The 48,905-nt window shown below is 59.1% G+C and carries 41 protein-coding genes; 22 read left to right on the top strand and 19 right to left on the bottom strand.

Translation table 11 applies throughout. From position 1 onward, the window contains the following. Positions 1–253: 253 nt before the first annotated feature. From EDC14_RS23065 to EDC14_RS23025, 9 genes are all read left to right on the top strand, one after another. Positions 254–1,036 carry a response regulator transcription factor gene (locus EDC14_RS23065; protein WP_132016870.1) on the top strand — a complete coding sequence of 261 codons (783 nt, stop codon included), beginning with the start codon at positions 254–256 and terminating at the stop codon, positions 1,034–1,036. Between the two features lie 9 nt (positions 1,037–1,045). Further along, on the top strand, positions 1,046–2,803 hold the full coding sequence (locus EDC14_RS23060; RefSeq protein ID WP_132016868.1) for a cache domain-containing sensor histidine kinase: 1,758 nt from the start codon (positions 1,046–1,048) through the stop codon (positions 2,801–2,803). 1,085 nt (positions 2,804–3,888) lie between these two features. Then, the gene (locus EDC14_RS23055; RefSeq protein ID WP_165908258.1) at positions 3,889–5,127 is read left to right on the top strand and encodes a sugar ABC transporter substrate-binding protein; all 1,239 of its coding nucleotides are present in this window, start codon (positions 3,889–3,891) and stop codon (positions 5,125–5,127) included. A gap of 617 nt (positions 5,128–5,744) precedes the next feature. Beyond that, on the top strand, positions 5,745–6,644 hold the full coding sequence (locus tag EDC14_RS23050) for a carbohydrate ABC transporter permease (protein ID WP_132016864.1): 900 nt from the start codon (positions 5,745–5,747) through the stop codon (positions 6,642–6,644). Positions 6,645–6,646: 2 nt separating this feature from the next. Continuing rightward, positions 6,647–7,480, top strand: a complete 834-nt coding sequence (locus tag EDC14_RS23045) for a carbohydrate ABC transporter permease (RefSeq protein WP_165908257.1) — start codon at positions 6,647–6,649, stop codon at positions 7,478–7,480. Between the two features lie 245 nt (positions 7,481–7,725). Then, positions 7,726–9,495 (top strand): sugar phosphorylase, encoded by a 1,770-nt coding sequence (locus EDC14_RS23040; RefSeq protein WP_165908256.1) that lies wholly within the window; start codon positions 7,726–7,728, stop codon positions 9,493–9,495. Positions 9,496–9,519: 24 nt separating this feature from the next. Then, complete coding sequence (locus EDC14_RS23035) at positions 9,520–12,042, top strand: TIM-barrel domain-containing protein (RefSeq protein WP_165908255.1); 2,523 nt, start codon at positions 9,520–9,522, stop codon at positions 12,040–12,042. 121 nt (positions 12,043–12,163) lie between these two features. Next, the gene (locus EDC14_RS23030; protein WP_165908254.1) at positions 12,164–13,966 is read left to right on the top strand and encodes a cache domain-containing sensor histidine kinase; all 1,803 of its coding nucleotides are present in this window, start codon (positions 12,164–12,166) and stop codon (positions 13,964–13,966) included. A gap of 3 nt (positions 13,967–13,969) precedes the next feature. Beyond that, entirely contained in the window at positions 13,970–15,574 is a 1,605-nt protein-coding gene (locus tag EDC14_RS23025; RefSeq protein ID WP_132016854.1) for a response regulator, read from the top strand. A gap of 72 nt (positions 15,575–15,646) precedes the next feature. Here the strand turns inward: EDC14_RS23025 and EDC14_RS23020 are convergent, their stop codons facing one another. The 3 genes from EDC14_RS23020 to EDC14_RS23010 form a co-directional block, all read right to left on the bottom strand. Further along, positions 15,647–16,057: an MATE family efflux transporter gene (locus EDC14_RS23020; RefSeq protein ID WP_132016852.1), complete on the bottom strand. Its 411-nt coding sequence runs from the start codon at positions 16,055–16,057 to the stop codon at positions 15,647–15,649. 74 nt (positions 16,058–16,131) lie between these two features. After that, complete coding sequence (locus tag EDC14_RS23015; RefSeq protein WP_132016850.1) at positions 16,132–16,551, bottom strand: AraC family transcriptional regulator; 420 nt, start codon at positions 16,549–16,551, stop codon at positions 16,132–16,134. Then, positions 16,548–16,832, bottom strand: a complete 285-nt coding sequence (locus tag EDC14_RS23010) for a helix-turn-helix domain-containing protein (protein WP_132016848.1) — start codon at positions 16,830–16,832, stop codon at positions 16,548–16,550. The genes EDC14_RS23015 and EDC14_RS23010 overlap by 4 nt, the downstream gene beginning before the upstream one ends. Positions 16,833–17,301: 469 nt before the next feature. Here EDC14_RS23010 and EDC14_RS23005 point away from each other — a divergent pair, with 469 nt between their 5' ends. Continuing rightward, entirely contained in the window at positions 17,302–18,651 is a 1,350-nt protein-coding gene (locus EDC14_RS23005) for a glucose-6-phosphate isomerase (RefSeq protein ID WP_132016846.1), read from the top strand. A gap of 122 nt (positions 18,652–18,773) precedes the next feature. Here EDC14_RS23005 and EDC14_RS23000 read toward each other — a convergent pair whose 3' ends face one another. The 7 genes from EDC14_RS23000 to EDC14_RS22970 all read right to left on the bottom strand — a co-directional run bounded on the left by EDC14_RS23000 (position 18,774) and on the right by EDC14_RS22970 (position 26,299). Beyond that, a complete protein-coding gene (locus EDC14_RS23000) occupies positions 18,774–19,802 on the bottom strand; it encodes a transposase (RefSeq protein ID WP_132016844.1) in 1,029 nt (342 codons plus the stop codon). A gap of 110 nt (positions 19,803–19,912) precedes the next feature. Then, entirely contained in the window at positions 19,913–20,251 is a 339-nt protein-coding gene (locus EDC14_RS22995) for a P-II family nitrogen regulator (protein ID WP_132016842.1), read from the bottom strand. A gap of 3 nt (positions 20,252–20,254) precedes the next feature. Next, positions 20,255–21,772: an ammonium transporter gene (locus EDC14_RS22990; protein ID WP_424337429.1), complete on the bottom strand. Its 1,518-nt coding sequence runs from the start codon at positions 21,770–21,772 to the stop codon at positions 20,255–20,257. 333 nt (positions 21,773–22,105) lie between these two features. After that, positions 22,106–23,869 (bottom strand): sensor histidine kinase, encoded by a 1,764-nt coding sequence (locus tag EDC14_RS22985; protein WP_132016838.1) that lies wholly within the window; start codon positions 23,867–23,869, stop codon positions 22,106–22,108. Beyond that, positions 23,847–24,827, bottom strand: coding sequence for an ABC transporter substrate-binding protein (locus EDC14_RS22980; RefSeq protein WP_165908253.1), 981 nt, complete (start codon positions 24,825–24,827; stop codon positions 23,847–23,849). Before EDC14_RS22980 ends, EDC14_RS22985 begins: the two co-directional genes overlap by 23 nt. A 5-nt stretch (positions 24,828–24,832) precedes the next feature. Continuing rightward, the gene (locus EDC14_RS26945) at positions 24,833–25,480 is read right to left on the bottom strand and encodes a response regulator (RefSeq protein ID WP_165908252.1); all 648 of its coding nucleotides are present in this window, start codon (positions 25,478–25,480) and stop codon (positions 24,833–24,835) included. A 393-nt stretch (positions 25,481–25,873) separates the two neighbouring features. Continuing rightward, positions 25,874–26,299, bottom strand: a complete 426-nt coding sequence (locus EDC14_RS22970) for a hypothetical protein (protein WP_132016834.1) — start codon at positions 26,297–26,299, stop codon at positions 25,874–25,876. A gap of 174 nt (positions 26,300–26,473) precedes the next feature. Here EDC14_RS22970 and EDC14_RS22965 point away from each other — a divergent pair, with 174 nt between their 5' ends. Both EDC14_RS22965 and pepD read left to right on the top strand, forming a co-directional pair. After that, complete coding sequence (locus tag EDC14_RS22965; protein WP_132016832.1) at positions 26,474–26,956, top strand: pyridoxamine 5'-phosphate oxidase family protein; 483 nt, start codon at positions 26,474–26,476, stop codon at positions 26,954–26,956. A 102-nt stretch (positions 26,957–27,058) separates the two neighbouring features. After that, complete coding sequence (gene pepD / locus EDC14_RS22960; protein ID WP_132016830.1) at positions 27,059–28,567, top strand: beta-Ala-His dipeptidase; 1,509 nt, start codon at positions 27,059–27,061, stop codon at positions 28,565–28,567. Positions 28,568–28,617: 50 nt separating this feature from the next. Here the strand turns inward: pepD and def are convergent, their stop codons facing one another. After that, the gene (gene def, locus EDC14_RS22955) at positions 28,618–29,061 is read right to left on the bottom strand and encodes a peptide deformylase (RefSeq protein WP_132016828.1); all 444 of its coding nucleotides are present in this window, start codon (positions 29,059–29,061) and stop codon (positions 28,618–28,620) included. 240 nt (positions 29,062–29,301) lie between these two features. Here def and EDC14_RS22950 point away from each other — a divergent pair, with 240 nt between their 5' ends. Next, positions 29,302–30,771 (top strand): hypothetical protein, encoded by a 1,470-nt coding sequence (locus EDC14_RS22950; RefSeq protein WP_132016826.1) that lies wholly within the window; start codon positions 29,302–29,304, stop codon positions 30,769–30,771. A 69-nt stretch (positions 30,772–30,840) separates the two neighbouring features. Here EDC14_RS22950 and EDC14_RS22945 read toward each other — a convergent pair whose 3' ends face one another. The 5 genes from EDC14_RS22945 to EDC14_RS26940 all read right to left on the bottom strand — a co-directional run bounded on the left by EDC14_RS22945 (position 30,841) and on the right by EDC14_RS26940 (position 36,110). After that, entirely contained in the window at positions 30,841–31,155 is a 315-nt protein-coding gene (locus EDC14_RS22945) for a hypothetical protein (protein ID WP_132016824.1), read from the bottom strand. A 374-nt stretch (positions 31,156–31,529) separates the two neighbouring features. After that, positions 31,530–32,159 (bottom strand): GyrI-like domain-containing protein, encoded by a 630-nt coding sequence (locus EDC14_RS22940; RefSeq protein ID WP_132016822.1) that lies wholly within the window; start codon positions 32,157–32,159, stop codon positions 31,530–31,532. Between the two features lie 108 nt (positions 32,160–32,267). Then, positions 32,268–34,070 (bottom strand): ABC transporter ATP-binding protein, encoded by a 1,803-nt coding sequence (locus EDC14_RS22935; protein WP_132016820.1) that lies wholly within the window; start codon positions 34,068–34,070, stop codon positions 32,268–32,270. Next, positions 34,060–35,808, bottom strand: a complete 1,749-nt coding sequence (locus EDC14_RS22930; protein ID WP_132016818.1) for an ABC transporter ATP-binding protein — start codon at positions 35,806–35,808, stop codon at positions 34,060–34,062. Before EDC14_RS22930 ends, EDC14_RS22935 begins: the two co-directional genes overlap by 11 nt. Positions 35,809–35,933: 125 nt before the next feature. Further along, entirely contained in the window at positions 35,934–36,110 is a 177-nt protein-coding gene (locus EDC14_RS26940; protein WP_165908251.1) for a hypothetical protein, read from the bottom strand. A 569-nt stretch (positions 36,111–36,679) separates the two neighbouring features. Between EDC14_RS26940 and EDC14_RS22925 the strand changes: the two genes are divergently transcribed. Then, positions 36,680–37,837 carry an oligogalacturonate lyase family protein gene (locus EDC14_RS22925; RefSeq protein ID WP_132016816.1) on the top strand — a complete coding sequence of 386 codons (1,158 nt, stop codon included), beginning with the start codon at positions 36,680–36,682 and terminating at the stop codon, positions 37,835–37,837. 24 nt (positions 37,838–37,861) lie between these two features. Here the strand turns inward: EDC14_RS22925 and EDC14_RS22920 are convergent, their stop codons facing one another. Continuing rightward, positions 37,862–39,526, bottom strand: coding sequence for an OPT/YSL family transporter (locus EDC14_RS22920; RefSeq protein ID WP_132016814.1), 1,665 nt, complete (start codon positions 39,524–39,526; stop codon positions 37,862–37,864). A 980-nt stretch (positions 39,527–40,506) separates the two neighbouring features. Between EDC14_RS22920 and EDC14_RS22915 the strand changes: the two genes are divergently transcribed. Both EDC14_RS22915 and EDC14_RS22910 read left to right on the top strand, forming a co-directional pair. Further along, positions 40,507–41,442 (top strand): ABC transporter ATP-binding protein, encoded by a 936-nt coding sequence (locus tag EDC14_RS22915; RefSeq protein WP_132016812.1) that lies wholly within the window; start codon positions 40,507–40,509, stop codon positions 41,440–41,442. Further along, positions 41,402–42,187, top strand: a complete 786-nt coding sequence (locus tag EDC14_RS22910; protein WP_132016810.1) for an ABC transporter permease — start codon at positions 41,402–41,404, stop codon at positions 42,185–42,187. The genes EDC14_RS22915 and EDC14_RS22910 overlap by 41 nt, the downstream gene beginning before the upstream one ends. Positions 42,188–42,231: 44 nt before the next feature. Here EDC14_RS22910 and EDC14_RS22905 read toward each other — a convergent pair whose 3' ends face one another. Beyond that, complete coding sequence (locus EDC14_RS22905; protein ID WP_132016808.1) at positions 42,232–43,641, bottom strand: glycosyl hydrolase family 28-related protein; 1,410 nt, start codon at positions 43,639–43,641, stop codon at positions 42,232–42,234. A gap of 259 nt (positions 43,642–43,900) precedes the next feature. Here EDC14_RS22905 and EDC14_RS22900 point away from each other — a divergent pair, with 259 nt between their 5' ends. Next, complete coding sequence (locus EDC14_RS22900) at positions 43,901–44,131, top strand: hypothetical protein (protein WP_132016806.1); 231 nt, start codon at positions 43,901–43,903, stop codon at positions 44,129–44,131. 309 nt (positions 44,132–44,440) lie between these two features. After that, positions 44,441–44,887: a DUF6789 family protein gene (locus tag EDC14_RS22895; RefSeq protein WP_132016804.1), complete on the top strand. Its 447-nt coding sequence runs from the start codon at positions 44,441–44,443 to the stop codon at positions 44,885–44,887. Here the strand turns inward: EDC14_RS22895 and EDC14_RS22890 are convergent. After that, positions 44,860–45,426 (bottom strand): hypothetical protein, encoded by a 567-nt coding sequence (locus tag EDC14_RS22890; protein ID WP_132016802.1) that lies wholly within the window; start codon positions 45,424–45,426, stop codon positions 44,860–44,862. The genes EDC14_RS22895 and EDC14_RS22890 overlap by 28 nt on opposite strands. A gap of 141 nt (positions 45,427–45,567) precedes the next feature. On the opposite strand from EDC14_RS22890, the gene EDC14_RS22885 reads away from it, so the two are divergent. The 4 genes from EDC14_RS22885 (at position 45,568) to EDC14_RS22870 (ending at position 48,746) form a co-directional block, all read left to right on the top strand. Next, on the top strand, positions 45,568–45,996 hold the full coding sequence (locus EDC14_RS22885; protein ID WP_243663086.1) for a ferritin family protein: 429 nt from the start codon (positions 45,568–45,570) through the stop codon (positions 45,994–45,996). 254 nt (positions 45,997–46,250) lie between these two features. Next, a complete protein-coding gene (locus EDC14_RS22880) occupies positions 46,251–46,682 on the top strand; it encodes a hypothetical protein (protein WP_132016798.1) in 432 nt (143 codons plus the stop codon). Positions 46,683–46,712: 30 nt separating this feature from the next. Further along, a complete protein-coding gene (locus EDC14_RS22875) occupies positions 46,713–47,285 on the top strand; it encodes an HD domain-containing protein (RefSeq protein ID WP_132016796.1) in 573 nt (190 codons plus the stop codon). A 147-nt stretch (positions 47,286–47,432) separates the two neighbouring features. After that, positions 47,433–48,746 (top strand): hexokinase family protein, encoded by a 1,314-nt coding sequence (locus tag EDC14_RS22870; protein ID WP_132016794.1) that lies wholly within the window; start codon positions 47,433–47,435, stop codon positions 48,744–48,746. Positions 48,747–48,905: the final 159 nt, after the last annotated feature.

Genomic DNA, 48,905 nt, shown 5'->3' with positions numbered 1-48,905 from the left:
GCATTCATTCTTCCATTGGTAATATTACTCCGGAATTCTTTGAAAATCGAAGAAAATCCGCTTAACTCTGTGTCTATTCAATCGAGGGAAGCCCAAGGTATCATTTTTTTGGAATGCTCCTCTTGAACTGCCAAGCAACGGGTTTAACCTTAAAGTTAGCGTAATTTTATTGTATAATAACAAAAGAAAAGCCCATCGCCAAAGTAACCGTTTCTTTCCAAATTAAAAATTGATCATCATTGGAGCATACGGGATGTACCATCTGCTGGTCGTCGATGATGAAGCCGAATCGCGCAACACGTTATGCAACTGTTTCCCCTGGAATACGGTTGGTTTTGAAGTCACGGCCCAGGCGGGCAACGGCGCCGAAGCCCTGGACCTGATCCGCCACAATAAAATTGACGTCGTGTTATGCGATATCAAAATGCCGGGTCTTTCCGGGATCGATTTGGCGCAGGAACTCTACCAACACAAACCGCGGCCGGCCATCATCTTTTTGAGCGGCTACCGGGATTTTGAATATGCTCAAAAAGCCCTGACTTTCGGAGTGCGTTATTACATCGTCAAACCGGCGCGTTACGAAGAGATCATGACCCAATTTCAAATGCTCAAACAGGAGCTGGACGCCCAAAGAATTGCGCTCGAAACGACCTTCCATGCCGGCAATGACGGGAAACCCTCCGACAGCACCGATTTTCAAGCCAAAATCGTCGAGATGGTCAAAAGCTATATTCAAGCCAACTACGCCGCGGCCAGCCTGGAGGAAGCCTCCAAATTAGTCCATCTGAACGCATCCTACCTGAGCCAGCTCTTCAAACAAAAAACCGGCGTCAATTTCTCCGACTATCTCATCGAAATCAAGATGACCAAAGCCGCCGAATTATTAATGGACTATGAACTGAAGACCTATGCCGTGAGCGAAATGGTGGGATATACTAATGCCAAAAATTTCGCCCGGACCTTTAAGAGTTTTTACGGCGTCAATCCGCGCGATTACCGTTACGCCAAACTGGGAAAGGACCTTCCCGAGGGATAAGAGGCGGCGATGGCACGAAAATATTTTTTGAAAAACCTCGTTTTTTTCCTCTTGCCGCTGCTGGCTCCGCTTTTGATTCTGGGCGTCTTCGCCCTCGCCTTATTGCAGGGCAACATCAAAAGCAATCTGGAAAAAAGCAATTTGAACCTTTTGACGCAGACCAAAGCGAATGTCGATCTCATCTTGAATGAAATCGACTCCCTGGGCCTGTATTTCGATAAAGATCCGAAAATCGTCAAACGTTTGAAGGATATCCTTTCGAAGAAATCGCTCAGCTTGGAAGAGCTGGACTCGTTGGATTTCATCAAAAATACCATCGAGACCACGGCCAATTCCAAACCTTACCTTTACTCCATTTATATTTATTTTGAACGGGGCGGCCGGAATTTTTTCAGTTCCACCCAAGGACTGTCCAATCTCGATCGCTTTGACGACACCTCCTGGTACCCGGATTATTTCGCCATGAAAGCGCGGCATAACTTCTGGTGCAAGAAGCGGCTGATCAAGCAGTATCCCCTGGATACGAAGGATACGGCCATCATCTCCATAGCGAAGAAACTCTATTCGCCCGGTTCGCTGAGCGGCGACGGCGTACTCGTCCTCAACATCCTGCCCGGATATGTCAATCATATCCTGAAGAATTTGGCGGTCCTGAAGGACCAAACCATTTTGGTGCTGGATGAAACCGATGAGATTGTCTTTCAAAACGCCGCCCAGCCCTATCTCGCCAACATGAATATCAGCCGGTTCAAACAGAGCCCGCAGGCTTTTTTCTCCATCGTCAGCGACCGGAAACGTTATTCCATCTCCGTCATTCATTCCGACCGGCATGGTTGGAGCTATATCTCCATCGTCCCCAACCAATCGCTCTACCAGCCGCTCTCCGCTTTGGTCGCCTTCACGGTCTTTTTGTTGATCCTCTCCCTGATGTTGGGGACGGCCCTGACGTATTCGATCACCCGAAAAAAATACCGCCAGCTGGAGCGCGTCTTGAAGGTCATCGACGCGGCCAAGTCGGGCAGCCCGCTGCCTCCGCTGCCCGAACGGGCCCATGATGAATATGACTACATCATCCAAAGCCTGTTAACCACATTTATCGAACAGAATTATCTCAAGATTCAACTCTCGGAACGGAAATACAAACTTCAGGCCAGTGAATTCAAAGCGTTGCAATCGCAGATCAACCCCCATTTTCTCTATAACACCCTGCATACGATCTATTGGGAGGTCTTGAATCTGACCGGTCAGCCCAATAAGGCCAACCAGATGATCGCCAATCTCACCGATATCCTGGAATACTCGTTAAGCCGCCCCAACGACCGGGTGACGCTGGCGGAGGAGATCAAGAATGCCCGCAGTTACATTGAGATCCAACAGATCCGGTATCAAAACCTGTTCGAGGTCATCTGGGAATACGATGAGGCCGATCTCCAGATCAAAACCGTCAAACTCCTCTTGCAACCGCTGATTGAAAACAGTATTTACCACGGCATCAAGGAACAAGGCGGCGGAGTCATCAAAATCAAGTTGAAACATTGCAAAGCCTGTCTCAAAATATCGGTGATCGACAATGGCATCGGCATCAGCAAAGCCAAGCTCCAAGAGATCCGGAAACAGTTGGGCGCCGCTGCCGAACCGTCCCAACATATCGGAGTCTATAACACCCATAAGCGTCTGCAAATCTATTACGGCTCCGATAGCGGGCTGCGGGTGATCAGCAAACCCAATTTCGGAACCGCTGTCATCATCAAAATTCCGCTCGCTTGAAAACCGGGTTCGCCCAAGGGAAAACTCCTTTCCTATTTCCCTGTACGGCGGGCCCAGTGGCTCGGAACCATCCGCCATCATCCTTCGAAAGAGACGGGATCGCCCGTCTTTTTGATTGCCCCGGACCCGGTTCAAAGGACGCCGGGGGACGAGAGTCCGCGGGACCGCCCGCTGCGGCGGGTCCGGTCCGTCCGGGATCGGCTCTCCGCCGGCGAGGATGAAAGACGGTCCTTCATCCCGGAGCCTCGGGGAAGCTTCCCGAAGCTTCGTGGATGTTTCCCCAAGGATTCGTCCTCTTTCCCGGAGGCTTGGGGAAGCATCCCGAAGCTTTGGTCCTTTATCCCGGAACCTTGGGGAAGGTTCCCGAAGGCTTCGGGATGGTAGGATGATCTTTCGGGAAGAAAGGATCAAAGGATCCGCTGAACGGATCATGGGATCCCTTACAAGGATGAAGACCATCCCTGACACGGAGGGAGGCATACCTAACAAGGATCGAAGGATCCCTTGAAAGGATCGAGGCATCCCTAACACGGATCAGAGCATCCCTTACAAGGATGAAGAATATCCTAGTTGGACCAAAGACCATCCCTGACACGAGAGGGGATGGACTGATATATTAGGAGGCCGGGATGGGGACGAGGCGAGGCGGGACAGCTTTTTGAGAACCGGGGAAGCGGGACGGAGGCGTTCCCCGGCTTCCCCGGAGACCGCGGCGGGCGATGGAGTCAAAAAATTTACTCATTCAGCCAAAAAATCTTTCCATGGCCGGCGGGCGGGGCGGGGCTGGAAATAAAAAATGCTGTAAACCGTGAAGTTTGTTTCTTAAAAAACGGTAAACAACAGTGTACAATTTGTAACAGAAAGAGCAACGTCCCGGGCCGCAGCCGCAGCGCGCAGGTTGCGGCGGCAATAAGTTGAGATCGATTTTACAACTTCTTTTCCGTCCCTGCCGGATGGCTGGAAAAGAAGGCCCGGAGGAGCTGGTTTCAACCGACGAATCGGGGAAATCGCCCGCAATGATTCCGGTTCCAGAAACGGTTTGCAAAAAATCCGGCCCGAAAGCAATGACAAAGGGAGGCAAAGCAATGAAGAAGTTTTTGGCAATGTTGTTGGCCCTGATCATGATGACGGCGGTGGTAGCCTGTCATGCCGCGGAAAAAGAAGTCACGCTGATGGTCATCAACTCCTTTACCAAGACGCCGGACGCCCCGTTGTACAAGGCGGCGGAGAAGTTCCAGCGCGAGACCGGGATCCGGGTCAATATCGAACCGGTTCCGGCCACCAATATCAAGGATAAATTCGTCACCTCCGCGCTGGCGGGCGGCGGCCCGGACATCGTGTCCCTGGACAATGCCGGCTGGGTGCCGGACGCGGCGGCGATGGGGCTCCTGGCCAAGCTGGACCGGAAGTTCAAACCGCTGCGCAAGCAATTCCTGGACGGCGCGGTGGCGACCGGCCTGTTTAAGGGGAGTTACTACTCGGTGCCCTGGTACACCAATAATACCGCGCTGATTTACAATAAGAAGCTGTTCCAAAAAGCGGGCATCACGCAAGCTCCCACCACCTGGAACGAGCTGGCGGAAGCGGTCAAAAAGCTGAAAGCCATCGGCAAATACGGCATCAGCATGCCCCTGGACAGCCTGGGCGGCTACGTGATCGGCAACTTTTTCTTCCAGAACGGCAATCCGATCATCGACACCAAGGGCGCCAAGCCGAAAGTGGTGCTGAATAACAAATCCGGCCAGGAGGCCTTCAAATTCGTCACCGAACTGCACACCAAGTACAAGGCAATCCCCGAAAGCTCCAAAGCGGCGCTCTCCTGGGATCAGACCTTCGCCCCCTTCATCCAGGAAGACGCGGGGATGCTGCTCTGCGGCGACTGGGCCATCGGCGCCATCCGGGCCGGCAACCCCAACCTGGATTACGGCATCGCGCCGCTGCCCAAGGGGCGGGTCAACGCCACGACGCTCGGCGGCTATGTGCTCTGCATCAACAAGAACACCAAGGATTTCGAGGCGAGTTGGAAGTTTCTCAGCTGGCTGACTGCCAAGGGGCAGAACAATGTATTGCTGGATTATTTCCGGATCGGCGCCCGCAAGGATATTGACGAGACGGCGCTGCTGAAGCAGGTCCCCTACTTCGAGGTCTTCGTCGGCCAGGGCAAGTACGGCAAGGCCCGGCCGGTCATTCAGCGCTGGGAGGATATGCAGAAGGCGCTCGGCGATGCCTTTACCGCCGTCTTCATCGGCGGCGCCGATTACAAGGAAGCCTTGAAACGCTGCGAACGCACCCTGAATGAGATCATCGCCTCGTCCAATCGCTAGATCGGCCGGAAGGGGAGGGCGCCAGCCCAATGTCATCAACCTGAATCCGTGGCGAATCCCTTTATACCAGGCGAAACGTTGTCGCGAGTTCTTACGGTTTTCCCTGGCAGTCTAAAGAGATCACGGATTCAGGATCAAGCTATCGTGGAAAAATTTAGCTGACGAAATTGAACGCCAACCGGGCGATAAATCACCCGGCTACAAGGAGAAAGGACCTTGAAAGGCCCTAAAAAACAGGATAAAATATTTTGCTGAAAATTAGCCACGGAAGGGGCTGCGCGTACTGCCATCCCTGGCCGCTTGCCTTTAGCCGTCCTGACTCGGACTTCCATCTTGTAGCCGGGGCATTCATGCCCCGGTTGGCCCGCATATCGTCTACATCGTAGGCACCGTTGAAATCAAATTCCAAGATATGTAATCATCGCTTGATGACATTGGGCGCCAGCCCTCCCCTTCGCAATACAGCATTGTGATAAAGCATAAGCGGCTTTGGCAAAATGCTGTAGCAAAGGCCGGAAACGGTACCCGATCGCCCCGCCCCCGCGCATGCTACGATATTTGTGGACGAAGAAACGCCGGACCGCCGGACGTTTCATTCGGCAACGGAGGAGTTTTCATTGATTCATTGGTCAAAGACGATCCCCAGGAACGACTGGAAGGGCTATCTGCTCATCGCCCCGGCCGTGCTCGGAATGCTGGTGGTGGCCCTCTATCCGCTATTGAACGGCCTATCGCTGGGTTTTCTCAATTACAACCTGCTGAATATGGGCGGCGCCGCGTTTGGAAAATTCATCGGGCTGGGCAATTACCAAGCCATCTTCCAAGATGAAATCTTTCACAAGGCGCTCTGGAACACACTGGTCTGGACCGTCAGCAACCTGGGGTTGCAATTGGGGATCGGCATCCTCACCGCGCTGGTCCTGAATAAGAAGCTGTTTTTCCGGCCGTTCTTCCGCCTGATGATCCTCATTCCCTGGGTGATGCCCTCGGTGGTGGCCGCCTTGACCTGGCGCTTCCTGTATGACACCAAGATCGGCATCGTCAATCTGGTACTGGTCCGGACCGGGTTGATCCCCGAGGCCCAGGCCTGGTTGGGCAATATCGCCACGGCGCTGCCGGCGGTGATCCTGGAGAGCGTCTGGAAGGGGATGCCCTTCTGCATGATCATGGTCCTCGCCGCGCTGCAGGGCATTCCCGAGGAACTCTACGAGGCGGCGCGGATCGACGGCGCCGGCAAGCTGCAGGTCTTCCGGAGCATCACCCTGCCGATGGTCCGGAGCACCATCGCCATCACCAGCATCCTGACGACCATCTGGACCATCAACAATTTCAACGCGGTCTGGCTGATGACCCAGGGCGGCCCGCTGAATTCGACGGAGATCCTGTTCACCTACGCCTACCGCAAGGCGTTCATGCACTATGATTTCGGCCTGTCGTCGGCCATCTCGACGATCATTTTCGGAATCATCGCCGCGTTAACCACCGTCTATGTCAAAATGGCCAAGGAAGAGGGATGACCATGGAACAAGAGCAGAGCTACCTGAGAGCGTTTTGCAATTATGCCTATATCATCGGAATGACCGCCCTGGCGATCGTGCCGTTTCTATGGGTGATCCTGACCTCGCTGAAGCCGGAGGCCGAGATCTTCGACCCGGCCCGGCTCTGGCCGTCCGTGCTGTATCTCCAGCACTATCTGGCGGTCTGGTTCAACGCCGATTTTTTCCGCTACTTTCTGAACAGCGCCCTGGTCGCCCTGGCATCGACCTTCATCTGCCTGGTCTGCTCGGTGACGGCGGCCTACGGCTTCACCCGTTTCAAGATCCGGGGCGGCAACAAGATCCTGCTGGCGGTGCTCTTCACCCAGATGTTCCCCGCCGTCCTGCTGGTATTGCCCTATTACATCCTGATGAAACGGCTGAATCTGAACAATACCCTGGCGGGGCTGGTCATCGTCTATACCTCCTTCGTCCTGCCGTTCTGCATCTGGAATATCAAGAATTTCTTCGCCACGCTCCCCTGGGAGCTGGAGGAGTCGGCCTTTGTGGACGGCTGCAACCGTTTCCAGGCCATCGTCAAGGCCATCCTGCCCATCGCCAAGCCGGGGATCGCCGCCACCGCCATCCTGGCCTTCATCCGCTCCTGGGATGAGTTCATGTACGCCAACACCTTCATCAACACCAAGGAATTGCGAACGGTTCAGCTGGGCCTGCAGTCCTTCATCGGCGAGTACACCACCGAATGGGGGAAACTGATGGCCGGGGCGGTCATCAGCTGCGTGCCGGTGATGCTGTTCTTCGGCTTCATCCAGCAGAATCTGGTCCAGGGCCTGGCGGCCGGCTCGGTCAAGGGCTGAGCCCGGCGCCGGATGGGACATTTCCCAAAGGTTCAAGCATTGCGGTAAAAATTTCCGGGTCGAAAGAATGTCGACCGGGTGATAAATCACCCGGCTACAAGGTGGAAGGACCCTCAAGGGCCCTAAAGGGGATGAATCATTCCGCTGGAGTTTAGCCAAAGGATGGCTTCCATCTTGTAGCCGGGGCATTCATGCCCCGGTCGGCCTGAATGACATCTCCCCAAAGGGAAGGAAGGATGCAACCGATGAGGCAGATTGATGAGCAAACCGTGCGCGCGGGCCTCCGCGCCAAACTGGAGCGGCTCTACGGCGCGGCCGCGGCCGCCGCGTGCGAGAAGGAGCTGAACCGGCTGATCGACCGCTACCGGGCGGCCATCGCTCAGGGCGGCTGCGCCCGGCGGACTCGGGCCGGGATCGACCAGCGCGATGTGGTGCTGATCGCCTACGCCGACAGCATCTGCGGCGGGCCGGACCGTTCGCCGCTGCAAACTATGGGCGATTTCATCGCCGCATATCTGCGGGAGGCCATCACTGCCCTGCATCTGCTGCCGTTTTATCCCTACTCCTCGGACGACGGCTTCTCCGTCATCGATTACCGGGCGGTGGATCCGGCCCTGGGCGATTGGGAGGATCTGCGCGCCTTGGGAGAGGAGCTGCGGCTGATGTTCGACTTCGTCGCCAACCACATCTCCGCCCGGAGCCGCTGGGTCGAAGGGTACCTGAACGGCGACCCGGAGTATGCCGATTTCTTCATCGCGGCCGATCCGGGGACCGATCTGGCGGCGGTCTTCCGGCCGCGCGCCCTGCCGCTCTTAACCCCATTTCCCAAAGCGGACGGGTCCACCGTCCATCTCTGGACCACCTTCAGCGCCGACCAGATCGACCTGAATTACGCCAACTGGAAAGTGCTCCTGAAAATGACCGGGGTGCTGCTGGAGTACGTCCGGAACGGCGCCTCGCTGATCCGGCTGGACGCCATCGGCTTCCTGTGGAAACGGATCGGCAGCTCCTGCATGGGCCTGCCCGAGACCCATGGGGTGATTCAGCTGTGGCGCGACGTCCTGGACCTGGTCCTTCCGGCGGCACTGCTCATCACCGAGACCAATGTGCCGCACCGCGAGAATATCCGTTACTTCGGGGACGGCGCCAATGAGGCGCAGCTGGTGTACAACTTTCCGCTGCCCCCGCTGTTATTGCACACCTTTTACAGCGGCAGCGCCCGGCGGTTGACCCGGTGGGCGGCCGGCCTGGAGACGCCGCCGGGGGAGACTACCTTCTTCAACTTCCTGGCCTCCCACGACGGGATCGGGGTGCTCCCGGCCAGCGGCATCCTGGAACCGGACGAGCTGGAACGGATGATCGCCACCGTCACGGCGCGCGGCGGCCGGGTCTCCTACAAGAACAATCCGGACGGCACCACCCGCCCTTACGAACTGAATATCGTTTATTACGACGCGCTGGCCGATCCGCAGGCCGGCGAGGCGCTGAATATCGCCCGCTTCTTGTGCGCCCACGCCATCATGCTGGCGTTGCGGGGCCTGCCGGCCATCTATATCCACAGTCTGCTGGGCTCCAGGAACGATCAGGCCGGGGTGGAGCAAACCGGCCGGGCCCGCAGCATCAACCGGGAGAAGCTCCGCTTGGCGGAGGTGGAGCGGGACCTGGCGGCGCCGGATTCGCTGCGCCGCCGGGTATTGGAGGGTTTCAAGGAACTGATCCGGCTGCGCGGCAGCAGGGCGGCTTTCCATCCTTTGGGCGAACAGATCGTACTGGAAGCCGGCGCGGCGGTCTTCGCCCTGTTGCGGCGGAGCCCGGACGGGAGCCAGGCCGTGCTGGCGCTGCATAATGTCAGCGATGCCGAGCAGCCGGTGACCGTCGATCTCGGAGCGGCCGGCCCGGACGCTTGCGGGAAGGCCGTCGATCCGCGGGACGGGACCGGGTATCCGGTGAACGGGCGGGTGTTGGCGATCCGCCTGGAGCCGTACCAGGTGCGCTGGTTGGATTTATTGCCTTGAAATCTGGGGATGAGGGACGGAACGATGATCGACGCCACCGAATTTGAGCCCTTCCGGCGCAGCTTTCTAGAGGAAGCCGATCTGGAGCTGCTGATCCCGCACCGGCTGACCGGCTATGTCCGGGACGGGAACGCAATCCTCTTGGATTGCATGGCCCTGGCCTGTGAAAAAACGGCGCTCCGCTTCAGTTACAATCAGCTGAACCGGAGCATCCATGATCGCGGCGGGCGGGTCCGGATGGCGGTGCGCCTGGATTTCCTGGCCGAGGATCTGATCCGGATCCGGATGGAGCCCGGGACCGCGGTCCGCGAACGGGAGACCGCGATGCTAGTCGACTATCCGTCGGCAGCGGTGCCCTTCACTATCCGCGACGACGGGGCGCTCCTGGTCATCGAGACGGCGCTCCTGCGGGTCTGCCTCACCAAGCAGCCGTGGCAGCTGACGATCGCCGACCGGAACGGCGCGGTCCTCTATGAGCAGTACAAGGAGGACCCGCATTCGGCGACCGGAATCGCCCGGGCCGGGATGCGCGAAGGCAGTGACCCGGAGGCGGCGGAGCGCGCCGCCACCAGCTATCCGCTACTGGAGTGTTATCCCTTCGGCATGGCCGCCGAGCGGGAGCGGGGGCGGCGCTGTTTCACCGAGGCGGTCCGGATGGCCTATGACGAGCATTTTTACGGTTTCGGCGAACGCTTCTCCCGGCTCGACAAGAACGGCCAGGAAGTGCTGGTTTGGCAGATGAATCCGCTGGGCGTATCCACCCGGAAGTCCTATAAGAACATTCCCTTCTTCATGAGCAGCAGGGGATACGGCCTGTTCCTCAACTCCAGCTGCAGGAGCCGCTTTGACATGGGCAGTTATTTCTTCAAGGCCTATTCGGTGGAGGTCGAAGATGACCAATGGGATTGCTTCTTCATGTACGGCCCTCAGTTCAAGCGGATCTTGGGGCATTATTCCCGGCTCACCGGGCGGAGCGCCGTGCCACCCCGCTGGTCCTTCGGGGTCTGGATGAGCCGCAATTGCTACCGGACCCGGCAGGAGCTGGAGACGGTGGCCGCCACCATCCGGGCCAAGGAGCTCCCTTGCGACGTGTTGCATATCGATTGGGACTACTTTAAGCAACGAGGCGTCTGCGACTTTGAGTTTGACAGCGAACGCTTCCCCGATCCGGCCGCGATGATCGCCGGGCTGGAACGGCTGGGATTCAAGATCTCGCTTTGGCAGATGCCCTATATCGGCAAGCGGAGCAAGCTCTACGCCGAGGGGCTGCAACACGGCTATTTCGCCGCCCACGACGACGGGCAGCCGGCCGAACGGGCCGGGGAGGCGATCATCGATTTCAGCAATCCCGAGGCGGTTGCCTGGTATCAGGGCTATCTCAAGCGCCTGTTGCAGCTGGGGATCCGGGTCATCAAGACCGATTTCGGCGAGAACGCGCGGGAAACCTACCATTATGCGGCCTGTTCCGGCGCGGCGATGCACAACCTCTATCCGCTGCTTTATAACCGGGCCGCATATGAAGCCTGCAGCGAGGTGTGGGGCGGGGAGGCGCTGATCTGGGGCCGTTCGGCCTTCGCGGGCTGCCAGCGCTATCCGGTCTATTGGGGCGGGGACGCCTCGAGCGATTTTGACGGGCTTTACCATTCGCTGCGCGCCGGGTTGAGCCTGGGGCTGTCGGGATTCCCCTTTTGGAGCCATGATGTCGGCGGCTATTTCGGCCGGCCGGAGCCGGAGGTCTATATCCGCTGGCTGCAATTGGGGATGTTCTCCTCGCACGTGCGGTTTCACGGCACCACCGAACGGGAGCCGTGGCACTTCGGCGCGGCGGCGGAGGCGATCTACCGCAAATACGCGCGGTTGCGCTACAGCCTGATTCCTTATCTCTACTCCGAGGCGCATCACTGCGCGGCCGAGGGTTTGCCGCTCCTCCGCCCGCTGGTGCTGGAGTTTCAGGACGATCCGACCACCTATGCCCTGGACGACCAGTACCTCTTCGGGCGGAGTTTCCTGGTGGCGCCGGTGCTCGGCGCCGTCCGGCGGCGACGCATCTACCTGCCGGAGGGACGCTGGACGGATTACTGGACGGGGCAAGCCCACCCGGGGCGGCAATGGCTGGAATACGACGCGCCGCTGGAGGTGCTGCCGTTATTCGTGCGGGAGGGATCGATCATTCCCATGGCGGAGCCGACGAACTATGTCGGCGAAAAACCGGATGAGCGGCTCCTGCTCGATATTTACCTGAGGGAGCGGGCTGTTTATGAGCTGCGGGACGAGAAAGGCGCAGTCCAACTGGCGGCCCAAGTAAGCGGCGGCCGGCTGGAGATCGGCATCGGACCGTCGCCCCACCGTTATTGGGTGAGGTTAAACGGCTATAGGGATTGCCGGAGCGTCCGCTCCGACCGGGACGGGGAACTGCCCCTCTTGCCGGAGGAACGCCTGGCAACGGAGAGCGGTTACGCGGTGGGTGAGAAGGGCTTGCTGATCGCCGCCGGATTTGCCGGAGCGGACGGGATGCGGATAAGCGTCGCTGATGTAACGCCCGAATAATGATGATACCTGAGGGAAGCCATTGCCAAGTCCGGAGGATGATCGTAGCTGGGATGCGGATGTGTTATAATTTAATTTGAACACCCGCTTTCCCATCATGCCGCCGTTTGGGGAGATTCCAATGCCGAAGCTTCGCTCCATGAAGATTCAAAACCGGTTGATCCTTTCCTTCCTGCTGATGATCATCATCCCCACCATCGGCATCTTTCTGATGGTCTCCAAGTTTTACGAACGGATCCTGGTCGAGAAGCTGAACGGCTCGGTCCACCAGATGCTGATCCAAATGACCAACAATATCAACAACACCATTTACATCGTGACCTCCTCCTCCACCATCATCTGCCTCAGCGACGAGATCGAACGGCAGCTGGCCGCGGAGCGCGGCGGCAGGGAAGACGCCTGGCGGGTGTATCAGGGTTACCGGCTGGTGGCGGGCCGCTTGAAAGAGATTCAGAACTCCGTCCTGAACAGCTTCAATGCCGAGATGGCGGTGCTGGATTTCGCGGGGCGGGTGTACCGGGTCAATACCTATTCCCAATTGGATGCCGCCGCCATGGGCCGCATCCGGAACTCGGGCTGGTTCCGGCGGACCGTGGCGTTGAACGGCCGGGCTTATTGGAGCAACGAGGGCCGGGAGCTGTTCCCGGATTATCCCGCGGCTGCGGGAGGAGTCACCTTCGCGCGGCTGATCAAGGGCAACCGCAACACCGGCGGCAGCGGACTGCTGGTGATCTATATTCCCAAGACTGCTTTCTGGAAGGACACCAACCACGGCGGCGACCGCAAGTTCGGCACAGTTTGGCTGCTGGACAAAGACCGGCGGGTGATCTCCGCCGACAATCCGCAGAGCTACAGCCGGTCCGATCAGCTCCGCATCCTGGACCAACTGGGGAATGTCGATAATGTGCGGCAGGCGGTCATCCGCGTCCGGCGGGTGAAGACCATCGTCAATTCGTACCCCATCGACCGGGCCAATTGGACCTTTGTCCATCTGATCCCCTACGACGTGGTGATGAAGGAAGTCTATCGCCTCGAAAAACAGGTTTACCTCTTGCAGCTGGTGCTATTGGCATTGCTGGTGGCGCTGTCGATAGCCATCGCCCGCAACCTGACCCAACCCATCCGGCAGCTGCAGCGCAAGATGATCGCGCTGCAGCACGGGGACTTTACGGCGCAGGTACGGATCGATTCCTGCGAGGAACTGAACGATCTGGGCAACAGCTTTAACACTATGAGCGCGCGGATGGACGACTTGATGAAGAAGATCCAGGCCGAGACCAGGATGAAGGAGATGGCCCATCTCCGGGCGCTGCAGGCCCAGATCAATCCGCATTTCCTCTTCAACACCCTCAACAGCATCAAATGGCTGGCCACCATGAGCGGCACCGAACATACCGCCAATATGATCACCGAGCTGGGCCGGCTGTTGGAGGCGACCCTGTACCGCGACGACGAGATGATCAGCATCGCCGCGGAGATCGATCTCTTACATTCCTACATCGCCTTGCAGCGGATGCGCTATGGCGAGGGCTTCCGCTTCGAGAACCGCATCGCCGACGGACGGATTTTGAATAACCGGATTCCCAAGTTCACCCTGCAGCCGCTGGTGGAAAACGCCCTGATCCACGGGATCGCCGGCCTCAGCGCCGGAATCATCATCCTCTCCGGCGAGCTTACCCCCGCCGGAGTAATGCTGGAGATCCGCGACAACGGGAGCGGGATTCCTCCTGAAAAACTGAGCGAACTGCTGGCCAGGGAGGACCGGCATCAAGGCCGGTTCTCGCGGATCGGGCTGAAGAACGTGCATGAAAGGTTGCGCTTGAAATTCGGCGCGCCCTATGGGATCACGGTGCAGAGCGAGTTGAACGAGGGGACCGCCGTCCAGGTGCTGATCCCGCTCATTACCGAAGAGAGCGTGAGTTGAACCATGGTGAAAGTATTGATCGTCGATGATGAACTCCTGGTCCGGGTGGGCCTGAAATCCTACATCGACTGGGCGAAACACGGCTTCGAGCTGTTGGAGGATGCCCGGGACGGGGTGGAGGCCCTGGAACGGATCGCCGCCGAACCGCCGGATATTCTGCTGACCGACATCAAGATGCCCCGGATGGACGGGCTGGAGCTGATCCGGCGGATCCGCGAGCGGAATCTGGCGATCCGCATCATCGTTCTCAGCTGCTATGAGGATTTCGAGACGGTCAAGGAAGCGATGAAGCTGGGCGCGGTGGATTACATCCGCAAACTGTCCATCAAGGCCGACGAGATCCTGGCAGTCCTCAACGCCGTCCGGGACCAGGGGCTCCCCGGGGAGGAGTCCGGACGCGGCCCCCGGCCGGCGGCCGAGGGAACCGGCGCGGCCAAAAGCCGCCTGCTGCAGAAGAACGAGTTTTTCCGCGGCCTCCTGCAGCAGGAGCGGCCCGCGCCGCTCCCGGATGAGGAGAACGCCGCCGGGATCCGGCTGGACCAGGGCTGGCCGCTCTGCCTGAGCCTGGACGGCTACCGGCGGATCCGCCGTCAGCACCGGAATCAGGCGGCCTTTCAGCAAGCGGTGATCGGCATGAGCGAACAAGTCTTAAAATCGTTCCAGCTGAGCGGGGCGGTGTTTCAGATCGAGGAACGGGAGTTCGGGATCGCCGTACGCTCCGCCGCCTGCGACCGGGAGTTCGTCGCCGCCCTGCAGCGGCAGATCGGGGCCAATATGAACATTTCGGTATCCATCGGCATCGGTCCGGCCTACGCCGGCGCGGAGCAGTTCGCCGCAGCCTACGGCCTGGCCCGGCGGATCGGGACCGCCAAATTTTATCTGGGGCCGGGCGCAGCGCTCCGGATCCCCGAGGACCTCGGAGGGGATGAGGTCCGGGAGTTCCGCCTCGGGAACCCGGAGTTCATCCGGTCGCTGGAGGATGCCCTGACCCTGCGCCGGAACACCGAAGCGTCCCGCCTGATCGCCGGAGTCTTCGCCCAGGCGCGGCAGGCCGGAAATATCCACCCCGAGGCGGTGCGGCGGGCGGCCCTCGATCTGCTGGGCGTCTTCTCGCGGACGGCCGCATTTTTTCAGGGGGACATCGGCGAGCTGGAGTTCGATCAGAGCCGCCAGCACCATCAAACGCTGATGGAGCTGGAGTTCCTGGACGATCTGGCCGCCTGGTTCGCCGGATTCCTCCCCGTCTACCTGGATTATCTCCGCGGAAAGGCCGAATCCCGCCATTCGGAACTGGTCGGGAAAGCCATCGACTATATCGAGGCCCACAAGGACAAGAATCTCACCCTGGCGGAACTGGCCGCGGCGCTCAACGTCAGCGAAGCCTATCTCAGCAGCCTCTTCAAGCGGGAGGTCGGCCGCAACTTCGTCGGCTATCTGACCGGGCTCAAGGTGGATTTGGCCAAAGAATACCTGCGCCAAGGCAGGCTGGTCTACGAAACGGCCGAGCTGATCGGTTTCGAGAATAGCAACTATTTCGCCAAGGTCTTCAAGAAATATACCGGGATGACCCCGGACGAGTACCGCTGCCTGGCCCGTGAGGGCCGCTGACGGGAGGAATGCCCTAGGGGAGGACGGAGGCGCCGTTCCAAAATCTCTAACGAATCGAACTGCCGGGGAGCCTCAGACGGAATATTCTCCCTCCCATCCGGACCGGAGAATGGCGCCCGATCTTCGTACCCAAGGGTATGCCATGAAGAAAGTGAGGAGCTCCGTCAGGGGCACGGTCAGCCAGATCCCGGCATTCCCAAGCCAACCGGGGAGTATCCACAGCAGAAGGCTCACCCAGACCAGGCTGCGCAGGATGGAGACGGTTGCCGCGCGGCCGGCTGCGCCGACCGAAGTGAAATAGGCCGCCGCGATGATATTGAATCCGCTCAGCACAAACGAGGTCGCATAAAGCTTCAGCCCGGCGCCGGCGAGTTGCTGCAACTCCGGGTTAGCTCCGGCGAAGATCTTGACCATGCCATTGCCGGCCCATAGCGCCAGGCAGAGGATGAACGCCCCCACGGCGAGGGCCGTTTGGCAGGCCACCGCCAGCAGTCTCAGGATCGGCGGCGTGCCATCGTCCGGCGCATGTTTCCTGCGGATCGAAGGCGGATTCTCAGTTACTTACGGAGCGGAACGCAGATCTCCAGATGAATTCGGCCCGTGTCGTCCAAGCCGGACCGGTACAGCTCCAGGCAGGGCCGGTCGTCCAAATCATACCCGCAGAAAGGCATCCATAGCGCAAATAACCGGTTAAAGCCGGTGATCAGATTCTCCAACCGGTCGTGAAACTCATAGCAGGCGTAATCACCGGCCGGGATTCTGTGAATATGGATGCAGCTGACTTCGTTCACCGGCAGGCACATGTCGTAGATGTACCGGTTTTCGTCGGCGATCAAAGGGTCGTCGTACGAGATACCGATGAATTGGGTATTGGGGCCGAGCGGATACTTTCCGGCCATTGCCGCGCAGAAGTCGCACCATGCTTGGCGGAGCCCTTCGCGGTAATTGCCGATGAACCGCCGGTATTCGAGGTTCATCGCCCAGCTTTGAAGGCCGCGGCGAAATTGGAGGGACTGTAACCGACCTCAAAGGCGATATCGGTGATGGGCTTGCGTTTTTTGGTCCGCAATTTAAAGGCGGCATTCTCCAACTTGACCCGCTTGATGAAAGCGTAGATGCTGTCATTGACCACCGACTTAAAGACGCGGTTGAAATAGTACTTTGAAAAACAGCAGTGTTCGGCGATCTCCTCGACGTTAGATTGCGGTCCAGGTTGTGATAGATAGGATGAAATAAATTTCTTTAATAAGATTTGCATTCCTAAGGCCGAATGCAAATGGAATCAAAACGGAATTTATTTCATCCTATTACTGCGGTAATAAGTTGAATTAAATTCCTTATTTTTTCCATCATGGCCGGCTTTAGGGACATGATGCTTATTTGAAAATTTAATTCAACTTATATAGATGTAATCGATGGCTTGGTTGATGCGTGAGATATATTCATTCTCCATCCCAGATCTTCCCGTCCTTCACCGGTTAAACCCTTCATAGGGAACGGCCTCGCGGCGTTTTCGGAACCGATGGCTTTTTGGAGTAAGATTATACCATACCCGCTCTTTTTCCAAAACTCCCCAAAAAGCCGCTCCGGCGGCAAGCGCCCGGCTGAAGGCACTGTTCTCCGAATTGTTAAAATCAGGCGATAAATTGTTGCCAATGGAGGGAAAGCTAGGGAGAGAATCGAATACACTTCAAAAAAAGGCGACAGATGATGTTGAGGTGGTAGTGATGGCAGAGACAATCCGTTTGGATCTCTCGAAGATCGGTCCTTTCCTCGAGGAACAGGAATTGACCAATATGGCCGGGCAGGTGCGGCTGGCCCACCGGCTGCTGCATGAAGGCGGCGGCGCGGGCAGCGACTTTCTGGGTTGGGTGGACCTGCCCGTCAATTACGACAAAAATGAATTTCAGGCCATCGGGGCGGCGGCGCGGCGGATCGCCGAGACCTCCGAAGCCCTGGTGGTGATCGGCATCGGCGGCTCTTACTTGGGCGCCCGGGCAGCCATCGAGCTTTTGAATCATTCGTTCGTCCAGCAGTTCGGGGCCGGACGGCGCCAATTCCCGCAGATCTTCTACCTGGGGCAGACCATCAGTCCGACCTATACCGCCGAACTCCTGGAGATCCTGGCCGAGCGGGATTTCTCGGTCAATGTCATCTCCAAGTCCGGCACCACGACCGAGCCGGCGGTGGCCTTCCGGCTGATCAAGGACCTGCTGGTCAAGAAGTACGGCGCCGACGGAGCGCGGCAGCGGATCTACGCCACCACCGACCGGGCCAGGGGCGCCCTGAAACAGCTGGCTGACAGCGAGGGCTACACCCAGTTCGTCATCCCCGACGATGTCGGCGGGAGATATTCGGTGCTGACCCCGGTGGGCCTCCTGCCCATCGCCGCCAGCGGCGTGGACATCCAGGCGATCATGGACGGCGCGGCGGCCGGCCGCAAAGAGTACGGCGCCGAGGATCCGGCCCGGAATCCGGCCTACCAGTACGCGGCGGTCCGGAACGCGCTCTATCGCAAGGGAAAAACCCTGGAGATCCTGGTCAACTACGAGCCGGGCCTGCATTATTTCGCCGAATGGTGGAAACAGCTCTTCGGCGAGAGCGAGGGCAAGAACGGCCGGGGCATCTTCCCGGCGGCGGTCGACTTCTCCACCGATCTACATTCGATGGGCCAGTACATCCAGGAGGGCCGGCGCGATCTCTTCGAGACGGTGCTCTGGGTGGAGAAGCCCCGCCGGTCGCTGGCGATCCCCCACGATCCCGCGAACATCGACGGCTTGAACTTCCTGTCCGGCCAGACCATGGAGCACGTCAACCAGAAGGCCTTCGAGGGGACGCTGTTGGCCCATACCGACGGCGGAGTGCCCAACATGGTGCTGCGGGTGCCGGAGCTTACCCCGTACTGCTTCGGCCAGCTGGTGTACTTCTTCGAGAAGGCCTGCGGCATCAGCGGCTATCTGAATGCGGTCAACCCCTTCGACCAGCCGGGCGTGGAAGCCTATAAGAAGAACATGTTCGCCCTACTCGGCAAACCGGGTTACGAGGCGGAAAAGGAAAAGCTGGAGGCCAGATTGTAAGGATTGAAGCACGGCCGGGCGATGCGCGTCGTTTGGCAGCGACTTGAAAGGGCGAGCCTGTCTCGCTCTTTTTTGTTGCGGCGGGGCAGGCGCGGCGGGAAACGTCCTGGGCGAAGCGGGGACTAAGGCCGGTCCGGAGCGGCAGCATGAGCCGCCCTGCCCTCCAGATGCTTCTGGATCAGCGCCACCGGCGACCGGCCCATATTGGGGTAGCCCTGGAAGGGATAGATGTGGTTATAGCGGTACAGCCAATCGTTGAATTCCGACTGCAACTGCGCGACGCTGACGAAGCCGGCCCGGTCGATCTTTTCAAAGAACTCACTGATGGCAATGGTCTGAAAGCGGCGGATGAAGCTGTGGGGCGGGAACTGTTTGGAGCCGGTCCGGCGCTGTTCGATGGCGCAGAGCTTCAGGTACATGCCGTAGAGATGATCTTCCTTGCCGCTGTATTCGCGGCCTTTATCGGTGTCGATCAGGGCCACCGGGAGATGCAGCCGGCGAAAGAACGGCAACACCTGGTTGTGCAGGATGGCCACCGAATGCTCGGCGCGATTGTCGGGATTCAAAAGGCCAAAAGCGTAGCTGCTGTAAGTGTCGATCACCGCTTGCAGATGGATCTCGCCCAGGTTCTTAAAATTGCCCACATAGGCGGTGTCCTGGGCCAACACCTCCCCGGGCCGGACCCCCCGGAAATTTCGCTCTTTGAACCAGATATTCATCTTTTCCAGCAGCGCGATCTGCAGCGGCGTGAGATCGGGACTGTCCTCCGCCAGCTTCTCCTGGAGCTTCGCCAGCCGCTCCCGTTTGGTGCTCAGCTGGTGCTCGACCAGGATGGCGTAGACCGAATTGGCACTGATGATCACGTTCCGGTCGCGCAGTTCCTGGGTCAAACGGTTGCAGCTCCATTCGGGATGCTCCAGGCATAATTGCAGCAGGATCGCGGTGATCTTATGCCGCGTCTCTTTGCGGTTGAATTTCGGAAAGACCGGCCGCGCCGGAGCGGCGTCGTTCCCCAGAAACTGCCCGAAGATCGCCAGCGCCGGCTCGGCGGCATTCTGCGGCAGGCGCCGGCCCGTCCGTTGGAGGAGGCGCGCGATCGCGGCGGGATTGGGCGGCAACGGCTCCGATTTGCTGAATTGATCCTGACTCATATCCGATTCCACCTTATTTCACGTCCGCGCGAGCGGAGAACGGCGAACGCTGCGATTGCAGGACGGCTACCGGGGTAAGAGCCCCGGTAGCCGTCGCTTGAGTCACCGAATTAAAGCACGCCGACGCCGCGTTGGCCGGTCCGTACCTGAACGGCTTCGATAATCTCCGATACGAAGATTTTGCCGTCCCCGATCTCGCCGGTGCGCGCGCCATATTCGATGGCGGCAATGATCTTATCCATGTTGTCCTTGACGGTCACGATCTCGATCTTTACTTTGGGATGCAGAATGATCTCATATTCGGAACCGCGGTAATGTTCCACGGCGCCTTTCTGCTTGCCGCAACCCTTGACCTCGGAAACGGTAATGCCTTGAATGCCGATCTGGGTCAGGGCGTCCTTTACCGCTTCAAAACGGCTGGTTCTGACGATCGCTTCAATTTTAATCATCGCTTACGCCTCCTTGGCCACCGATTTTGCGGGAGTGGCAATCGGGGCCAGCTTCACATTTTCCTCAGGGAAGGTTTGCGTCACAGCCAACGAGCTAAATTGGAATTCCGGATAGCAGAGCGCGCCGTGGACCGGCATATCCAATCCGGCCAATTCGTCCTTGGCGGAGACGCGGAGCCCCATGGTCCAGTCGAGAATCTTCAACACCAGGAAAGCAAAGGGGAAGATGATCACCAACAAGGTCGCCAGGGCCACCAATTGCGCGCCGAACTGGCCCCAGTCGCCGTTGAGCAGCAATCCCTTCACTCCGCCGTAAGAACCGTCGGCGAACAGGCCGACCGCCAAAACGCCCCACATGCCGTTCACGCCGTGGACCGAGACGGCGCCGACCGGATCGTCCAGTTTCAGCACGTTCTCCACGAACCAGACCGCGGCGCAGACCAGGACGCCGGCGATCGCGCCGATGAGGAAGGCCGCCCAGGCCGGGACATAGGCGCAAGGAGCGGTAATGGCCACCAATCCGGCCAGGACGCCGTTGCAGGACATGCTGGTATCCGGTTTTCCGGTGCTTTTCATCATGTAGAGCATTGCCGTCAAACCGCCGGCCGCCCCGGCGATCATGGTGTTGGTCGCGACAATGGCCAGGCGGAGGTCGGTGGCTGCCATGGTGCTGCCGGCGTTAAAGCCGAACCAGCCGAAGATGAGGATGCAGGTTCCGATAACGCCCAAGCCCAGATCGTGGCCGGGCATTGCCACCGGTTTACCCTTGACAAACTTGCCGATGCGCGGCCCGAGGATGATCGCGCCGGCCAAGGCGGTCACGCCGCCGACCGCATGCACCACGCCCGAACCGGCGAAGTCTTTGTAACCGGCGCCCAGCCCGATCTGGCTCAGCTGCGATAACCAGCCGCCGCCCCAGGCCCAGTTGCCGAAGATCGGATAGATTATGCCGCCCATCAGAAAACCGTAAACAATAAAACTGCTCCATTTGAAGCGTTCGGCCATGGCCCCGGTGGGAATGGTGGCCGCGGTGTCCATAAAGGCCGCCTGGAAGAGGAAGAGCATAAAGATGCTGACATCATAGGCCTTCCCCGACAGCAGGAATCCGGTGCCGCCCAGCAGGTTCCAGGTCTTGCCGCCGATGGTGATCGATAGCATCTTGGAGAGATCGGCGTATGCGCCCCCCACGCCGCCGAACATCAGCGCGAAGCCGACGAAGAAGAAGCCCAAGGTCCCGAAGGCCCACACCATCAAGTTCATCAGCATGGTGTTATTGGCGTGGGTGGCCCGGGTAAAGCCGGTTTCCACCATGGCGAATCCGGTCATCATGAACACGACCAGGAAACCGCAGACCATTGTCCAGGTAAAATTGACCGGAGCATTGGGATCTTTCTTTAGCGTCTCGGCCCCGGTCGGGTCATTGGCCAGCGCCAGTGAAGCCAAGAGCGCCACTAACACGAGGCTGACGATTACGCAAAGCATCGTTTTGGAGAGAGTCCCTTTGGACAGAGAAAAACGCATCATGATCAACTCCTTATTCATTCTAAGTTCTTACCAGTCTTCCGCTATGAACGATGACATCACCTCGCCCGGGCAAAGTATAAATTGATGATAAGTAAGTATATGAAAGTATAATAGAATATAACTGAGCCTATTCTAACATAAACATTACATCAGTTCAACTAAAATATGTTAGATATACAGAATACAAAACAACTATATAACATCTGTCTTACAGATGAAGTCGTTGCATGAGGATATGCGGCCATTTGGGTTGGGGAAAATTGGGCATAGAACGGATTGGCGTAACCAATCATGGCAGGATAATGTCAGTTTGTGAAAAATACCCGAAGTTTATTGGGGGAAATGGAGCGGCAGACGGATGGTGAAGGTGGTTCCTTGGCCCGAAACGGACTGGACGGACAGGTCGCCGCCCATGGCTAGGGCGAGTTTCTTGGCAATGGCGATGCCAAGACCGTAACTGGTCCTTTGTTGCGGGGAACCGCTTTGAAACGGTTTGAAGAGGTTGGCTAACACCGCCTCGGGAATGCCGTCCCCCGAATCGCTGACGGTGATCAGGGCGTGGCCGGACTCCGCCCGGCAGTCGATGACGACCGCGCTCCCCGCCGGGGTATACTTGAGGCAGTTGTCCAAGATGTTTTGCAAGATCTGTTGCAAACGGACGGGGTCGGCCCAGACGCAGAGGGTCTCGGGAAACGGCCGCATTTGAAATCTGTTTCGTTGCTCCAGATAGCCGGCGATGACATCCTGGCAGAGATAGCGCACGCTGACCGGCTCCGGCTCGAACCGGACCTGGCCCAGGTCCAGCCGGGAAAACTCCAGCAGGTCATTGACCATCCGGTTGACCTGCTCCAACTTGAGTGTGATCGCGGCCAGGTTTTCGGCCTTGCGCCGCTCGTCCAGCCCGTGATGTTGCAGATCGCGGAAGATCGCCTGGATGGTGGAGAGCGGGTTCCGCAAGTCATGCGCGATCATGGAGATGTAGCCGGCCCGTTGCTTTTCGAAGTCAGTCAGTTGCAACGCCATGTCATAAAAGGAGACCGAGAGCTGGGCGATCTCATCATCCCCGCTTACCGGCTGGTATTCCAGCTGACGGCCCCGGCCGAACTGCTGCGTGGCCTCGGTCAACCGTTTGATCGGCGTCACGATCTGCCCCGCCGCCCGGTAAGCCAGCAGTTCAGTGGAGACGAAGACGACAAGGATGATGAAGATCATCCCGGCCATGAAGCCGAAGAGCAAGATCATGCGGTTCCAGATGATCGAGAGGGTTTGTTCCGGAGGAATCTGGACGATCAGGCCCCAGCCGTAAGGCGGCAACGGTTGGTACGCGGCCAGCAGGTAACGGCCGGGCCGGTCATGATATTTGGCGGTGCCGCTCTGGCCGGCGGCCAGCTTCCGGGCGATGCCGGCCCGGTCCCAACTGCTGCCCAGCTTGGAACGGTCCAGGTGGACCAGGACCCTGGCCTGACGGTCGATGAGGATGGGGTCGCCGTACTTGGCCCCCTGGGAGGTGAGGATGATATCGTTGATGCGGCGCAGATCGACCGTGACCAGCAGCACGCCGATGATCTTGCCGGGGTACTGTTCGATGGGCGTCGCCATATGCCAGTAGGGGCGGGATTTCTCGGTGAGGTTCTCCCACCCGGAGACCGCTATCTTGCCCCGGCGGGCTTCCCGGTAGATGGCTTGGGTCCCAAAGTCGGGATAGCCGTCGCTGAAGCTGTGCATCAGCGAAACTCCGGCCACGGTCTTCCCCCCGGAGTCGATGACGAATCCCTCCAGGAAGTTGCGGGTTTTGCTCAGCAACCGTTCCAGCGCGACGGTCAAGCGGTCGGTCCGGCGCAGATCGCGCACGGTGTCCGAGAGGACGAAGGTGGCCAGGGTCTCCTTATCCCGCTCGACGGTGGCGGTGATCTCCTTGACGATCTGCTGCGCGTAGGCGGCGGTCTGCTCCATCAGATACCGGTCCAGATAGACCTTGGTGGAGATGGCCGTGGCCAGGACCGTGAGCCCCAGGCCCACCGCGCAGCCGATCAGCGGATACAGGACTAGTTTGCTATGGAGCTGGGACAATTTACCGAATAACTTCATTCGCATAACTCAAGACATCCTCGTGGATCGGCAACCCGCAGCGGGAGAGGAGCCGCAGATTGACCGCAAGTTTATAATCGGCCGACAATTCAGCCGGCATGTACCGGGGGATTGCGCCGTGCTGGATCTTGATAATGATCTGGCCGGCGATCTCGCCCATGGTCTCCGGTTCGGCGTAGTCGGTGAGCACCGCGAGATCGCGAAAGGCCAGGTTGTTGCCGACCGCAGGCAGTCCGGCATTCTCCAGCGCCGAGCCGATCAGCCGGCGGTTGGCGATCCAGAGGGACTGGGCCGGCAGATACAGCAGAGCGGTTTTGCCCCGCAGGCCGGCAATGGTTCGGCTGACCCCGGCGAGGCTGGTCCGGACGGGGCGGACGGCGATACCCAGTTTTCGGGCTGCCGTTTGGAAACGGTCCAGGTCGGGCCAGGGCTCCTCCGCCGCCAGCAGCACCGTCAGCTCCGCATAGTCGCCGATGACCCTGCGGCTCAGCTCCAAGGTGCGCTCGTACGGCGGGAAGTAGGAGACTCCGGTGATCATTTCGGCGGTCTCGATCCGCCGTTGAACGGGTCCGCGGACGGGATTGTCCGCAAAGCCCAGGACCACCGGTTGGCTGCCGCCGGTCCGGGCGAGGTCGATGATGGAATCGTCGCCGGCGATGACCAGCATCGCCACGCCGGACCGCCTGAATCGGGAGAGCGCCCGGCGGGCCCCGGCGGCATCGTTGTAACCACGGATCAGAAAACGGGGATTGGCGCTCTTGGAATAGCCTTGTTTGGCCAGGATGCCCCGGAGGCCTTTTACAAAGCGGAGGTTCGCCGGGGTGGGGCTCAGGGCGATGCCGATCCGGGCCGGCCCGGACCGCGGGGAGTCCAGGAGAAACAGCAGATAACCGACGAGGCCGAGCAGGCATAAGAGGGCGAAGAGACTCAAGCAAACGAGTACTTTTTTGCGGGAGACCGTCAAAGCGCTCACACCTTTAGAAAGTTTAGCATTTGCCGGACTTCGTCGCTGGAAAACGGCTTATTCAGAATGAATTGCGCCCCCTCCGCCACCACCTGCGCCAGGAGGGCGGAATCGGTGGAAGAGGTAATGACCACCACCGGCACGTTGACGCCCTGTTCTTTTAGCTGCTTGTAAAGGGTCAGGCCGTCGACCTCCGGCAGGCTCAGATCGAGGAAGATCAGGTTGAAACGGTTGGCCTCCAGCGCCGCCAGCGCCTCCCGGGCGTTTCCCGCCACCTGAACCGCATGTTTTTTGCCGAGCGAATCCTTGATGGCGGCGCCCACGGCGGGGTCATCGTCGATTACCAGCAGCCGCGAGGGCTGAAATTCCTGGGCCTTGATCCAGGCCTCGATCTCCTGGCGTTGAAAACGCCAATTGCCCAGGATCTTGCTGGCCGGTATCTTGCCTTGTTGCGCCAGGCGATAGATGGTCATCGGATTCATCCGCAGATATTCTGCGACTTCATTGACGGTCAGGATCTCATTGTCCATGAAAGCTTCCACTCCGTAAAGATTGAAATGGCGGTGCGATATCAGTTGATCGCTGAGCAACCGCTGCCGGTTGGGTATGATATTCGGGATTTCCCGGACAAAACCTTTCGCCCCCGCCAACATTTCTCTGGAATCTTCCGCCCCATCCGGGGCACCGGCCGCCCCGGATGGGGCGGGGAGATACGGAACCGGGGCGGCCGTTCCCCAACGCGAGGCATCCCTGCCCCGGAGCGGAGCGAGAAGGGCCTATCCCGGGGCTGTGTTTTCCCAATGCCGGGCCGCAGCCGCCCGGAAGGCGGCGACCGGGGCCCGGCCGGGGGCGGCAGGTCCCTGAAGCTTGGTGCGGAGCGGAAAAGATCCGTCAATTGTCGGAAACTTACGGAAATTTTGCAGGAGAAGCGTGGATCAACGCGAAGAAATTGAGAAGCAAGCGTCACCGGTCCGGGATCCGGCTCAATGCTCAAAAAAGGCCTTGTTGGAACAAGACCTTTTTGAGCCACGGGGTTATGGCACGACTTATTTTTCGATGACGTTCTCCGTGACGATGATCCGGTTTTGCAGGCTGCCGATGACTTCCACCCGCAGATGGTCGGCGCGGACGGTCTTGGACACGATGTTTTGATAGGCGAGAGCGCTGCCCTTCTGGTCCAGCTTATAATAGACGTATTTGCCGTCCCGGCCCCTGATGAAGATGCCGTAGCCCGACGCAATGCAGAAGGGCTTGCGCAGGCAGGCCACGGTATGCAGTTCGGGATGCTCCGGCACACGGGTCCCGTCGGCGGCCTCGCCGCGGCTCGCTCCGGCGCAGGACTGGCAGACCAGGTAACCTGAATAGCTCCGCGCCGCCTTGGCCGTTACCGCCCGGGCGGTATGAAAGGTGACATATCCGGAAACGCTCATCAATAATAGGAAACATGCCCCTAAAATGAAGTTTCTTTTCATCGCCAACCCCCTTTTGATTCCCCAGCCGAACCGCCGGAGCCGGGACAAAGAATGTTTTTGCCGCCATTGCCTATATATGTCGCGCGGCGGCACAAAATTCCGGGTTTCGGCGGTCCCGTCCCCGGCGGCCCATCCGGATTCATCGAGGGAAATAGTAGTAAAGGAGGCGTTCCATTGACAGGCTATCATATGCGCAGGAAAGACCGGGAAATCAGCGATCCGGCCGAGTTGCGGCGGATCTTGCGGGAAGGGAAGTACGCCGTGATTGCGATGTGCCGCGGCAACGAGCCCTATGTCGTAACCCTGAGTTACGGCTATGACCAGTCCGAACACGCTTGTTATTTTCACGCCGCGCTCCAGGGCCAAAAGATCGAGTTCATCCGGGAGAACCCACAGGTCTGCGCCACCGTCATCGAGGATGGCGGCTATCTGGCGGACCAATGCGCGCACCGCTATGCCACGGTGGTGCTCCGGGGCGAAATGACGCTGCTGCAAGACCGGGCCGAAAAAGAGCACGGCCTGAATGTCATCCTGAACCAGCTGGAGCGGAATCCGGCCCCCATCAAAGCGCGGACCGTGAAGGATCCGGCCGCATATGACCGCGTCGCCGTGTTGCGCCTGGCGATCCGCGACTGCAGCGGCAAGCGGGGCAGCTGAACGGAGGGGATCCCGCCGGAGGGTTTCCGTATTTTGCTCTTGTTTTTTGGGAAAGAATGGTTCAATATAATATTTGAATCCTGACAATGAAGAGGTGCCGAAATGTCGCAATTTTTCGCCGGCCTCGCGCCGGAACGGGTTTGGAATCATTTTGAGGCGATCACCAAGTTGCCGCGCGGCTCGCGCAATGAGGACGCCATTCGCCGCTATATCGCCGACTTTGCCAAACGGCAGGGCTTGGAATGCTTTTACCGGCCGGACGCCCCGGCGGACGCGCCCGGCGAAAGGACCGTGGTGGTTTACAAGAAGGCCGCGCCGGGGCTGGAGGGGAAACCTGCCGTGGTCCTGCAGGCACATATGGATATGGTCTGCGTCCCCAATGATCAGATCTTTCCGCTGCGGCTCTCCTTCTGCGACGAGCAGGCGCAGCCGGGCAGCGGCTGGGTCAAGGCCGGCGGTTATACTCCCCAGGACGGAACGACGCTCGGCGCCGACGACGGCATCGGGATCGCGGTGGCCCTGGCGATTCTGGAGGACGAGAGCCTGCGCCTGGGCCCGCTGGAAGCCTTCTTTACCGTCCAGGAGGAGGTGGGCCTGGAAGGGGCCAGGGATTTCGACCCGGGGTTGTTAAAGGGCCGGATCCTGATCAACCTGGATGAAGAGGTGCTTAAGGGGATCACCTACGGTTGCGCCGGCGGTTTGAGCAGCATGTTCCGGTGGAACGTGAACCGCCAGCCGGTTCCGGCGGCGGCCCGTTGCCATGAGCTGCGCATCTCGGGGTTGAGAGGCGGCCATTCCGGAGTGAATATTCATGAAGGCCGGGCCAATGCCCTTCATTTGCTGGCGCGGATTTTGCGCCAGGCGGAATACCGGGGGATCGCTTTCCATTTGGCGGGGATCGCCAGCGGCAATCTGCGGCAGAGCAACGTCATTCCCAGCCGGGCCGCGGCGGTGGTGGTGCTCGATCCGGCCGATACCGTCCGTTTTGGCGCCGTGGTCGCCGAATTGACCGCCGAGTACCAGGCGGAGTACCAAAAGATCGAGCCGCAGCTGCGAGTGGAATGGCTGGAGGCGGAACCCCAGGCCGAGATGGTCGACGGGGAATGGTCCCGGAAACTGGTGCATATCTTGATGAGTGTTCCCCATGGCGTGCAGAAGATGGCGGAGGGCGGCTTGGTCGAGACTTCCACCAATCTCTCGGCGGTAGCCCTGAACGGCACGGCCCTCGCGGTGCTGTGCATGCACCGCAGTTTCCGGGAGAGCGGTTTGCGGTGGATGGAGGATCTCCATGATTCGCTGGCCGCGTTGACCGGCGCCAGCATGGAACATATCGAGCGCTATCCGGGCTGGACTCCCAATGAGGATTCGGATCTGCTGCGCCGCGCCAAAGAAGTATATGACGCCCAATTCCAGGGCGATTACAAAGTCGATGTGATCCATGCCGGCCTGGAGAGCGGCTGGGTGGTCAAGAAGTATCCGGAGGCCGAATGCATCGCCATCGGCCCGAACCTGCTGGAAGCGCATACCGTGCGGGAACGGGTGGAGATTAGCAGTGTGGCCTCTTTCTACCAATGCGTGCTGGGGATCCTGGAGTCCTACGCGCGGGATTGACGGAGGATGACGAGACATCTAAGCGAGCGGGCGGCCCTTGGGTCGCCCGTTTATTTTTTGGCCAAATAATCGAGGTAGAGAATGCCGTCCAGATGATCGATCTCGTGTTGCAGGGCCCAGGCCAACAAGCCGCTGGCCTTGATCTCCATCTTTTTACCCTGTTCGTTAAGGTAGGAGACCCTTACTTTTTGAGCCCGGGTAATGTATTCGCTCCGGCCCGGGATGGACAGGCAAGCGTCGACATCGCGCTGGGCGCCTTCCTTGGCCAGAAACCGCGGATCGAACAACACCAGGGGGCCGTCGCCGATATCGATCACCACGACCCGCTCGGAGACGCCGATTTGCGGCGCGGCCAAACCCATTCCCGGTGCGGCGTACATGGTCTCGAGCATATCATGGGCCAATTTGCGCAGTCGTTTGGTGACCTGCCCAACCTCCTTGGCGGGTTGCCGCAGGAGCGGATCGCCGAGTTGCAAAATCTTTAAAACAGCCATCGCCTTCGCTCACCTCACTGTGGGATCGTCCAGCCCTTCAAGGGTCACTTTCAAGCTATCCCTGTATTGATATTATACGCGGGCCGGTTGCGCCAGGCAAGATGGAAGTCCATGCCACCCGGAGCGGAATGTTTTTTGGCCGTCATATTCGGGCCGCTTGTGGCATAAACAGATATATGGCCGGCATTGGCAACCGGCGCGATACCGGCGGAGGCAGGGAAATGTGGCGAAGGTGAAACCATGATCGAGGATATTATCAACATCCATGACAAATACCAATTTGAGATCAAGTGGAGCTACCGGTTGCAACGGCAAAGGAGGTTTTCCACCTACCGGATCGAGACCTACTTCTTCATCCCGCAAAGCCTGGGATTGAACCGCAATACCTATGCCAAACAGGATTTTTACAATGATATCCAAAGCTATATCCGGTTCAAAACCCCTACCGTGCTGCTCAAGAATATCGCCGAGGGGCCGGAGCGGCCCCTCGCCAAGCTGAAGGCGGTCTTTCAGCGAGTGGCCGACCAACCCGATCCCGAAAACCTCCGGGAATACGAGCAGAGCATCAAACTCTTCGGTTGCATCTTCCGAAGCTCCCTGCGCGACCATGTAACTTTCATCCATAAAAAACGGCGAGTCGCCGAGATTCAGGACCTGACCGAGCAGTTCATTCAGTATGCCACGGCCGCGGTCCGGAGTTACCGGGAGTTGGGGTCGCTCCTGAATGTCCCGACCATTCGTGAGAAAGATTTTGCGAAGTACCGTTTCGGGGACGAGTATCTCAGCTTGATGGTGGAACAGTATAGCTTCAGCCTGCTGAACCGGCTCCGGGAGAAGCTGGGTCTTCAGGGCCAGCCGTATACCCAGCGCTTGCTGGGCATCATCCGCGACGAGCTGGAGTACCGCAGGCTCCAAGGCTATCCGTCCATTCCGGAGGAAGAGGGGGAAAACGAGGGCCTGGTCTTCCGGAAAAGCATTTTGAAGAAATACATGGGAAGCATCTTATTTCTGAAGATCCGCACCGAAAGCGAGGGCAAAATCGTCGAGCAGATCGTGCTCGGCATCGCGGCCGGAGTGGCGATGATCTTCGCCACCGCCATCGCCTTTTTCTCGCAACAACAGTACGGCAACCTGTCGCTGCCGCTCTTCGTGGCCCTAGTGATCGGCTACATCTTCAAAGACCGGCTCAAGGAGTTGCTGCGGAGTTATTTTCATGAGCAATTGCACAGCTTCCTATATGACCATAAGATTGTGCTGCACACCGGGGATCAGTTGCCGTTGGGCTGGTGCAAGGAGAGCGTCGACTATGTCAGTGAGGCCGGAGTCCCCGGCGGAATCCGCCGCCGGCGCAACCGCGATCATCTCACCGAGATCGAAAACGATTGGCTGGGCGAGTCCATCATTGTATACAAAAAATACATCCGCCTCCGGGCCGTGAAATTGGAAAACTTCCATGAACCGGAACCGGTCGAAAGCATCAATGACATCATGCGTTTCAATATTCAAAAATTCCTGGCCAAAATGGATAATCCGGAGAAGAATATCTATGTCATCGCGGGGGATGGTTATAAGAAGGTGGCCGCGCAGCGGGTCTACCATCTCAACCTGGTGATCCGGTATTCGTTCGACGGCCAGAACAGTTACAAGCGCTTCCGGATCATCCTAAACCGGAGGGGGATCAAGAGCATCGAAGTGTTGAATGTGGAATGAAGGGTTCCCGATAAAAATCAAAGCTGTCGGCCCTAGGGCCAACAGCTTTGCCAATCAGCGCTGCTTCAATTAGCCGAGGAAAGCAAAGGTGTTTAATTTCAGAACGGCCAATTGATTCAGTTCAAGGACGGTGTTGATCTGCTGGACGGTGATTGCTCCGATGGTCGCGGCTGCGATCGTATCCCGGGCCTGGGTCAGCACTGTAGCGATCTGAGCCCTTTGTGCGGCGGTTAATGACAGGAGCGCTACATCGGCGATGATATTATTGTATGTGGCAATCAATGTTGCTTGATAGCCAGCGGAAAATGCAGCCGGATTGCCCAGCAGTGCCGCCACGGACTGGGAGAGGTTCTCAATGCTGAGAATGGTTGATCCTACACTCACTAAAATCACCTCCCATCTATCTTATGAAGGATGAGATGGGGGTTCGCCTGAAAGTCAAATAAAATGATAAAGGATTAAAAAAAGCTGTTTTTATAACATACTTTTAATCATAGAAAAGAAAAACTCCGATCATTGCGAAAACCGTTTAATTTGCATCCGGGCCGGCGATATTCGATTGAAACGGCACCTATCCTTTTTGATGTGTAAAATGAAATAAAAACAAGCCGGAGCGCTGCATGGCGCCGGCTTGTTTTTTTAACCGTAGCGTTGAACTGATTTCATCCGATGAATCAGGGGAAAAGGGCACGACGCATCGGGGCGCCCGAATCCCTTGCCGCAGTATCGATCGCCAAGGACCGGAGTTTTAGGCGGAATCAATTCCCGCCCGCCGCAATGGGTTGGCGGAGGATGGTCTTCAACCGCCCGGGAGCGGTCCGGCGGGGATCATTGAGATAAATTTCATGATGCTTGCCGGTTCGCCGGTAACCGTTTTCGGCGATGAAGCGGTGCAACCGGTCTATGGTCGGAGCTTCGTCCGCATACGGGCCGAGGTGCAGGATCTGCGCGGCCAATCCTTCTTCGAAGCGTTCCAATCTCACTCTGTCCAGCGCCGGCAGGTCTTTTTTGCGGTGCAATTCGCTACGGGCCCGCTCGACCCGTTCCGGGTCGATGCAATCGGGTTGCAACATCAGCGCGGTCCACTGCCAAAGCTCTTTATGGTCCGGACTGAAATCAGCGTAATCAGCGGGGTTCCCGGTCCACCACAGCCCTTCCAGGGGCATCACCCCGTAATCGGCGCCGCCTTCCCGCTTCAGCATGAACTTCAGCGTATAGGAGAGCCCGAATAACGCGGCGACCGCTTCCCGGTAGGCCGGGGCCGTATTGGGATCGCCCCGGCCATCGATGATCAAAAAGCGCAGGGCCGGCAGACGGACGATCTGAACGGTGCCGGCCGAAGGGTTATAAAACGTTTGAAGCTCCTTTTTCAGGTCGATCTTTCCCATCTTTATGCCTCCCTGGAGTCTCCGGTTGAGGACGGATAGCGCCAATCATCGTTCGCCTTTAGCATATCATGGCGAACCGGACAACTGGATGTCATGTTCCGGCACAATTTATCCGGCGGCCTCGGCCGGCTCTTCCTGCAAAAACTTGAATTGCGCCATGAACAGCTGGTAATACAAGCCCCGTTCCTGCAAAAGCTCGGCGTGGGTTCCGCTCTCCACGATCCGGCCGCGGTCGATGACCAGGATCCGGTCGGCATTCTGAATGGTCGAAAGCCGGTGGGCGATGACAAACGAGGTCCGGCCCTTCAACAATTTGGCGATGCCCTGCTGCACCAGGCGTTCGGTATGAGTATCGATGCCGGCGGTGGCCTCATCCAGGATCAGGATCCGGGGGTCGGCCAGCAGCGCCCGGGCGAAGGCGATCTGCTGCCGTTGGCCGAAAGAGAGCCTGGAGCCGCGTTCATTGACGTCCGTGTCATAGCCGTGCTCCAGCTGGCTGATGAATTCGTGGGCATGCACCGCCCGGGCGGCGGCGATGACCTCCTCGTCGCTGGCGTCGAGCCGGCCGTAGCGGATATTCTCCTTGACGCTGCCGGAGAAGAGGAAGGTATCCTGGAGCACCATGCCGATCTGGCCGCGCAGGCTCTCCAGGGTCAGCTGCTTTACATCCCGGCCGTCGATCAGCACCCGGCCGTTCCGGGCCTCGTAAAAACGGCAGATCAGATTGACAATGCTGGTCTTGCCGGCGCCGGTGGGGCCGACCAGCGCGATGGTTTCGCCCGGTTGGACGCGCAGGTTGACCTGGGTCAGCACATTTTGGTCGGCCTCATATACGAAGTCAACCTGCTCGAAGACAACCTCGCCCCGGACCGGCGGAAGAGTCCGGGCATCGGGCCGGTCCTTAATCGCCGGGTCAATGTCCAGAATGTCGAAGATCCGCTCGGCGCCGGAGATATTGGAGACGAGCGTATTATAGAAATTGCTGATATTCATGACCGGCTGCCAGAACATCGAGATATAGCCGACGAAAGCCACCAGCAGTCCGACGGTGATGGTGCCGGTGTTCAACAGATGAACGCCATACCAGGCCACCGCCATGGTGCCCACGCCCCAGGAGAGTTCCACCGAGGGCCAGAAACAGTCGTTCAGGCGGACCGCTCTCACAAAGGCCCGCCGGTTCTCGTGAATCAGCCGGTTATAGGTCCGGCTGGTCTCCGGTTCGGCGGTGAAGCTCTGCACCACCCGGATGCCGGAGAAGTTTTCGTGGGTGAAGGCATTGCAGGTCGAAACCTTCTTGCGGTGGATCCGCCAGCGTTGATGGGAGATCACCTCAATCGAACACATGAAAAGGAACAACAGCGGCAGGCAGGCCAGGGAGGCCAGGGCCAGCCGGAAATTCATCGCGAACATGATCAGGGTGACCGCCGCCAGCGTCACCAGATCGGGAATGAGATTGGTCACGCTGTTGGAGAAGAGATCGCTCAACGAATTCACATCGCCGATGATCCGGGCCAGGATCTTGCCGACCGGACGGTTGTCGAAGAAGGAAAAAGGGAGCTTCTGAATGTGCGCGTAAAGCTGTTGCCGGATGGTCAACAGGATCCGGTTGGTGACTCCGGCCATGATCCGGATCCGCTGCCGGGAGCAGTATACCGCGGCGAGCTTGATTCCGATCATCCCCGACGCCAGTAGCATCAGGCCGGCCAGGTCCTGCTTGACGATATACTGATCGATGGCGAGCTTCAAAAAATAGGGGTTCAACAGCTCGGCCCCGATGACCAGTCCCATCAGGAGCAGAGTCAGCGCCACCTGAGGTCGGTAAGGCCGGAGGTATCCGGCCAGCCGCTTGATGATCGCCAGGTTCAGGCTCTCCTTGATGGTTTCGTCCTCTTGCAGATGGTTAAACGGCATGGGATTGTTCCTCCTTTCCCGCCAGTTCCAAGAGGCCCTGGAACTGTTCGCGGTAGGTCTGATAGTACCGTTGGCCGAGCGCCAGCAATTGCTGGTGGGTGCCGCGCTCGACGATGGCGCCGTCCTCGATGACGATGATCTCGTCGGCGTTTTTGACCGCCGAGATCCGGTGGGCGATGATGATCTTGGTCATGCCGGAGCGGCGCTCCAGCGCCCGTTGGATCCGGTACTCCGTCTCCATATCCAGGTTGGAGGTGGCGTCGTCCAGGATCAGCAGCGGACACTGCTTCACCAGCGCCCGGGCCAGGGCGATCCGTTGCTTTTGGCCGCCGGAGAGGCCGATGCCCCGTTCGCCGATGACCGTTTCATACCCGTCGGGCAGCTCGGCGACGAACTCGTCGACCTGGGCGTCGCGGGCCGCCGCCGCCAATTGTTCCGGCGTGGCCCGGCCGGAGCCGAATTGAATATTCTCGGTGATGGTGTCGGAGAAGAGAAAAGTCTCCTGCATCACCACGGCTAGCTGTTCCCGGAGGAGCTTCAGCGGCCAATCCCGGACGTCGACCCCGTCCAGCTCGATCCGGCCGGCGCTGCGGTCATAATAACGGCCGATCAGGTTGATCAGCGAGCTCTTGCCGGATCCGGTCAGGCCCATGATCGCCAGGGTGCTGCCGGGCTGGAGGTCCAAATTGATATTGCGCAGCACGGTCCGGCCGTTATACTCGAAGCTGACGTCGGTAAAACGGAGCCGTCCGGCGATGACGGCGGAGACCACCGGCGCGGCGGGATCGGCAATCTCCGGCTGCTCCCGGAAGAGGGCCTCCACCTTTTTGACCGAGGCCAGACATTGCGCCAGCAGGTTGGTGAGCCAGCCCAGCATGCGCATGGGCCAGATCAGCATGGTCACGTAGTTGCTGAAGGCCACCAGCGTGCCGACGGAGAGCTCCTCCCGCATCACCAGGAAACCGCCGCCCGCGGTGACCAGGACAATGGCCAGGCTGGTCAGGAACTCGATCCAGGGGTGGTAGCGCGACCAGATCGCCGCCTGGTCCAGATTGAGCTGATAATTTCGTTGGTTTTGGTCGAGGAACTTTTGAATCTCGTATTTCTCGCGGCCGAAAGCCTTCACCAGCCGCACTCCGGCCAGATTCTCCTGGGCCGTGGTGTTGATCCGCACGCTCTGGTCGCTCAATTGCTCGTAGACCACGCCGATCCGCTGCTCCAAGCGGAACGCCAGCCAGGCGATGCAAGGCATCACCGCCAGGGCCAGCAGGGCCAGTTTCCAGTGGAGCGCGAACAGCAGGACCGAGGCCACCGCAAAATAGATGCACTGCTCGGTGAAGAGCATGAAGCCGAAGACCACGGCGCGCATGATGTTGTCGATGTCCTCCTTCAGCCTGGACATCAGCTCGCCGGTATTTACGCCGTCGAAATAGGAGAACGAAAGGGTCTGTAAATGGTCGAAAAGGTCCTGGCGCAGGTCGGTGACGACCTTTTGGCCGCCGCAATCGAATAAAAATTCCTTGCAATAGCCGAGCACCGCGCGGCTGACCGTGATCCCGAGCAGGCTCAAAAGGGCCATTTGCAACAGGTTCAGTTGCTTGCCGATGATGATCCGGTCGATGATCAGCCGCAACAGGTGCGGGTTGAACATATCCAGGCCGATGCTGACGAGCATCGCCAGGCCGGCAATGCTGAAATACCAATGATAGCGTCGGAGATACTTGCCTAGCAATCTCAAGCGGAAACACTCCCATCCATTCGAATTGATCCCTGTGCCCCGGCGCTTCCGGGCCCAGCCGTCCGGGGCTATAGCATTTTGATAAAGCGTAAACGGCTTTGTTCGCGCTTTTCACTCCAAACCCGTCAACGCTTTGGCAAAATGCCGTACTGCTCGTTCACTTCCTGCCGCAGCTGTTTTTCACCGTTCTGCCGCATCCGTTTCCGGTTGTGGCGGATATCGTTGTCGTGAACCCGGGTCCGGGGGTTGATCCGCCAGAGCGTCCGGGAGTTTAAGCCGGGGATATGCTGTTTACGATCCATTCATGCTCCTCCTTCCGGCAACCGCGCCATGCGCAAAAAAAAATTCCGTAGCCGGTCGCTGCGGAATTTCGGGGAAACAAAAAAGCACGATAACTGTATCGTGCCTTTGTTAGCTTCTTAAAAAAGATAGGCGACGGTTACCTACGATCTGCGGACCGGGGAACCTGCCCCAAAAAGGCGCTCATCCTGCCGATCCCTATGAAATTCAAGGATAAACCCCCCGATACCGATCATGGTAACAGGCTCCTTTCTGAAATAGAACTCATCAATGCTAAAACGGTTTTGAACACGGAAACGGTTCCTTTTTCCCGATTTCGCCAGGGGAAACTGCGCTAAATGGGATAGCGGTATAATTACCGTTTCCATTATATTGTAATTTTGGAGATTTGTCAAACAGAAATTGGCGCCGCTCGCCGTGGGGATCGCTGCATAGTTCTACTTCATGGTTCAATCTTCCAGCCCGATTTGTTATACTGAAAGGGAAAGCACCACGATTCGACAGCCTGGGGTGGCGGCCCCTGAGACGAGGGGTCCAAAACCGGAAATCAGACAAGCAAAGGAGAACCATGATGATTGGCAAAGAATTTCCCGCTGAGAAACGTTTCTACAGGGACGAAAAGACCGGTCTGGAAGTGGCGCAGTTAACCGGGGGCGGCTCCAACAATTATCATTTTTATTTCACCGACAATTCCTTCACCGTCGGCGACCGCGAGATCTATTTCCTGTCGGACCGTTCCTCCCAAACCCCGCGAATGTATGATCTTTTCAAGCTGGATCTGGAGAGCGGCATCATCACGCAAGTGACCGCCGAGGCACGCGGAGTTCATGGCCATACCAAGACGCCGGACAGTGAAATACTGGTTTATGTCACCGGGAACCAGCTGAAAAAACTGGATCCGAAGAGCGGACGGAGCGAAGTGATCTACGAAACCGGGCCGGAGACGGTCATGGCGGCTCCCTTCATCAGTCCGGACAAGAAGTATGTGGGGATCCCGCGCAATGAAAAGGTCCGGATTAACCGGGGCGCCAATTACAGCGGTTTTCAAGAGACTATGTTCGCGACCAAGAAAGGCTGGATCACCCTCGTTTACCTGGACGGTTCGGGGGCGGAGGATATTTATGAGGATACGCACTGGCTGGGACATTTTCAATTTGCCCCGGACGACAGCGCCATCGCCACCTATTGCCACGAGGGACCCTGGAATCTGGTGCAGCAACGGATCTGGCTGCTCGATCTGGTGAAACGGAGCGTCAAGCCTTGTTTCCGGCAAGGGGCGGACGACTGTGTCGGGCATGAATTCTGGACCCGGGACGGGCTGATCTTCTTCGACAACCGCCGCAAGGGCCACGACGGGACGATCACTTCAGACCGGACCCAGGCCACCACGGCGGACCCGGAGGACGGCCAGACGCCCTATATCGGGCTGGCCGACAAGAACGGCGAAGTCATTCGTACCATCGACATGCCCTTTTACTGCAATCATTACCATGCCAATAACGACAATACCCTGTTGGTCGGGGACGAAGTGGAAGACCTGGTGTTGATCGAGATCGGCGGGCAAGAGGCCAGCCTGCGCACTCTATGCACCCATAAGACCTCCTGGTATACACAGCGGGTGCATTGCCATCCCACCTTCAGCTGGGATAGCCAAAAGATCCTGTTCACCTCGGACCGGGACGGCAAAGCCAACCTGTATCTGGCGGACCTGGAACAGCTGGCGAAATAACCGGGGGATATCGGCCTTTTCCCTTCAGCCGCCGGTCAGCATCTTATAGATGGCGATCCCCACCCCGGTGATGCCCTCGCCCCCCAGCAACCCGGAGGCGGCGATGTTGCCGGCCCCGGCGGCGGCCCCGGGCCGGAACCTGTCGCTCAACAGGCGGAGCAGCCCGCCGAGGAAGACCACGGCTGAAATCTCAAACGGCAGGTACATGCCGATCCCCAGCGTCATCACAGGCACCCGGAAAAGGTAGAGGAGCGCGCCGGCGGCCAGGGCAACGCCGAAGACCAGCGGGTCGCCGATGCCGCCGACCATTTGGCTGACGGCAAAGGCCTGGCCGGCGGGGAGGCCTTTATCCGCGCCGACCCCGCCGAATTGGCCGATCACCGCGAACATGGCCAGCGCGCCGATGACGGCTCCGGCCAGTCCGCCGGCGGCATTGGCGATCAGCTGGGCCACGGGGCTGGTGCCGAGCATCTGGCCGGCTTTGTAATCGTTGAGCAGATCGCCGGCATAGCCGCAGGTGATGGCGACTGCGGCGGCGATCAGAAAGGCGCTGGCCGAATCGAGCCGGACCAGCAGCCGGATGGCCAATAGGATGATGATGGCGAAGATCTCCATCGGATTAATCCCGGTCTGCCCGGTGATGGTGGCCGCCATGGCCGAGGCGGCCCAGACGCCCAGGAGCAACAGGAGCGCGGGGAGCGGCCCGATTCCCGCCACCACCGAGAGCACGAAGGCGGCGGCGAAGGCCAGGAACGACAGCAGCCGCTCCAGACGGAGCGGGCCGCCGGAGCCGGCAGGGGCGGATCCGCTGGGGAGCTTTGCGGCCTTATTTGGGAAACCCGGCAACCGGGAAAGGAGAAAGCGGATGAGAATCCCGACCCCGGTCCCGACCATCAGGCCGATGCCGGCGGTATTCTTGAAGGCGACCGCCGCCGGGACGGCGGGGAAAAGCTTGGCCGCGGTTCCCAAGGGAATGATGACCAGGTAGGAGAGGAGCGCGCCCAGAAACCAGACGCCGGTATAGAGGGTTCCGATCATGTAGCCGATCCCCACCGCCATCGGTGAAACCCAGATCCCGATGAAGAAATTCCGGGAGTACAGCCAGCCGGAGCTGAAGGCGGCCGGGATCCAGCCCAGCCCGTCCCGGAGGTAGGTGAAGACCGCCGCCAGGCCCATGGTCCCGAAGAGCAGCGCCGATTTTTGGCCGCCTTGATCGCCGACGGTGATGGTTTCGGCCGCGGCCACGCCGATCGGGTAGGGCAAGGCTTCCTCGACCACGAAACGGCGGCGCATGAACCAGGTCAGCACCGTTCCCAGCAGCACTCCGGCGATGGCGACCCAGAGCACCGTCCAGAAGTGCTCCCCGAAGGCCGCCGGCCCTTTCCAGCGGCCGGTGATCCACAGGCCGGGCAGGGTGAAAGCCAGCCCGCCCGCGACCATCGCCCCGGCAGACATGGCGGTCTGGGTGATATTGATCTCATTGAGGGTGGTCCGGCCGAGCGCCTTCAGCAAGGCCATGGAGAGGACCGCCACGAAAACGGTGGGCCAGGGCAAGGCGCTCATGCGCAGCGCCACATACATGGAGCTGGCCGTGATGATGCAGGCTCCCAGCACGCCCAGGACCAGGCTGCGCAGGGACAATTGGTCGACCCCGGCGCAGCGGCGTTCAGGATGGGAATCGTTGATCATGGCGGGACCTCCTGTAAACCGATATCCGGTATTATCATTATTTTTCTTCACCATACCATATTCCCCATGGATCTGCAAACGGATTGGCGCAGCTGTTACCAAGCCGTAACGCAGCCGCAGCCCACTGCTTTTTTAGCTGGCTAGCAGGCCTGATCGGGGGATGCCATTGTACCGGTCTCCTTCGCCAGGACCGTGCCTCGGTTCCATTTTGGCAGATGACCCGGCTTCTCCACCCTCCCCGGTTCTCCGGGAATGAAAGCCGGGGATGCTTCCTCAAGGTCCGGGGAAGCATCCCCAAAGCTTGTCGCTGCTTCCCGAAGCCTTCGTCCTCTTTCCCGGAGGTTCGGGGAAGCTTCCCGAAGGTTTGGTCCTTTATCCCGAAACCTTGGGGATGGTTCCCCAAGGCTCCGGGATGCTAGGATGATCCTTCGGGAAGAAAGGATCCGAAGATCCTATGAAAGGATCAGGGGATCCCTTACAAGGAGGAAGACCATCCCTGATACGGATCATGGCATCCCTTACAAGGATCGAAAGATCCGATAAAAGGATCGCGGCATCCCTTACAAGGATGGCTTTCATCCTAACAAGGATGAAGAAGATCCGAGTTGGACGAAAGACCATACCTTACATGAGGGGTGATGGACTGATATATTAGGGGGCCCGGATAGAGCGGACGGGGCGATGAGACAGTGTTTGGGAGGCTCCGGGAGCCGGACCGGGGCTTCGGCCGCCCGGGCGAAGGCTCATTCATTGACAACCCGGCCGGTTGGAGGTAGAATGAATGGGATATTTTGGACGGAACCATTTCAAAATAGGATAGAGCCGTTTCCGCCGGGCATTCTAGTAATCCGGCGGATTGAATCCCAAAGGTTTTCAAAAAAGCCTGCGCTGTTTGAACCGCAGAATTCTTTTTTGGGATGCACGATGCCCCTCCGGCCGCGCCGCGCGGCAGGGCAAAATGAATCCCGGGAGGCGCGCTGATGGCCGGACCCATCGTCCAATTGATCGACGTCACCAAACGGATCGGCGGCAGGATCATCGTCCAGGATCTGAGCTTCGCCATCAACCCGGGCGAAGTTTTCGGCCTGCTGGGGCCCAACGGGGCCGGCAAGACCACCACCATCCGGCTGATGGTCGGGCTGATCAGGCTTTCGGCCGGGGAGATCCTGATCGGCGGCCGGAGCATCCGGACCCAATTCACCGCGGCCATCGCCAGGGTCGGGGCCATCGTCGAAGCGCCCCAATTCTACGAGTTCCTGACCGGCCGGCAAAACCTGGCCTATTTTTTGAACCTGGCGCGGCGGCGGGAGGCGGCCCGGATCGGGGAAGTGGTGCGCTTTCTGGGCATGGCCGGTTATATCGACGACCGGGTGGGGACCTATTCGCTGGGGATGAAGCAGCGGCTGGGGATCGCCCAGGCCTTGCTGGACCGGCCGGCGGTGCTGATCCTGGATGAGCCCACCAACGGGCTGGATCCGGCCGGCATCAAGGAACTCCGGGAACACCTGCGCTATCTGGCGGCTGCGGAGAACGTCGCGGTCATCGTCTCCAGCCATATTCTCTCCGAGATGGAGCTGCTCTGCGACAGGGTGGCCATCATCAAAAAAGGCCGGCTGCTGGATGTCCGGAGCCTGACTGAGGCCGCCGGCCGGCAAGTTCGCTTCGAGATCGACCGGCCGGGGGAGGCCGCCCGGGTATTGGCCCAGGCTTTTCCGGAGCTGAGCCCGGCGGCGGTGGACGGCGGGCTGCTGCTCGGCGCGGACCGGGAGTCGACCGCCAGGATCAATGCTTGTCTGGTCGGGGCGGGATTCCGGGTCTTCGGCATCCGGCCGCAAGGGCGGACGCTGGAGGATGTCTTCATGGAGGTGACCGTGGATGAGCGGGTGGATGCGGCTGATCCACAGCGAAAACAGTAAGATTTACGCCCGCCGCAGCACCCGGGCGATGATCGGCTGCCTCATCGTGCTGCTCTTTTTGGACGCGGGCTTCGACCGCTTCTACGCCCCGCTGCGCGCCAGCTACTGGGGGGCGGTGGTCCGCCAATCGTGGCTGGTCTTTTTTATCGGCATTTTCACCGCCATCGTCGCCGGGGGAAGCGTCGCCAATGAGTTCAGCTGGGGCACCATCAAGCTGCTGCTCATCCGGCCGCACCGCCGGGGCCGGATCTTGGCGGCCAAATACGGCGCGGCGCTCCTTTTCGGGCTGGCGTTGACGCTGCTGTTGCTCCTGGGGTCACTCCTGTTAAACGGGCTGCTTTACGGGCTGGCCCCGGCGACGCCCGGCCGCTCGGGGCTGCTGCCGCCGGAGAAGACCATCTTCAACTCAGGCGCCGGCGTGCTCCTCCTCTATTTGCTCCGCGGCGGCGAAGCGCTGGTCTACGGGAGCATCGCCTTCATGCTGTCGGCCCTCTCCCGCAGCGTCGCGCTGGCCACCGGCGTCACCTTCTTCGCCATGCTGCTCGGCCCGCAACTCGATTACTTGCTGGGCGCGGGCGCATCGTCCCTCTGGCTCTTCAGCCGATTGGATCTGCCCCGCTACATCCGGCCGGGCCTGACGGCGGAACCGGAATTATGGTTCGCGCTCGGCGTGATCGCGGCCCATCTCGCGCTGTTTTACAGCGTCGCCTGGCTGGCGTTCACCCAAAGGGACGTCTTGGAATAGCCGCGCCGGAACGGGCCAAAGCCCCGGACCCGCCCGGCCCGCGCTTACTGTTTCGCGCCGCCCGCATCGACCCAGCCGGAGCCGGTCCACCAGAGCGGCCGGCTCAGCGTGGTGTCAAAGTAAATCATCCCCACAAAGGGATCCTGCGGCCGTTCGGAGCTGGGGCCGGCCTTCGCGGTCTGGACGTATTCGAACCGGCCGGACTCCTGATAGAGGCGGAGCTTGCCATTATCGTAGATGAGCAGGCCCGCGGCGGGATCGGCCGGCAGGGTGCCGCCGATCAGCACCCCTTTCTGGAAAGCCCCGACCCCCGAAACATTCAGCAGATTCCCCTCCGCCGGATTTTCTTCCAGCGATGAACCGTGCCCGCTGCGGGTCGCCTCGTCCAACAACGGTGTCGCCGCGTAGCTCGGCGCCGCAAACGCCTGGTTGTTGCGGAACATGATCAGGGCCAGCCCTTCCAGATGGACGAAGGCCTCGGTCGAGTCATTGTTGTTCCGCAGAAAGCTATTGTTCTCGACCACCCCGGAGTTCTTGCCGTAGCCGTCGGCATTATTGATCTGAATGGCCAGCCCGGAGCCGGTGACAGTGATCAGGTTGTTGGAAAGGGTCAGTCCGGCCAAGGAACAGTTGGCGCCGGCGTCCAGGACCTTGCCGCGATTCTCAAAATAGCAGCCGCTGATATTCAAGTTCCAGATCGCGTTCTTGGAAACTTCGTTAAAGGAAAAACAGGCGTCGGTGTACCCCTCGAACTGGCAGCCGACGAAGGAAACGTTGCTGCCCTGGGTGAAGGAGACCGCCCGCTGGCCGGTGGAGAAGATGCAATTCACGAAGCTGTTGGCGTTCAGGAAGGAACCGCCCTTGAAAGCGACGTTGTTGTGGTAAAAAAAGGAGACGTTGTAGAATTTATTGGTCCAGCAGAACTGGGCGTCGACTCCGGTGTCGAAATGGGAGATCTCCGCATTATTGACAGTCAGATAGCGGGAAGTGATATAGAGCCCGGTCCCGGCGTCATAGACGCCGCGCAGGGTGATATCCTCGATGGTCAGGTAGTAGGAGCCGACCCCGTATTTGCCGGTCCGTTCACCGGAGACGATGGCCCGGTCGGTTCCCAAATACAGCAGGACGGCGGAACGCTTGCTGTCGCCGAAGATGCGGACGTTGGAAGGAATCGTCAGGGTCCGGGTGAAAGCATACTGTCCCTTGGGGAAGAAGAGCGCGCCGCCGTCCTTCAGGCTGGCGAGCGCCCGCTGGATGCTGGCCGAATCGTCGCTGACGCCGTCGCCCCTGGCCCCGAACGTTTTGACGTTGACCGGCGCGGTCTCCGCCTTTTGAAAGGCCGGGCCCAGAATCGGCTGGTCCGCCGCCAGGCCGGGCCGGGCCAGGGCCAGCAGCGGAGCGGCCCCGCAAAGCAGCACGATTAGAATCAGCGTAACTCCTCGTTGCAGGTTCATGGTTATCGTTCCTCCATCCGGTAATTGAATCGGGTCTTCCCTCACCGCCGCGCATCGCGACAAGTCTCTCCGGCCCGCTATCGGGTTGCAGCGGTATAGCAACAGTATACCATAACCCGCCAGGGTTGGAAGGGTTTCGGCAAGCGAGGACACAGGAAAATGCTGATTTCGCGGGACCGATTCCTTGGGAGCGGCCGCGGCGTCAATAATTGTAATTATCTGGTATCGACTTGAATACAATCAATGGGGGGTTTAAATGATGGAACGATGGATCCGTTTGAATGAAGGCATCTTCAAGCTGTTGGGGATCGAACAGTCGGGGAAGGTCATCAATATCTGGTATTGTTACTGCCCGACCCGGCCCAAAAGCCTGGAGATCCTGAAACGCACCGCGCAAGAGGCCGCCGAACTGGTGGACCGCATCGCTCAGCAGATCGATTCCAGCCATGACAGCGTGGTGGATCTGCGCAACTGTCAAGCCGGAGCGTGAAGGCTGGAGTCTGAGCCAGCTTCGCGCCCCGGCTTTTGGGAGCCGTTTGGAAAACCGCGATTTTTTCCGTAATCCTTTCGCCCGGCGGCAAGACCGATTGTCCGCCGCGCGATTGCTCCGGGGGATAGGTTCCGCCGGCCGCGGTCATACTATCACTAAAATGTTCTCAGCCGATAGCAGAAATTGGAAGAAACTTTCCTTGCTGGATAAGATGAATTGAATTCCACTCTTTACCCTTTTCAAGCCATGCTTTAAGGATGGAAAAGCTGATTCGGAATATCGAATTCATCTTCTATAGGAGTGGTTGGTATGAACGAGAAATTCAGCACCGGCGTGATCGGCGGCGTGATTGCGGGGTTGCTCAAAGATATTCCCGACGCCGTCTTCTATTACGGGTTCAAGCTCACCAGCCTGACCTTCTGGGATTATGCCGGCACCATCGCGCTGGGGCACCACCCCCGGAGCGCCGCGGAGCAGATCTACGCCGTCTTCTATGAGGTGATCTTCAGTATCTTCGTGGGGATCGTCTTCGTTTATCTGGCGCCTTATTTTGAGACCCGGCGCTATCTGTTGCGGGGAGCGATCTACGGGGCCATGGTCTGGTTCGCGATTCGCGCCGCGGTGATCGCCTACCGGATGGAGCCCCTGATCGACGGCAATTTGCTCGGCGCGACGATCAACTCCATGAACTCGATCGTTTACGGGATCGTGCTCGGCGCGTTAGTACATCATCTGGAACGGAAGCGGACCGTCTGACTGACAGGCCGCGGACTCATCCGGCAGCCGGGCGGGAGTCCGGCGCACTGCCGCAACAACGGGTGCCGTAGCACCAGATTCCCCAGGCTGAGATAGGCATAGCAGAACAGGAACGACGCCAACGTCAGCACGGCGAGCTGGACCGGGAACGGTCCGGGCAGCCAGATCCCGAAATAATGCACATTCATTCCGAACATGATGATCGCCATATTGAAGGTTACCACCAGGCCGGTAATCAGCGCGACCAGCCGGTCGTTCCCGCTGTATAACGGCCCCAATCCGAGCAGAACCCCCAAGGGTCCGTTGACCAGGATAAAGAAAGCGCTCTGCTGCGGATTGACGGCAAAGAGCAGCAGTCCGGCAGCCCAATAACCAAAGGGTCCCAGCAACGGTCTGGCCCGCGTCAGAATAAAGATGGGCAAGGCGCTAAGGACCGTGACCAGGGCGAACTCCGCTCCCAGCAGTCCCGGAAGCCATTGCAGAATGACGGCCAATCCCGTCAGGATGAGTGCCAGCGGCGTTACTCCGTCCATTTTCATCGCGTTTCGGCCCCCCGTCCTTTCCGCGCTACGCTATTGGTTATACATTATTAAGCCGGCGGCTGATTCAGAACCCCTGGCGCCAACTTCCGCCGCGGATAGGCAAAGGACGGGCCTTTCGCATAGGATGATGGCGAGGTGATGGAGTTGAACGATTGCGCGAGTTATTATACGGGACTTCCGGCGCGGTTGCTCGAATATATCGCGGACGAAACCAGCGATTCTTTATACTACCAAGAGCTGGCGCGGGCGGCTCGCGACCCGCGCACCAGGGAGTTATTGCTGGAATTCGCCAGGGATGAAGCGGGCCATGCGACCAATTTCCGTCAATCTTACCGGCAGATTACCGGGATGGAGGCGCCGCTGCAGAAGTTGCAACCGCCGCAGGTGCCCGATTATTGCGAGGCGATCAAGGAGCGGATCATCGCCGAAAGCGGCGATCTGGTCAAATATGGCGAGGAATCGGTATGCGCCCCGGAGCGGGAGCTCAAGGACCTTTTTTACCTTACCAGCCTGGTCGAGGGGAAACATGGCCTGCGCTTAACCACCATGCTATGCGGTGTGCGGTAAGCGCGGATTCGGCAGGCTATCCGGAATCGCAAGCATCGAAAATTGCTTGCCGAATCCTCCCGCCGCGGCTCGCCCTGCCGGGACCGGGTTTTTGAGATTGCTTTGGCGGAGACAGGCCATCCGTTGTGAAAGTTTCCTGTTTTTTGGGGAGAATAGCTTCAAGAACCCTACGGGAGGAACTCGATCCTGTTTGCGCCGGAACCCCCATCATGATATGATGAGATAAGGATATGGCGGGAAAGGAGCTTATCACGATGGGATTGGAGCTGACCAAAGACCAGTATCAGACCTTGCTCGAATTAGTCTTCCTGGGCAATTGGATGATTCATACCGTTCCGGCACCCGAAGCGGAGCCGAAATACAGCGAATTGGAGGAGCTGCTGTTCCAAAAAGCGCCGGAACATCATCTGCCCCATTTGGTCCAGGGGCCCGGCAACCCCAGCGATCTCTTTTTGGACAAGGTCTTTCCGCTGATTGACCGGTATGATGATCAAAGTTTCTGGGAACGCTTGGTGGAACTGCTGGCCCAACGGGATCTGGCCCAAAAATACAGCGCGTCGGCCTGGTCCGCCCTGAGCGAAGAGGAGCGTTTTGAAAAGCTGGAGCAGCTGAAAGACAAGTATTTTCGAATTTTCGATCAGAACGGGCTCAATGCGTTGACTCTGGCGGGCCCGATCAACCGATAGGCCCGGCCGCAGACTGGGGAGGGAGATTCCGTGGAGTTGTCGGCAACCTTCGACCAAGCGCTGGTTTATGCTTCCCAAATCCACCGCACCCAACACCGGAAAGGCAGCGGCATTCCTTATTTTTCCCATCTGATGGCCGTGGCCGCCCTGGTGCTCGAAAATGGCGGCTCGGAGACGGAAGCCATCGCAGCCCTGCTGCACGACGCGGTCGAGGATCAAGGGGGAATGGCGCGGCTGGATGAGATCAGGCGGCTTTTCGGCCCGGCCGTGGCCGAGGTGGTGGCCGGCTGTACCGATGCCTGGGGGGAGCCCAAGCCTGCCTGGGAAGAGCGGAAACGTCGCTATCTGGAGCACCTTCCCCAGGCCGCCCCGGCCACGCTGCTGGTCTCCTCCGCTGACAAGCTGCATAACGCCAGGACCATTCTGGAAGACTACCGGCAGTTCGGCGAGACGCTCTGGCCTCGCTTCAGTCACGGTAAACCGGGGATTCTCTGGTATTACCGGGCGCTTGCCACAGCGTACCGCCGCGCCGGAGCGCCGGAACGCATCGTCGCCGAACTGGAGCGGGTCCTGGATGAACTGGAGAAAATGGCCGGGCGTTGAACCGGACCCGGCGCATCATGGGGCCGCGGTTTTGGGCAGCCGTTGGGCAATTCAGCGCGCGTCAGCAAAATTTCACCATTTTTCATGATGATCGGGAAGGCTTTTCCGTGAGAGTAGCGAAATAATCCCCTTTGGGAGGGATTGATTTTGCGGACGGAAAAAGACCGGGTAGTTGAATTTTTGGATCACTATCAAATGAACCATCAGCGCATTGTGATGGCGGAGTGCTGCGACCGGTTCCTGGGGGAGATGGAACGCGGACTGGAGGGGAATCATGCCAGTTTGGCGATGTTCCCTACTTTCATCGAGGCCGAACGGGAGATTCCCTTAAATGAACGGGTCATCGTGATCGATGCCGGAGGCACCAATCTCCGAACCGGAATGCTATATTTTGACGACGCCGGACAGGCGGTCATCGAAAATTTCACCAAACGGCCGATGCCCGGCAGTACCGGAGTAGTGAGCAAGAGCGAGTTTTTCGACGCTTTCGCCGACGCGCTGCGGGAGCTGGCGGATCAGAGCGATACGATCGGCTTTTGCTTCTCTTATCCCGTACAGATGCTGGCCTCGCGGGACGGACGGATGATGCGGTTCAGCAAGCAGATCCAGGCCAAAGGGGTGGAAGGAGAGCTGCTCATCGCCAATCTGCGCGACGCCATGCAACGGAACGGCCTCCGCTCCGACCACCGGATCGCGCTGTTGAACGATACCGTCGCCACGTTGCTGGCAGGGAAGACGGCCTCCCGGGAGCGGGCCTTCGACAGTTATGTCGGATTTATTCTGGGAACCGGGACCAACTCCTGCTATATCGAACAGAACGCCAATATCCGCAAGGAACCGGGCCTGGATGCCGCCAGGACCCAGATCATCAATGTCGAGGCCGGCGGCTTCGGCTTGGCGCCCACCGGGCAGATCGACCGCGATTTCGACCGGACCACGGTCGATCCCGGTTATTATACCTTCGAAAAGATGATCTCCGGCCGTTATTTGGGCGGAATATCGCACCAAGTCATCAGGCAGGCGGCGCAGGACGGCTTGTTCACCCCGGAGACTGCGGAGCGGCTCGGCCAGTTGCCGGAGTTAAACACCTTCGCGGTGAACCAATTCCTGCACCAGCCCGACCGGATCAGTCATCCATTGGGCGCCGCATTGTCCGCCGCGACCGGGTCCGACCGGGTCATTCTGTATCTGCTGCTGGACAGCATGGTCGAACGCGCGGCCAAGCTGGCTGCGGTCAATCTGGCGGCCATGGTCCTGAAGTCCGGCTGCGGAACCAGGCCGGACCGTCCGGTATGCCTCACCGCCGACGGGACGACCTTCTATCAGATGAAAGGGCTGCGCTTCAAGACCGAATACTATCTTCAACAGTTCCTGACCGAACAGCAAGGGCGCTTCTTTGAGATTGTCAACGTCGATAACGCGCCGCTCATCGGCGCGGCCATTGCCGGCCTGATCAACTGAGAGGGAGCGGGTCATTGCCCGGAAAGTCGCGATGGAAAATTAAAATAAAAAACCCGGCGTTGGCGAGGCCGCTGAAAAAGGTTTAAATTTTCAGTGCACGCCCACAAAATGCTAAACACAAAAACCCGATTTAGAAACTTCTAAGTCGGGTTTTACTTT

The organism is Hydrogenispora ethanolica, assembly GCF_004340685.1.
Classification (GTDB): domain Bacteria; phylum Bacillota; class UBA4882; order UBA8346; family UBA8346; genus Hydrogenispora; species Hydrogenispora ethanolica.
The sequence above is the reverse complement of the archived record's forward strand: the minus strand, read 5'-3'. Positions and strand labels throughout refer to the sequence as shown.

Bases quoted from the DNA above. Each gene is read 5' to 3' on its own strand.
- EDC14_RS23065 (WP_132016870.1), top strand. From the start codon at position 254: ATGTACCATCTGCTGGTCGTCGATGATGAAGCCGAATCGCGCAACACG.
- EDC14_RS23060 (WP_132016868.1), top strand. From the start codon at position 1,046: ATGGCACGAAAATATTTTTTGAAAAACCTCGTTTTTTTCCTCTTGCCG.
- EDC14_RS23055 (WP_165908258.1), top strand. From the start codon at position 3,889: ATGAAGAAGTTTTTGGCAATGTTGTTGGCCCTGATCATGATGACGGCG.
- EDC14_RS23045 (WP_165908257.1), top strand. From the start codon at position 6,647: ATGGAACAAGAGCAGAGCTACCTGAGAGCGTTTTGCAATTATGCCTAT.
- EDC14_RS23040 (WP_165908256.1), top strand. From the start codon at position 7,726: ATGAGGCAGATTGATGAGCAAACCGTGCGCGCGGGCCTCCGCGCCAAA.
- EDC14_RS23035 (WP_165908255.1), top strand. From the start codon at position 9,520: ATGATCGACGCCACCGAATTTGAGCCCTTCCGGCGCAGCTTTCTAGAG.
- EDC14_RS23030 (WP_165908254.1), top strand. From the start codon at position 12,164: ATGCCGAAGCTTCGCTCCATGAAGATTCAAAACCGGTTGATCCTTTCC.
- EDC14_RS23025 (WP_132016854.1), top strand. From the start codon at position 13,970: ATGGTGAAAGTATTGATCGTCGATGATGAACTCCTGGTCCGGGTGGGC.
- EDC14_RS23015 (WP_132016850.1), bottom strand. From the start codon at position 16,551: ATGAACCTCGAATACCGGCGGTTCATCGGCAATTACCGCGAAGGGCTC.
- EDC14_RS23010 (WP_132016848.1), bottom strand. From the start codon at position 16,832: ATGCAAATCTTATTAAAGAAATTTATTTCATCCTATCTATCACAACCT.
- EDC14_RS23005 (WP_132016846.1), top strand. From the start codon at position 17,302: ATGGCAGAGACAATCCGTTTGGATCTCTCGAAGATCGGTCCTTTCCTC.
- EDC14_RS23000 (WP_132016844.1), bottom strand. From the start codon at position 19,802: ATGAGTCAGGATCAATTCAGCAAATCGGAGCCGTTGCCGCCCAATCCC.
- EDC14_RS22995 (WP_132016842.1), bottom strand. From the start codon at position 20,251: ATGATTAAAATTGAAGCGATCGTCAGAACCAGCCGTTTTGAAGCGGTA.
- EDC14_RS22990 (WP_424337429.1), bottom strand. From the start codon at position 21,772: ATGCGTTTTTCTCTGTCCAAAGGGACTCTCTCCAAAACGATGCTTTGC.
- EDC14_RS22985 (WP_132016838.1), bottom strand. From the start codon at position 23,869: ATGCGAATGAAGTTATTCGGTAAATTGTCCCAGCTCCATAGCAAACTA.
- EDC14_RS26945 (WP_165908252.1), bottom strand. From the start codon at position 25,480: ATGTTGGCGGGGGCGAAAGGTTTTGTCCGGGAAATCCCGAATATCATA.
- EDC14_RS22970 (WP_132016834.1), bottom strand. From the start codon at position 26,299: ATGAAAAGAAACTTCATTTTAGGGGCATGTTTCCTATTATTGATGAGC.
- pepD (WP_132016830.1), top strand. From the start codon at position 27,059: ATGTCGCAATTTTTCGCCGGCCTCGCGCCGGAACGGGTTTGGAATCAT.
- def (WP_132016828.1), bottom strand. From the start codon at position 29,061: ATGGCTGTTTTAAAGATTTTGCAACTCGGCGATCCGCTCCTGCGGCAA.
- EDC14_RS22950 (WP_132016826.1), top strand. From the start codon at position 29,302: ATGATCGAGGATATTATCAACATCCATGACAAATACCAATTTGAGATC.
- EDC14_RS22940 (WP_132016822.1), bottom strand. From the start codon at position 32,159: ATGGGAAAGATCGACCTGAAAAAGGAGCTTCAAACGTTTTATAACCCT.
- EDC14_RS22935 (WP_132016820.1), bottom strand. From the start codon at position 34,070: ATGCCGTTTAACCATCTGCAAGAGGACGAAACCATCAAGGAGAGCCTG.
- EDC14_RS26940 (WP_165908251.1), bottom strand. From the start codon at position 36,110: ATGGATCGTAAACAGCATATCCCCGGCTTAAACTCCCGGACGCTCTGG.
- EDC14_RS22925 (WP_132016816.1), top strand. From the start codon at position 36,680: ATGATTGGCAAAGAATTTCCCGCTGAGAAACGTTTCTACAGGGACGAA.
- EDC14_RS22920 (WP_132016814.1), bottom strand. From the start codon at position 39,526: ATGATCAACGATTCCCATCCTGAACGCCGCTGCGCCGGGGTCGACCAA.
- EDC14_RS22915 (WP_132016812.1), top strand. From the start codon at position 40,507: ATGGCCGGACCCATCGTCCAATTGATCGACGTCACCAAACGGATCGGC.
- EDC14_RS22910 (WP_132016810.1), top strand. From the start codon at position 41,402: ATGAGCGGGTGGATGCGGCTGATCCACAGCGAAAACAGTAAGATTTAC.
- EDC14_RS22905 (WP_132016808.1), bottom strand. From the start codon at position 43,641: ATGAACCTGCAACGAGGAGTTACGCTGATTCTAATCGTGCTGCTTTGC.
- EDC14_RS22900 (WP_132016806.1), top strand. From the start codon at position 43,901: ATGGAACGATGGATCCGTTTGAATGAAGGCATCTTCAAGCTGTTGGGG.
- EDC14_RS22895 (WP_132016804.1), top strand. From the start codon at position 44,441: ATGAACGAGAAATTCAGCACCGGCGTGATCGGCGGCGTGATTGCGGGG.
- EDC14_RS22890 (WP_132016802.1), bottom strand. From the start codon at position 45,426: ATGAAAATGGACGGAGTAACGCCGCTGGCACTCATCCTGACGGGATTG.
- EDC14_RS22885 (WP_243663086.1), top strand. From the start codon at position 45,568: ATGGAGTTGAACGATTGCGCGAGTTATTATACGGGACTTCCGGCGCGG.
- EDC14_RS22880 (WP_132016798.1), top strand. From the start codon at position 46,251: ATGGGATTGGAGCTGACCAAAGACCAGTATCAGACCTTGCTCGAATTA.